Below are 42,765 nucleotides of genomic sequence, written 5' to 3'. Positions count from 1 at the left end.
CAACGCCGACGCCGACACCTACGACGAATCGACGGAGTACGAGCGGCGATTGCTGTATGTGAGCGCCAGCCGCGCCCTGCACTGGTTGGGCGTGGTGAGCGCGGGGGAATTGCATCCGTTGGTGGGGTAGGGGAGAAGTCTAAGGGTTTAGAGTCGAAGGGTCTGAGAAAGGCCACTTAACGACGATAGTGGGAGCCTCAGCCTAGGCCGAAGCTCCCACACCCTCTGCCCAGCGTTTAGGGTTCGAAGCTGTCTTGGAAGGCGTAGCGGTCTCCGCGCACCCAGTAGTTGACATACGACACGCGCTTGGGGCCGCTGTAGGTGGTACGGCGCAGCAAGAAAGCTGCCGTGCCCAGCGAGACCCGCAACAGGTCGGCTTCTTCCTGCCGCAGATTCACGGCTTCCAGATTCTGTTCGACGCGGGCCAGCGGGACACCCATGCTGACCATCGTTTCGTGGATGCTCTCGGCGCTGAGGTTGTGTTCCAGCAACTTGGGCACGATGGCCGCGTTGATATAGCGCTTTTCGATGACCAAGGCTTCATCACCAGCGGTGCGGAGGCGGTGGACGAAGATCACGGGGTCGCCGGGCTGAATTTGCAGCACGATGGCGATTTCGGGCGTGGCCTCGATCTGCATGGCCCGCAGAACGGTGGTGCGGTGATCGGGGTGGCGTGCCCACTCCTTGAAGGGGCGAATACGGAACATGCCCTGCCGAAAGCGTTTGCCGGTGGGGAAGGTGCCCGCGCCCTGCACGCGGTACACGTACCCTTCGCGTTCCAGTTCATCTATGGCGCGGCGGGCGGTCATCCGCGAGACTTCAAATTCGCGGGCAAGTTGCGGTTCGCTGGGGAGCGGTAGCCCTTCTGGGTAGTGGCCCCCGAGGAGCCGATCTTTCAGTGTGCTTTTGATGAGCGGGTACTTCGCCATGCATCCCCTTCAGGCTCGAACTTGGTGTTCCTGTTGAGCCTCTGGTCGCTTATCTTAGAGTTTGTGTCAGGAGTACACAAGGTTGTCTGACCTGTGACTGGTATGGTAACAAAAATAAGGGGCAACTTCAGGATACATGAAAGTCGAATTTTTCACGTCGTGTACGTTCTTACCCGCCGATGTGCGACATTTCGATTTTCTGGCGTGTCGTCACCTCACCGCGCTCCTCACTGTACCGATCCCGTCTGACCCGCCAGACACCTGCAATTTGTGCCCGCACTTCCTCCTCTGTGGCTCCGGCCCGGAGCGGCGCACGCAAATCGGTGCCGGTTCCCGCAAACAGGCAGGTGTACAACATGCCCACCGCCGAGAGGCGCGCCCGCGAGCAATCGCCGCAGAAGGGGGCCGTGACCGAGGAAATCAGACCGACTTCGTGCCCCTGTGCGCCTCGGTGCCGCGCTGCCACTTCGCCCCGGTAATTGGCCTGCGCGGGCGCAAATTCGCTGCCCAGCCCGTCTTCGCTTAGGCGGGCCAGTACCTCGCGGGAGGGCACCACCGCCGCCATGTTCCAGCCGTTGTGGTTGCCCACATCCATAAATTCGATGAAGCGCACCACCGCTTTATCCCGCAGGGCCAGCCACAAGTCGCGCAGGCCCGCATCGTTCACGCCGCGCTGCACCACTGTGTTCACCTTCACGCCCAGTCCGGCTTGCAGGGCCGCCTCTATGCCGTCCAGCACGCGATCTGGGTGCGTTCCTAACCCGTTCATGCGCCCAAAAATGTCGGGGTCAAGGCTGTCTATGCTCACGGTCACGCGCTGCAAGCCTGCGGCCTTGAGGGGAGCCGCCAAGCGGGGCAGCAGCAGGCCATTGGTGGTCAGAGCGATGTCCTGCACGCCTTCTAAACGGGTCAGGCGGGCCACCAGTTCCGGCAGATCACGCCTGAGCAACGGCTCACCACCGGTCAGCCGCAGTTTTTGCACCCCCAGCGCCACAAATGCCGCCGCCAACCGCTCTATTTCTTCGAAGGTCAGCAGTTCGCTGCGGGGCAAGAAGGCATAGTCCGGCCCGAAGACCTCGGCGGGCATGCAGTACGTGCAGCGCAGGTTGCAGCGGTCGGTCACGCTGATTCGCAGGTCGCGCAGGGGCCGCCCGAAAGCATCGGCCAGAGAGGATGTGGGCAGCGGAGGCGGGCGCATTCTCCCCAAGATACGCGCCGCAGAGCCGGGGCAGCGGGGGGCAGGCGGCAATTGGGGTGCTGTGTCTGTTTGCCGCCTCGCCACTTTTGGGCGTTACACTCCGGTCAACCACAATCCATCTCGTCGCCGTTCCCGCTCTTGCTTCTTCTGTGGAGACCCTCTGATGACCGATCAAATTGACAACGTGCTGCACGAAACCCGCGTCTTCGCCCCCAGCGCCGAGTTTGCGGCCACCGCCAGCCTGACTGCCGCCGAATACCAGACCCGCTACGAGCGTAGTTTGCAAGACCCGGACGGTTTTTGGGGCGAAGTGGCGGGCGAGCTGAGCTGGATGAAGCCTTGGGAACGTGTGCTGGACTGGCAGGAGCCGCACGCCCAGTGGTTCGTGGGCGGTCAGACCAATATTGCCTTCAATGCGCTTGACCGCCATGTGGCGCAGGGCTTAGGCAACAAGCGGGCGCTGATCTGGGAAGGGGAAGACGGCGAAGTCCGAACCCTCACCTACAGCGAACTCTTGGGCGAGGTGAAGCGGTCCGCCAACGCCCTGACCGCGCTGGGCGTGGTGGCCGGAGACCGTGTGACGCTGTATCTGCCCCTGATTCCCGAAGCGGCGATTGCCATGCTGGCCTGCGCCCGAATCGGCGCGGTGCATTCGGTGGTGTTCGGGGGCTTCAGCGTGGGCGCGTTGTCTGACCGGATCAACGACGCCCAGAGCAAACTCCTGATTACTGCCGACGCGGGTTATCGGCGCGGCCAGCCCGTGAACCTGAAGGCCAATGCCGACGAAGCCGCCGCCCGCACGCCTACGCTAGAGCATGTGCTGGTGGTGCGCCGCGCCGGAACGCCCGTGACCATGCAGGCAGGCCGTGACCTGTGGTGGCATGAGGCGCTTGCCGAGGCAGAGGCCGAACACGAAGCCGCCGCGCTGGACGCCGAACACCCCCTGTTCGTGCTGTATACCTCGGGCAGTACGGGCAAGCCCAAAGGCGTGCTGCACACGACGGGCGGCTATATGGTGGGCACCTACCTGACCACCAAAACGGTCTTTGACTTGAAGCCCGACGACGTGTTCTGGTGTACCGCCGACATCGGCTGGGTCACGGGCCACAGCTACACCGTGTACGGCCCACTGCTGAACGGGGCCACTGTGCTGATGTACGAGGGCGCACCCAACCATCCCGACTGGGGACGCTTCTGGCAGATTATTCAGAAGCATGGCGTGACGATTCTGTACACCGCGCCGACTGCCATTCGCGCCTTTATGCGGCAGGGCGACGCGATTCCGGCAGCCTATGACCTCAGCAGCCTGCGCTTACTGGGATCGGTGGGCGAGCCGATTAATCCCGAAGCGTGGATGTGGTACCGCCGCGCCATCGGGGGGGATCGCTGCCCCGTGATCGATACGTGGTGGCAAACGGAAACCGGGGCCATCATGCTGACCACGCTGCCGGGGGCGCATCCGGCCAAACCGGGCACGGCGGGCCTGCCTATGTACGGCATAGACGCGGCCATCGTGAACCGGGAAGGCGAAGAACTTGGCCCCGACGAGGGCGGCCTGTTGGTGATCCGAAAACCTTGGCCCTCCATGCTCCGCACCGTGTACGGCGACGATGAGCGCTACCGTAAAGCCTACTGGGGCGAAATTCCGCACGTGTACTTTGCCGGAGACGGCGCACGAAAAGACGCCGACGGCTACATCACGGTGATGGGCCGCGTAGACGACGTGCTGAGCGTCTCGGGCCACAGGTTAGGCACGATGGAAATTGAAAGCGCACTGGTGGCCCATCCCAGCGTGGCTGAAGCGGCGGTGGTGGGCAAACCCGACGACCTGAAGGGAGAATGCGTGGTGGCCTTCGTGCTGCCGCAAGCAGGCCAAACCGTAGACCCGGTGGCCCTGCGAGCTTACGTGGTGTCTCAAATCGGCGCACTGGCCCGCCCCGACGCTATCTACATTGCCGACGCCCTGCCCAAAACCCGCAGCGGCAAAATTATGCGGCGGTTCTTGCGTCAAATTGCAGCGGGGCGGGCCATAGAGGGCGATACGAGTACGCTGGAAGATCCGGGGGTGCTGGAACGGCTGGCGGCGACGGCGGGGGTGTAGGGCATGTCATTTGGGGGGGAGGTCAGTCCATACACATCTTGGACTGGCCTCCCCCCTGCTGCTGATTGCTTCCCTTCAGGAGTGAGTCTGGTTGAGCACGGGGGCCGGGGCTGTTAGCTCAACTTCGCCCAACCGCCCCGCCGCTTCCACCAGCACCCCCGGCGGCTGCACCAGTGCAAAACGCACAAAGCCTTCTCCGCCCGGCCCGAAGGCTCGCCCCGGACTGAGGGCCACCCCTGTCGTTTCGGCCACGCGCACGGCGTAGGCCACGCTGTCGGTAAGTCCGGGCACCCGCGCCCAGAGGTACATGCTGGCCTGCGGCGTCTGCACCCCCCAACCCATTTCACGCAAGGCGGGCAAGAGGGCGTCGCGGCGTTCCTGAAAGACTTTGGCTCCCTCGCGGCCCAAATGATCGGGCAGGCCCAGCGCCACAGTCGCCGCCCGCTGAATGCCCAGATACGGGTGGAAATCGACCGCACCTTTCACTCGGCCTAGCGCGGCAATAGCCCCGGCATCGCCCGCCGCGAAGCCCACCCGGAAGCCGCCCATATGGTGCGTCTTGCTCAGCGAATGCAGTTCTACGATTCCGTCTGGGCCCGCTTCCAGCGCACTCGGCGCGTGGTAGTCGCCGAAGGTCAGTTCGGCATACGGGTGATCGTGAATCAGGAGCGTGCCCCGTGCCCGGCACCATGCGGCAGCCTCGGCAAAAAAGGCAGCGTCGGCCACCGCCGAAGTCGGGTTGTTGGGGTAATTCAGCAGCAATACGCGGGGGCGCAGATCGGCGGGCAGGCTCTCCAGATCGGGCAGAAAGCCGCGTTCTGGCAGCAGCGGCAGTGGAATTACATTTAGCCCCGCCACCGCCGCCGCGCCCAAATACGGCGGGTAGCAGGGGTCGGGCAGCAGCAATGTATCGCCGGGGTCGGTGACGGCCAACAGCAGGTGCGCCAGCCCCTCCTGAGCGCCGATGAGGGGCAAGACTTCGCGCTCGGCGTCTATCTGCACGCCAAATCGCCGCCCCAAGTACGCCGCCGCCGCTTCCCGCAGGGGCCGCGTATCCGAAAACAGGGGGTAGCGGTAGGAGCTGGGGTCGTGCGTGGCGTCGCGCAGGGCATCCAGCGCCTGCACAGGTGGGGCGAGGTCGCTGGAGCCGATGCTCAGATCAATGACATTCAGGCCCGCCGCCCGCGCCCGCCCAAGTGCCGCATCCATCAGGGAAAATACGCTGGTCGGCACGCCCTGTGCCCGCTGAGAAGCCCACATGGCCGCAGCCTAGAGCATTTGGTGCGGCGTGTTTTGGTGGGGGCGGGGGGCGTCTAAGGAACGGCAATCGCTGGCGCTCACTCACCCCCTCCCAGCCTCCCCCCTCAAGGGTGAGGAGCTAACACCAAGTTTCCAGCCCGTGCCTTCAGCCCTCGCCCCTTGTGGGACTCGCAGAGCTGCGCCAGCAGAGAGGGGCGCTGTGAAACGGCAGAGTGAGGGGAGTAGGCAACGCGAATGCCCTTGACCTTCCTTAGACCCTAGACCCTTAGACTCCCCCCGTACTGAAAATAATTTACCACTCTCCCTCACATTGACAGAAATTATTTTCAGGCAGTACGCTGAGGCCAAAGCTTCTGCTGTTCCCCGTCCTCCATCCAGCCCAAGGAGCGCCCATGACTGCCCGCCCCACTCAGACCTTACGTGGTCACATCCTGCACCCAGACGGCGAATTCCGGCTCGGGAGCCTCAGCTTTGGCCCACAGATTTCGGGGCTGACTACTGAAGCTGCCCCTGCTGACCTGCTGATCTTGCCCGGATTTATAGACACCCACATTCACGGCGGCGCAGGCGGCGACACGATGGACGGCCCCGCTGGAATACAGAAATTGGCCCGGTTGCACGCGCAGCACGGCACGACGACGCTGCTGCCCACCACCATCACCCACCGTTGGCCCGAAGTCTTGGCCGCTCTGCGCGGCGTGCGCGAGGTCATGGATTCGGGCGGCGTAACAGGCGGCGCAGACATTGTGGGGGCGCACCTCGAAGGCCCGTTTATCAGTCCGGGGCGGCTGGGGGCGCAACCGCCGCACGCCGTCTTGCCTCAGCCTGACCTGACTGCCGAACTGCTGGCCCTAGACGTGATCCGCGCCGTCACGCTGGCCCCCGAACTGCCCGGAGCGTTGGACTTGGCCCGTGCGTTGGCTGGACAGGGCGTCCGCATCGGCATAGGGCACACCCGCGCCGACGCCGACACCGTTTCTGCCTTTCTGCACACGCTGCACGAGTTGGGCGCACGCACTTGTGCCACGCACCTGTACAACGCGATGGGCGGGATAGAAGGCCGTACACCCGGCCCGGCGGGGGCGCTGCTGGCCGACCCACACGCCTTCCTAGAGGTCATTCTGGACGGCGTACATGTGCATCCCACCGCCTTCTTGCTGGCCCGCGCTGCCGCACCGGGCCGCGTGCTTCTCATCACCGACGCGATGCGGGCTGCTGGATTGGGCGATGGCCCCAGCGAGCTGGGCGGCCAACCCGTGACTGTGCAGGACGGCAAAGCCACGCTCTCAGACGGCACGATTGCCGGAAGTGTGCTGACGCTGGACGTGGCCCTCAGAAACGCAGTGCGGTTGGGCCTGCCCTTGCCCGAAGTGAGCCGCATGCTGAGCGCCGTGCCCGCCGCCTCGCTTGGCCTGACCGACAGGGGAGAGCTGCGCGTGGGCCTGCGGGCCGATTTGACGGTGTTGGATGCCGATTTGAACGTGAAGGCCGTGTACGTGGGCGGCCAGGCCATTCCTCTTCAACCCACCGAGGCCCACGCATGAGCACCCCAACCAACAGCACCCCAACCAACCCCCTGATGCTGCAAGAAGCCCGCCAAGCGCCCGCCGTGATTGCCCGCCAATTGGCCGAAAATGCTGAGGCCGCCGCACGGTTGGCCGAAGCCTTGCGCCACCGCCGCCCGCCGTATGCCGTCACGGTGGCGCGGGGCAGCAGTGACCATGCCTGCACTTTCCTGAAATACGCGCTAGAGACGCAGTTGGCGCTGCCAGTGGCGAGCCTCGGCCCCAGCGTGCATACCCTCTACGGCACGCGGCTGGACTTGCGCGGCGCGTTGGTCATCGCGGTGTCTCAAAGTGGGGCCAGCCCGGATGTCCTGGAAAACGTGCGGATGGCGCGTGAAGGTGGGGCGCTGACGGTGGCCCTCGTGAACGTGGAAGACAGCGATTTGGCCGGCGCCGCCGAATTTGTGCTGCCCCTGAAATGCGGTGAAGAGCGGGCGGTGGCGGCCACCAAAAGCTACCTTGCCAGCCTCACCGCCTTTCTGCCCGTGCTGGCTGCCCTGACCGAAGGCGACGAGCTAAACACCGCCCTGCACACCCTGCCTGCCGCCCTGACGCACACGCTGGAGCTGGAGGGGGCCGCCAGTGAATTGGCCGAGCGCTACCGCTTTGCCGACAACTTGCTGGTGCTGGCGCGGGGGCTGCATTTCGGCATCGCCCAAGAAGCGGCACTGAAACTGAAAGAAACGTCAGGCATTCACGCCGAAGCCTACTCTGCCGCCGAGTTCAGTCACGGCCCCAAGCGCCTACTGGCCGAAGGTGTCCCGCTGCTGGGGTTCGCGCCCGCTGACGCCGCCCAAAGTGCGACGGCTGCCGCTTACGCCGATCTGCTGGCCGCTGGAGCCGACCTCCGAACCATCGGCCCAGCGCTGGGCAGCACCCTGACCACCCCGCAGACCGGGCACGCCCTCACCGATCCGGTGGCGAGTGCGCTGGCCTTTTACCTGTACGCCGCACACTTGGCTCTGCACCGGGGCTTAAATCCAGACGCGCCCCCGCTGCTGAGCAAAGTGACGAAAACGCGCTGAAGTTGTGAGGCCTTGCTGACCCATCTCACACAGACCGCTTGAGCTGGTTGTGACGCGCTGGCGACACTTCACTCTCAAAGAGCGTTGGGCTCGCATTGGGCATAGCAGATCAGACAGTAGGTTTTAGAAACAGGATCTCGGAAGCCCGCCAAAAGCAAAAACCCCCGCACGTGGCGGGGGAATTCTTCTTGGCTCGGCAGGTAGGGATCGAACCTACGACCATCCGATTAACAGTCGGACGCTCTACCGCTGAGCTACTGCCGAATACCTGTGAACGTCGCTTAAAACAAATTCACAGCTTTGGCCGGAGCCTTGCGCCTTTTTCGGGCGCGAGAGGGATAGTAGCATGACCCCCGGAAGCACGCAAGTGCCTGACCAACCCCGACGAACAGTACCCCCAAAACGGGTCAGCCGTTGGGCTTAGGCCTGCGCTCCACCGGGCATGATGGTTCCCGGCGTTACGCCCAACTGTGCCAAAGCTTCGGCCCAGCGGTCTCCGGCTTCTACCTTCCAGATTAAGTCAGGGGTGTCCTGTTCCACCCAGATCCACATGCCTACGCGGGCCTCCTCGGTCAGTTGGCCCCCATCCCACCCGGCGTAGCCCAAAATCAGCATGTACTCCTGACCCGATTCGGTCACGGCCCGCAGCACGTCCAAGCTGCTGGTGACGAGCAGATCGGCGCTCAGGCGAACCTCTCCGTCCAGATTCAGCGGCGTGCGGTACAGGCACCAGCCCAACGTGCGGTCTACCGGGCCGCCGCGCCATGCCGGGCCAGCTTGCCCCGGCATATCGGGGAGCAACTCCGACACCGACTGGGACATGGGCGCGTTCACGATCAGGCCCATAGCGCCCTTGGCATCGTGTTCCAGCAGCAAGATCACCGCGCCCTCGAAGATGCCGCCGCGCAGGTGCGGGCTGGCCACCAGAAACGTGAGCGGAACAGACATCGGCTACAGGATAACGGGGGGCCGAGCAAAGCAGAACCCCCCGCCATCGCTGACAGGGGGCAAAGATTAAGCTTGAGTGGCTTCAGGGATAGGCTTAGGCGCTGGCTCCCGCACCCCGGCGGCCCGTTTTGCGCTTGGGCGTTTCGGGGGTCACGTTGCTGCCGATGTTGCTCAGGCCTGCGCCGCGTTCCAGTGCCTTCAGGCCGCCCACAAGGGCCACGTCCAGCACTTCGTCTACGGTTTCGCAGGGGTGAAAGCGCATGCTGCTGCGGAGGTGCAGCGGAATGTCGCGCAGGTCGGGTTCGTTGGCTTTGGGCATGATGATGTGCTTAATTCCGGCGCGGCGTGCGCCCAGCACTTTCTCTTTCAGGCCGCCAATGGGCAGGTATCGGCCAGTGAGGGTCATCTCGCCGGTCATCGCCACGTCGTGGCGGGCAGGAATACCAGTCAGGGCGCTGATCAGGCTGGTGGCCATCGCCCCGCCCGCGCTGGGGCCTTCTTTGGGAATGGCTCCGGCGGGCACGTGCACGTGGATCTCGCTGTCGTCGATGCGCGACTTGTCGATGTGGAAGCGCTCGCTGTTGGTTTTGGCGTAGGTCAGGGCGGCGCGGGCCGATTCCTTCATCACGTCGCCCAACTGTCCGGTGAGGACTAACCCCTTGCCGGGCATTACGCTGGTTTCCACGAACAGGATGTCGCCGCCCACCGGGGTGTAGAACATGCCGGTGCTGACACCCACCATGTCTTCGCGGTTTTCCGTTTCGGGCGTGTGGCGGGCTTGTCCCAAGTAACGATCCAGTTCCTTGTCGGTCACTTTCACGCGCTTCACTTCGGCGGTGGCGATGCGGCGGGCCACCTTGCGGGCCACCGTGCCAATTTCGCGCTCTAGGTTTCGCACGCCCGCTTCACGGGTGTAGTGGCTGATCAGTTTTTCCAGTGCCGCGTCGGTAAAGCTGATCTGGTTGGGCTTCAGGCCGTTCTGGGTCAGTTGGCGGGGCATCAGGTAGCGCTTGGCGATTTCCAACTTCTCCTGCTCGATGTAGCTGGAAAAGTCGATGACTTCCATTCTGTCCATCAGGGCGGCGGGAATCTGCTCGGGGTAGTTGGCCGTCGCAATGAACATCACTTCGCTCAGGTCGAAGGCCACGCCGAGGTAATGGTCGGTGAAGTGCTGGTTCTGGCTGGGGTCAAGGACTTCCAACAGCGCGCTGGAGGGGTCGCCCTGATAGCTGGTGCCCAGCTTGTCCACTTCGTCCAGCAAGATCACGGGGTTCTTGGTGCCTGCCGTGCGGATGCCCTGAATCAGGCGTCCGGGCATCGCGCCGATGTAGGTGCGGCGGTGGCCCCGAATGTCGGACTCGTCGCGTGCGCCGCCCAGTGCAATCCGCACGTATTTGCGGCCCAGCGCCTTGGCGATGCTCTGCGCGATGCTGGTTTTACCCACGCCGGGAGGCCCGGTGAAGACCAGAATCGGCCCCTTGTTCACGTCTTCGGCGCTCAGTTCTCCGCGCTCTGCACGCTCTTTGCGCAGACGGCGCACCGCCAAGAATTCCAGCACGCGGTCTTTCACCTTCTCCAGCCCGTAGTGGTCGTCGTCCAAAATCTGGGCGGCTTCCGGCACGTCTAGGCGGTCTTCGCTGCGGGTGTTCCACGGCAATTCCGTGACCCACGTCAGGTAGGTGCGAATCACGCTGGCTTCGGCGGCGTCGGGGTGCATCCGCGCGAGGCGGTTCACTTCACGGTCAATCTCTTTCTTCACGTCGGGCTTCAGTTCCAGCGCTTCAATCTTGGTGCGGAAGGCGTCGGCTTCGTCGCCCTCTTCGCCGTCCTCACCGCCCTGAAGCTCCTTCTGAATGACCTTCATCTGCTCGCGCAGGTAGTATTCGCGCTGGTTCTTGTCTATTTCTTCTTTCACCTGTGCGCGAATCCGGGCCTGCACGGCCTGCACTTCCTGCTCGGTGTCCAGCAGCGTCAGCAGCTTGCGAATGCGGGCCACCGGGCTGGCGGCTTCCAAGAGCGCCTGCTTGTCTTCCAGCTTGAAATCTAGGTTGAAGGCGATGTGGTCGGCCATCTCGCCCGCTTCTTCTTTGCCCTGAATGGTCTGCACGCTCTCGGCGCTGACCTTGCCGCCCGCCGCAATAATGTCAAACTTTTCGCGCAACTCGCGGGCCAACGCCTGAAACTCCACCGGATCGGCGGCCACTTCGGGCATCAGTTCTATATCGGCGCGGAGGTACTCGTCGCGGGTGTAGTTCTTGGCACGGGCGCGGGCCACCGCCGACACCAGCATTTGCACGGTGCCGTCGGGATTCTTACGCACACGCAGCACGTTGCAGGCCGTACCCACGTCGTATAGGTCAGCACCCTGAGGATCATCCACATCTTTGTCGCGCTGAGACACGATCAGGATGACTTTCTCGCCTGCCATCGCGGCCTCAATCGCGTTGATGGACAAGGAACGGCTTGCGTCGATGTGCTGCACCATCGTGGGATAAATAACGCTGCCACGCACGGGGCAAACGGGAACATTGGCGGGCAGTTGGAGGATGTCGGTGGTCATGATTGCTCCTTTTGACCAGCAACAGGGCGCGTCCTAGGGGGCGGCTCTGCATTGAGAAGTGTGCATTGAACTGGGGGTTTGGCGTCCGGTTTAATTCTTACCCGATGCCAAGAAACTTGAGTGCAACTATATCAAGTTTGTGGAGAAGGGGCAAGCGCCCCCCTGTCCACCGTGCCTTGATCCACCCCTTGCCTTCGCCGTGTGGCCCACGCAGTCTGTTCCACATCTCAACGCTACTCCGCATGCCCTGACACAACCCTTGCGCTGCCTGATGGGAGGTTTAGGATTGATGGGGGCGGGGGTGAGGGAGGAAAACAGTTGCGGGATTTGCGCTCCTGATGATGTGACGATACATGCCGCCCCCGTCGCGCTTACTTGAGGGGCAGTTGTTCCAGTCCTTGGGTTGAGAAGGGGTGATGACTAGGTGGTGGGCATATCTACCCCACGCGGGAGCGAGAGCGGCATATGGTACAGGTATGGCCTACGAATACAAGACATACCAGCTCCCCCAAAACATCGAAGCCAGCGCAAAAGACCGCAACACTGCGGTGGCTGAGATGGTGCAGCAAGTCATCACTGCGCAGTCTCAAGGGGGCTTCGAATATTTCCGCGCCGACAGCTTTTCGGTGTCTACGCCTCCGGGTTGCTTGTCTGCCCTCTTTGGAGCCAAGCACGAATACGTGACTTACAGCGTTCTGGTCTTCCGCAAGCAAATTTAAGCTCATTTAATTTCTTTTGGCCGCCCCGAGATGGGCGGTTTTTTGTGACCCACACGTTTTCCGTCCACTTCCCAGATTCCGTATAAACCACCAATGCTCCCGCCTAAGCCAACAGTGCCCGCGCAATAATCAGCTTCTGAATTTCGCTCGTTCCTTCGTAAATCCTGAGCAGGCGTTGGTCTCGGTAATACCGCTCGACGGGGTAATCCTTCATGTAGCCCATGCCGCCCGCCACCTGCACGGCTTTGTCGGCCACCTGAGACAGCATTTCGGTGGCGTGATACTTCGCCACACTCGCCATGCGCCGCACGTCTTGGCCTTGATCCACCATCCACGCCACCTTTTGCCACAGTACCCGGCTGGTTTGCAGGGCGATGTCCATTTCGGCCAGCATAAATTGCACCGCCTGAAACTCCCCAATCGGCTGCCCGAATTGCTCGCGGGTTTTGGCGTGCTGCACGCTCAGATCCAGCAGGCGCTGCATGGCTCCGGTGCTGCGGGCCGCGATGCCCACCCGCCCAGAAGTCAGGATGCCCAGCGCCTCGCGGTAGCCCAGATGCTCCGGCCCCAGCAGGTTGGCGGCGGGAATCTCGGCGTCTTCAAAAATCACTTCTGCCGACAGCGCCCCTTTCTGGCCCATTTTCTCGTCAATTTTGCCCACGCGCACGCCGGGAGTCGTCTGCGGCTCCACCAAAAACGCGCTCATACCTTTGGTGCCCTGCGCGGGGTCGGTAATGGCGATCACGGTCAGCAGGCCCGCGATGGGCGCGTTGCTGATGTAATGCTTGGTGCCGTTCAGCACGTACATGTCGCCGCGCCTCTCGGCCCGCGTGCGAATGTTGGCGGCGTCGCTGCCACTCGTCGGCTCGGTAATGGCAAATCCGGCCACGCACTCGCCCGACGCCATACGCGGCAGGAACCGCTGCTTTTGCTCCTCGTTGCCCAGCTTCACCAGCCCGCTGGTGCCGATAGAGGCGTGGGCGCTGATGACGCCGCCAAAGCCCATATGCCCCTGCCCCAGCGCCTCGTAGGCCGCGCAGCGCCCCAGCATGCCCAGCCCCGCGCCCCCGTATTCTTCCGGAATGCTGAGGCCGAACAGCCCCAGCGCCGCCGCCTGCGCCATCAGTTCGGGCGGTACACGGTTGGTGTCCTCGATTTCGTGGGCGCGAGGTTCCACCACAGTCAGCATAAAGTCGCGAATGGTGTCCTGCACGTCACGCAGGTCTTCCGGCAAATTGAAGTTCATGTGTGGCTCTAGGGTACGGCAAAGCGGCGGCGGGAAAGAGTGGGGCCAGTCCAAGTTGTTCCGCAGAGAGGGACGGGAGAGAGGCTGCGGCGGGGGTTACTTTGGCCCTATGTCCAACCAAACCCGCCCGCTGATTTCTGGCCTAGATCATGTACAGACCGAAGCGCCTGCGGAATGTGAAGCTGAGGCCCGCGCCTTTTTCACTGGCTTTCTGGGCCTGCCCGAACTGCCCAAGCCTGCGGCATTGGCAGCACGCGGCGGTGCTTGGTTCGGTCTGCCCGATGGCCGCCAACTGCACATCGGTGTGACGCCCAACTTCGTGCCGCGCGATAAGGGGCATCTGGCGCTGCGTTGCCCTGACTTGGACGCCGTGACCGAGCGGGCCAGTCGTTTTGGCATCGCCTGCGTGCCAGATGCAGAACTGGCCCCTACCCGGCGCGTGTTCCTGTGCGATCCTTGGGGCAACCGCTTGGAGATTCTGGAAGGCCGCTAACAGTTCTTGACGCACGCCGATTGGCCTACTCCCTGCCTTGCCCGTTGACAGTCGCCTCCCGCTTCTCTAAGATGTACAAGCCTGTGAAGGCGGCAAGGTCAGTATTGGCTGACAGCAGTGTTGGCTGATAGATAGTGGCTGTGGTGGGTTTAGCTCAGTTGGTTAGAGCGCCGCTCTGTGGCAGCGGAGGCCGTGGGTTCAAGTCCCATAATCCACCCCAAAAATGCCCCGGCTCAGGCGAAGGTCTGTGTTGGGGTTTCTTCTTTTTAGCTGCTCCAGCTATAGCAGGTATCCCGTGCGGGGATGGCGGAATTGGTAGACGCGCCAGATTTAGGATCTGGTTCCGGAAGGAGTGAGGGTTCAAGTCCCTTTTCTCGCACCACAGAGTCGGGCAAGATGAGGCGGTCAGGGCGGCTTTTCCACTGGAGAGGCTGCCCCTCTCTTTTGATTCCCTTTGCCCTGTGGCCTATGCCTAACTGTTTTCAGCTAAACTCTTTGACGGCCTTTGTAGTATCAACACACCTGATGGCCGGGGTTAGAGCAGTGCCCTCCCACCAGAAAAGCATTATGATGCGCCGGGCATGCCGCGCCCACGATGCAGGCCTTGGGCAGAACCATGTCTGAGGGTTTGAAGTGGCGCAGGCGGCAGAATCACACACAACGAGGGTGCCGGGCCGCCCCCACACGGGGCCGCGTGTCCGGTATCAAGACGGGAGACGTATGGCAGAGCTGATCAGCAGAGAAGGCAACAAAGTCGAGTTTAAGGTCACGGTTCCCGCCGCCGAGGTCAACCGCGCCTATGAGCAAGTGTGGGCGGGTCTCGCCCGTGACGTGCGCGTTCCCGGCTTCCGGCCCGGCAAGGCCCCCCGCAAGGTGCTGGAAGGCCGCGTGGGCAAGGGATACGTGGAGCAGGAAGTGCGTGACCGACTCCTTCAGGTGCATTACCCGCAGGGCGCACGCGACCTGAAACTCAACCTCGTGGACGCCACCATTGACCCCGCCGACGTGGTCAGTGGGCAGTCCTTCGACTTCACCGTGAAGGGCGAAACCTACCCCGCCGTGACGCTGGGTGACTGGAAGGCCGCGAGCATCACGGCCACCTCCCCCGAAATCACCGACGAAGTGCTGGGCCGTACCTTGGCCGACCTTCAAGAGCGCAACGCCACCTTCGAAAGCGTCGAACGCGCCATCGAAGCCACCGATCAGGTGACCATCGAGGAGCAGGGCGAAGAGGGCGGCACGTACCCCGTGTACCTCGACGTAGCCGAAGCGCACGTGCGCGAAGCCCTGCTGGGCAAGCATAAGGGTGACACCGTGGAAATCACGGTTCCGGCCCACCAGCACGGCGACCACGAACACGCCGAGCATACGGTCACAGTCGTCGTGCAAGACGTGAAGACCAAGCAACTTCAGGAGCTTGACGACGCGTTTGCCGCCAGCTTGAACTTTGACAACTTGGAGCGCCTGCGCACCGACCTGAAGGCCGAACTGGAGCGCCGCGCCCGGCAAGAAGGCGACACCGCCCGCCGCGAAGAGTTCATCACTCACCTTGTAGAAGGCATGAGCGTGGAGATTCCCCGCGCACTGCTGGACACCCGCCGCGAAAGCATGATGGCCGAGATCAAGGACGACCTTGGCCGTCAGGGCGTGCAGTGGGGCGAGTACGAGAGCTTTATGCAGGAACAGGGCAAGCTCGACGAGTTCATGGCCGACCTCGCCAAGAACGCCGAGACCCGCGTGCGCCGTGACTTGGCGCTGGAGCAATTGGCCGAAGACCTGAAAGTGCAGGTCAGCGACGCCGAGTTCAACCAGACCATGAACGGACTGGCGCAGGCCAACAACATGACGGCCCAGCAACTGCGTACCCAGTTAGGGCCAAACGGCCTGAACAACTACTACGCCTCCCTGCTGCGTGAAAAAGGCCTGCAACTGGCCATCGCGCAACTGACGGCTCCCGCTGTGGCCGAAGCCGCTCCCGCCGAAGTTGCCCAGTCTGACGAAGCTCAGGCCGACGCGGCGGAAGCCGAAGCTGCCCAGACCGAAACCGTTCAGACTGAAGGAACTCAGCCTGAAGGCGAAGGCCAGAAAGCCGAGTAATCCACCTCGAACGTCAACTCTGTTCGGCGAAGGCTGAGCGGGGAGACGTAAGTAAACAGAAGAAGGCTCGTCCGATGGGGCGGGTCTTCTTTTTTGCTGTGTGGTGCGGGGGCGGGGGGCTGGGGGCTTGGTCTAAGGGTCAAGGGTCTGAGCTTCTAAGGAAAGGCAATCGCTTTGCTCACCACCCCTCACCCCGCTGTTTCACAGCGCCCCTCTCCCGCAAGGGGCGAGGGCTAAAAGAAAGGGCGAGCAACTTAGGCTTTTGCTCCTCTCCCTTGAGGCGGGAGGGTGGGAGGGGGTGAGTGAGCGCCAGCGATTGCCTTTCCTTAGAACCTCAGACCCTAGACGCCCTCCCGCACACCCCACAAACACCCCAGCCATTTTGAACCCCGTTCAGACTCCTAGAAAATTGATTGAACGTCCGTTCAAAGAATGCTACGGTGGGTGGCATGACCGACCTTCACGCTTCTCGCCCCAGCATCGGCATTACTGCCCTCGGCTCCTTTGCACCCGCCCGCGTGGTCAAGAACGAGGAATTCGAGGCGCGGATGGACACCACCGCCGAATGGATTCAGTCCCGCACGGGGATCGTGGAACGCCGCTTTTCTGCGCCCGACGAATTTACTTCGGATGTGGGCTTGGGCGCGGTGCGTGACCTGCTGGCCCGTGACCCGGACGGCCTGAAAGACGTGGATATGGTGATTTGCGCCACCGCCAGCCCGGACGCCATGTTCCCCTCTACGGCGGCGCTGATTGCCGGACAGGTGGGCCTTGCGGGGGCGGGCGCGTTCGATTTGTCTACGGCGTGCAGCGGGTTCGTATACGGCTTGGGCATGGCGCAGGGGCTGATTCTGGGCGGAATGGCCCGCCGCGTGCTGATCATCGGCGCAGAAACGATCACCAAAATCGTGGATCAGGATGACCGCAACACCGCCATCCTGTTTGGCGACGGTGCGGGTGCAGTCGTCGTCGGCCCCGTGCCAGAGGGCTACGGTTTTCAGGATTTCGTGCTGGGCGCAGACAGCGCGGGCGGAAGCAGCCTGTATTCCCGCTTCTTGGCCCACCAACTCCCCGGCGGTTTCCCGATGGGCAAATGGACGGGCATGAATGGCCGCGAAGTCTTCAAATTTGCTGTGCGGGTGCTGGGCGACAGCGGCGCGGAAGTCCTCGCCAAGAGCGGGGTGAAGAGCGAGGATGTGGACTGGGTGGTGCCCCATCAGGCCAACGTGCGGATCATCGAGGCCGCCGCCCAGCGCTTTGGCGTTCCCATGAGCAAAATGGTGATGAACCTAGACCGCTACGGCAACACTTCTAGCGCCACTGTGCCGCTGGCCATGAAGGAAGCCGTGGACGACGGGCGCGTGAAGGACGGGCAGCAAATCCTGCTGGTGGCGTTTGGCGGCGGCCTGAGTTGGGCGGCGGCCACCCTGAAATGGTGGAGCGGTGCGCCGAGCGTGCAGGCCCGCGACTGGGCAGGCAAGGCCGAGCCGGAAGCGGTGTCGGTATGACCTCTGCAAAGCCCAAAATAGCGGCTCTGTTCCCCGGTCAGGGGTCGCATTCGGTGGGCATGGGCGCTGACCTGACCGCCGCCTCTGCTGCCGCCGAAGCCGTGTACGCGCAGGCCGAAGCGACTTTGCCGGGGCTGCGTGCCCTGATCGAAACTGGCCCACTGGAAGACCTGACCCTGACCGCCAACCAACAGCCTGCACTGGTGGCCGCGTCGGTGGCGGCGTACCGGGCGTGGGTGGCCCAGACCGGACTGACCCCCGATTTTGGCGCAGGCCACAGCCTCGGTGAGTATTCGGCGTTGGTGGCTGCCGGATCGCTGAGCCTCCCCGACGCCCTGCGCCTGACCCGCGAACGGGGCGAACGAATGCAGCAAGCCGTCCCGGTGGGTGTGGGGGCCATGTGCGCCGTGATGGGCGATCCTGCCGCCGTGCTGGAAGTCTGCGCGGCCAGTTCCGGCATCGTGCAGCCTGCGAACTTCAACGCGCCCACCCAGACTGTCATTTCGGGCGAAAAGACTGCGGTAGACGCGGCCAGCGCCGAACTGAAAGCACGCGGCCTGAAGGTCATTCCTCTGAAGGTCAGCGCTCCGTTTCACTGCGCCCTGATGCAGCCCGCCGCCGCAGGACTGGCCCCCGCCCTCAGCGACACGCCGTTTGCGCCGCTGGCCTTTCCGGTGTATGCCAACGTGACCGCCGAAGCCGGAGCCGCGCCCGCCGCCTTGCCCGAACTGCTGGCCGCCCAAATTACGGGCAGCGTGCGCTGGGTGGAAACCATTCGGGCGTTGGCCGACGCGGGCGCAGAAGTGTTCATCGAATTTGGCCCCGGAACGGTGTTGACGGGCTTAGTCAAGCGCATTTTGCCCGACGCCCGCACCATGAATGTGGGCACAGCGGCGCAGCTCGAAGCGTTCGCGCTATGAGCGATCCGTTTACGCAGCCAGAGATTGTGGCGGCGTTGGCTGAGACACGGGAAGAAGTTGGCGCGTTCTTTGCAAGCCTGTCCCCCCAACAATTCACGCACGGCAACGCGGAAACGTGGTCTCCTGCCCATCATCTGCACCATCTGATCGTCTCCAATCAGCCTGTGGCCTCCGCCCTCGCGTTGCCCCGTGACCGCCTGCCCGCCCGCAACGCCACGCAGCCTTCCCGCTCGTATCCCGAAATGCAGGCGCTGTACCGGGAAACCCTCGCCACAGGCGTCAAAGCGTCTGGCCGCTTTCTGCCCGATCCGCAGGGAAATCAGGCCGAACTGTTGGCCGAATATGGGCAAACGCTGGACACCTTGCAGGCCCAAGTGCGGGGCTGGAGCGACGCCGATCTGGATTCCCACACGCTGGCGCATCCCGCTCTCGGCCCGCTCAGCGTGCGGGAAATGCTGTTGTTTACGCTGTACCACAACGCCCACCATCAGGCGGGCGTGCAGAATAAGACCAACATGGAGAACGCATGACCGACGCTCAACCCACCCCAACCCGCAAAGTCGCCCTCGTCACTGGCAGTAGCCGGGGCTTAGGCCGCGCGATGGCCCTGCAACTGGCCGCCGCTGGCTTTGACGTCGCCATTCACTATGGCCGCAACGCCGCCGAGGCCGAAAAAGTGGCCGACACTGCCCGCGCACACGGCGTCACCGCGCAGGTGTTCGGGGCCGACCTGACCACGCCCGCCAACGCCGGAGCCTTGGTGGAGCAGGTCATCGCCGCGTTTGGCCGCCTGGATGTGCTGGTGAACAATGCCGGAATTACCCGCGATACTTTGGCCGTCCGCATGAAGGACGAGGACTGGAACGCCGTGCTGGACACCAATCTGACCAGTGCGTTTACCGCCAGCCGCGCCGCCCTGAAGCACATGATGCGGGCGCGTTCAGGCCGAATCATCAATATTGCCAGCGTGGTGGGCTTAATGGGCAACCCCGGACAGGCCAACTATGTGGCCAGTAAAGCCGGACTCATCGGGCTGACCAAAGCACTGGCGAAGGAATACGGCGGGCGCGGCATCACCGTGAATGCGGTGGCCCCCGGCTTCATAGAAAGCGATATGACGGCGGCCCTGCCGGAAGCGACCCGCACGGCCTATCTGGGCGGCATTCCGCTGGCCCGTTTCGGTCAGCCGGACGAGGTAGCGGCTGTGGTGGCCTTCCTCGCCAGCGACGCCGCCGCCTACATCACCGCGCAGGTGATCGGGGTAGACGGCGGGTTGTATCCGCACTGAGTGGGGAAAAATAGCTCCGCAAGCCCACCTGCCCGCCTTTGAACCCCGTTCAGAAAAGCCGCTCCTGCGCCGCGCCGCGTGTAGACTGGCGCAGACTTCAATCTAGGGAGGTATTTGACTATGGCAACTTTTGACGACGTAAAAGAAGTGATCGTGGAGAAACTCGGTGTAGACGCGGAAAAGGTAACCCCTGAAGCGCGTTTCGTAGAAGACTTGGGTGCAGACAGCCTCGAAACCGTGGAACTGATCATGGGTCTGGAAGACAAGTTCGGCGTGACCATCAGCGATGAAGATGCCGAAAGCATCCGCACCGTGCAGGCCGCCGTCTCCTTTATCGAGAGCAAGCAGTAAACGGGCCGTCAGCGTTTCAGATGGCTGGTTGATCTGGAGTGCAGGCGGGCAGGGCGGGTGCGGTGAAAGCCGTTTCCCGCCCGCTGTTGTAGGGCAACACGTTAGGGCAAGATTTAGAGCAGGTTACACAGGCTGGGGCCTAAGCTGGCCCCCGATTTCGGAGGTACGGCATGGCAATTACAGGCTTAAAACGGGTGGTTATTACAGGAGTCGGGCCAGTGACGCCTATCGGTCTGGGCGCGGCGGCCTATGCACAGGCGCAGCGGGCAGGCAAGAGCGGCATCGCCTCTATCACACACTTTGATACGGCTAGCACGGCCAGCAAGATCGCGGGCGAGGTCAATGAGAGCCTCGACGCCTACATAGACCCCCGCGAGGCCCGCAAGATGGATCGCTATGTTCAATTGGCGTTGGCTGGGGCAGATCTGGCGGTGGCCGACAGCGGTCTGAGCGCCGAAGAACTGCGTGGCGAGCGCACTGGAACACTGGTGGGCAGCGGCATCGGCGGAGTCAAAACCTTTGAAGACCAGTCGCAGGTGCTGTTCGAGCGCGGGGCAGGCCGCATCAGCCCCATGTTCGTTCCGATGATGATCGCCAACATGGCGTCGGGGCATGTGGCGATGCGCTTTGGGGCCACTGGGCCAAGCAGCACGGTGGTCACGGCCTGCGCCACCGGAACCGGGGCCATTGGCGACGCGGCCCGCTACATCCAGCTTGGCTTGGCCGACGTGATGATCGCGGGCGGCTCGGAAGCAGCCATTACGCCCATCGCCATCGGCGGATTCTCCAACATGAAGGCCCTCAGTACTCGCAACGACGATCCCCAGACTGCCAGCCGTCCTTTTGCTGCGGGCCGCGACGGCTTCGTGCTGGGCGAAGGCGCGGGCGTGGTCATTCTGGAAGAGTACGAGAAGGCCAAGGCACGCGGGGCCACCATCTACGCCGAAGTCGTGGGCTACGGCACCAGCGCCGACGCGCACCACATCACCATGCCTGCCCCCGAAGGACGCGGCGCACAGGTTGCCATGAGAATGGCCCTCGCGACGGCGGGCGTCAACCCCGATCAGGTGGGCTACATCAACGCGCACGGCACGAGCACGCACTTCAATGACCTCCACGAAACGCAGGGTATCAAGGCCGTGTTTGGCGATCATGCCCACAAGTTGGCGGTGTCCTCCACCAAATCCATGACCGGGCATCTGCTGGGCGCGGCGGGAGCCATCGAAGCTATTGCCGTCGCGCAGGCCCTCAAAGACGGCATTTTGCCCCCCACCATCAATCTCGCGGGCGATGAAGACCCGGCGCTGGACTTGGATTACATCCCGGAAGGGGCGCGGCAAATGCAAGTTGAATACGCCCTGAGCAACTCGTTCGCCTTCGGCGGGCAAAACGCGGCGCTGTTGCTGCGGCGGGTGTAAAGAAGCAAAAAGGGGACGGCGAGGGTAGGTGTTGCCGTCCTCTTTTGTTCGTTGTGAATATCATCAATCGGATTGATGCACACGAAGACGCTATAAGTAGCTCATCTTTCCAATTCGAGAATTTACGATCAACGATTTCCAGAGGCGATGTCTTAGGGTGAGTCATGAAGAGTTATTTAGAGTTAATTGATTGTATTGCTGGTATGAATCTGGGTTTTATTATCCAGATTGAGTTTTTTGACCATGATATAGCATATGAGATTGTCCTGAGTCTTTTCGATCATCAAAAAGATGTTTATATCAAGAACTTTTATGCAGATGACGCTGAGTTTTGGGGCATCAGGTCTTATTCTATGACCGAATTTTCTTTGGAGAATGCGTTTGATACTGGGTACGATCTCTATATCAAAACTATTGAAGAACTCAAAGCTCATCTTGCCATTTATCTCAAACAGTGGATACGAGAACAAGAATCGAGTCGACAATAGAATCATTCTACAAGTGGTATGAAGATAGATTTGGTGTAACAAGTGCTGAGCGAGGAGAGTGTCGAATTATCTTGGCAAGACACGCCGCTTAAGAACACGCTGAGTCCCCCCAACCTGACCAACCATTTACCTTTCCTCCGCGCAGACGGCTTTTTTTAGCCTGCTGCGCGTTTTTTCATCCTTCCTCTGGTACGCTCAGCACACGCAACTGACGCCGTGTTGACGCGGCTGTGATTGTATTGAGCCTGTCTTGCGCGTGCTGCCTTGCCAAAGGGTGCGCCGCCTACCGAGGAGAGAGAACTGTGTCCGCCGATTCTGCGACTGCCAACCCTGCGCCCACCAAGACTGCCCCCGCCAGCACCGCTGCCGCCCTGAATGCCGATGCGCCTGCCAAAAAGGGCCGGGGCAAGGCCGCAGGCAAAAAGGCAGCCAAAGCCGCAGCCGTCGCTGATCCTCTGCTCGCGGCCATTCGCACGATGTCCACGGTGGCGAACGAGGGCAGCCAGTTTCTGAACCGCGAGTTGTCTTGGCTGGCCTTCAATGAGCGCGTTCTCTCGGAAGCCCGCGACAAGCGCAATCCGCCGCTGGAGCGCCTGAAGTACGCGGCCATCTGCGGCAGCAATTTGGATGAGTTTTTTATGGTGCGCGTGGCGGGCGTCCACCGCCAGATCGCGGCGGGCGTGCAGACCCCCGGCCCCGATGGACTTTCTCCGCGTCAGACGCTGGATATGGTGCGTGACCGGACGCATACCATGTTGCGCGAAATCGAGAAGGCCGCCCGAAAAACCCTGCGTGATCTGGCTGCCGAGGGCGTGCGGCTGGTGCGTGTGGCCGAGCTGGGCAAGCGGGCGCGGGCGCAATTGCGGGAGCATTACCTCTCCGAAATCCAGCCGGTGCTGACGCCGCTGGTGGTAGACCCCAGCCATCCCTTTCCGTACCTCAGCAACCTGAGTCTGAATTTGGCCGTGCTGCTGGACGCCGGAGAGGGCGAAGACCCCGATTTTGCCCGCGTGAAGATTCCGGTGGGCGTGCTGCCCCGCATCGTGCCAGTCGGCGACGCCCTGCTGCTGCTAGAGGACGTGATCGCCGCCCACATCGGGGAGCTGTTTAAGGGCCGCAACGTGCTGGCCGCGCACGTGTTCCGCGTGACCCGCAACACCGATTACGAGTTCGAGGAAGAAGAAGCCGAAGACCTGCTGGCCACCATTGAAGACGGGTTGCGCCGCCGCCGTTTCGGGTCTGCGGTGCGGCTGGAAATGATGCGCGACACGCCCGCCGAGATCATCACCTTCTTGCAAGAGCGGCTGCGGCTGGATCACAAAGATATTTTTATGCTGGAAGGCCCGTTGGGAACGGCTGATCTGATGTTCCTGCCCGTCAAGCGCCCCGATCTGGCCTTCCCCGACTTCGTGCCAGCCGTGCCTGACCTCGACGGCGACGATGAAGACGGCATGTTCGATACCATCCGCCGGGGCGACGTGGTGCTGCACCATCCCTACGACAGCTTTTCCAACGTGCTGAACTTTGTGGAGGAAGCCTCGCGTGACCCGCAGGTGTTGGCGATCAAACAGACCCTCTACCGCACGGGCGACGATCCGCGCTTGCTGGGCGCACTCCGCACCGCCGCCGAAAACGGCAAGCAGGTGGTGGCCCTGATCGAACTGAAGGCCCGTTTTGACGAGCAGCGCAATATCAGTTGGGCACGCAAGCTGGAGCGGGCCGGGGCGCACGTGGTGTACGGCATGGCGGGCCTGAAAACCCACGCCAAAGTGACCCTGATCGTGCGGCGCGAGGAGGGCGGTTTGCGGCGTTACGTGCATGTGGGTACCGGGAATTACAACCCCAAAACCGCCCGCCTGTACACCGACCTCAGCCTGCTCAGCGCCGACCCGAATCTGGGGGCTGACATTGCGGAGCTGTTCAATCACCTGACCGGGTACGCCGAAGCCGAATACACGCACCTGTTGGTGGCCCCCGACACCGCCCGCAGCGGCTTCGAGATGCTGCTTGACCGCGAGGCCGAACACGCCCGCGCCGGACACGAGGCTTGGGCACGCATCAAGGTGAACAGCCTGACCGACCCCGGCATGATCGAAGCGCTGTACCGGGCAGCGGGTGCGGGCGTTCGAATAGAACTGATCCTGCGCGGTGTGTGCTGCCTGCGTCCGGGTTTGCCGGGCCTGTCGGAAACCATTCGCGTCCGCAGTCTGCTGGGGCGGTATCTGGAACACGCCCGTATTTATGCCTTTGGCAACGCAGGCCAGCCCGAAGTGTATTTCGGCAGTGCCGACTGGATGAGCCGCAACCTTGACCGCCGCGTAGAGGTGATCGCGCCCGTGCTGGACGACACCCACCGCGATCAGTTCCTGCGGATTCTGAATACCGAATGGGCCGACACTCGCGGCTCGTGGGAACTGCAAGGCGACGGCCAGTACGAAAAACTGCGCGGAGATTTCAGCGCCCAGCAGAGCTTCGCGGATTCACGTCATCCGGGCTGAGGCCGCGTTTCTACCACCTGAGTTTGGGCCTCCCGCAGCCAAGGCCAACGCTGGCGGTAATCGTGGGCTTTGGCCGCGTACAGTTCGGGCGTGTGGTTCAGGGCATTGGGCCGCAGCACGCCCGCCGCCAGATCGTGCAGGCCATACGGCGCGTACAGTTCGCCTGCCGCGTCAATGCCCACGCAGGTGCATTCCACTAAAAATTGCAGCACACCGTCGCGGGCACTGGTCAGCGGCGGGCGCGACAGCCCGTATTTTTCCCTGAACCACAGGTGAACGCGGGCCTGATTCCTGACCTCAATCCGCACGCCCAGATCACTGAACAGGTCAGATGCCCGGCCAATCACGGCGTCTTCGGCTTCATAAGTGGTGTCCGGATGCCAATAGAACAGGTCGTAATCGCGGATGTCCGTTTGCGGTGCTTGCCCACTCTGCACATTCCACACCGTCTGAAACAGCGCCCCGGCCACCAGATGAACTTGCGGCGCAAACGGCTCTAGTTGCGCTAGGCGGTCTAGAATCGCTGCGTTCACCGGATTCAGCTTCACGACTCGGAGGAACTCTGCGTCGGTCATGACTTCAGAAGGTCTTCAAATCCCTCCGCGCAACTCCACTCGCGCTGCCAGCCTGCCCAAGAGTGGCCCAGCCGAAGTGGGGGCAGCAGATGGGGTGGCACGCTCAGGCCACGCGCCCCGGCCACCGCGCCCACCACGCAGGCCACCGTGTCGCTGTCGTTGCCCAGCAGCACGGCGGGTTCTACGCAGGCTTGCCACGAGTCGGCGCGGGCGTGGGCCACCGCCGCTTGCAGGGTATCCAGCACATAGCCGCTCTGAGAGTGGATGTTGCCCGCCAAGCCGTCCCGCACGCGGGCGCGAACTTGCGTGCGGGCGTCGCGGTCTTGGGCATGAAACGTGTTGATGGCCTCCCTGCCGCTCACCGTGAAAACATCGCGCTCCAGCAGCACGGCGCGGGCATCCAGATTGTCCATCACCTTCAGGGCTAGTTCTGCGGCGTCGGTGTACTCCGTGCCTCGGTGCAGGGCGTCCAAGAAGGCGGTGAAAAAGACGCTGGCATGGACGCAACGGGGGTCGGCGTGAGTCAGGGCCGTGACCAACGCCGATTCGTGGGCCAATTCTTCTTCGGTATAACCCGCAATCCAGACCGCCGCAATTCGCATCAAACCGCCGTTGCCCGCGCTCTGGAAATTGCTGCTGGCCCAAGCGCGTGCGCCGCCGTCCAACCCACGCTTTCTCAGCGCGTCGCGGGTGAGGCCACCCACATCGGGCGGGCCAGTGGCGATCCAGTCTTGCAGGCCCGCCAGCACACCTTCCAGCCCTTGTTGCTTGGCATATCCCAGCAGGGTCGCCGCCACCATCTGGCTATCGTCGGTGGCCTCACCGGGGGCAAAGCCGAACACACTACCGGGCTGGTAGTCGGTAAACGTGTCACCGTAGTGGGCGCGGATCGCGGCGGGCGTCTTGAATTCGGTGGCCGCGCCCAGAGCATCGGCGGCGCTCAGTGAAAGCAGGGTATTTAGGCGGACTTGGCGGGGAACGGGAGAGGAAGTCACGCGGTCATTGTCTCCCAGCGGGGCGTCAAAGGGTGACGCATGTGCTTTCGGCCACAGGAGGGAAGCGCAGTGCTTAGCCTCTTAGACCCTAGACCCTTAGACGCTTTTATTACCCGCGCCCTGTACCTGCTCTTCCAGCAGATACCACAGCCGCGTTTGGGCGTTGTCTTGGCTGCCGTACACGCTCCGCAGCAGTTCGCCGCCCGCCGCGAAGGCCAACGTATGAGGCGTGCCTTCCGTCTGCCAAGCGCGGGCCAAGTCGCCGCTCACGTCCAGCGCCACCGGAAAAGGCAGGCGTGCAAACTGCTGGGCAAATTTGATCAATGTCGGCTCCACGTCGGGCCGCTCCAGCAAACGGTGGCCGAGGCTGGTATGCAGCGCCAATATCTCGGCCCGCTTCCCAAATTCGGCGTGCAGGCGCTTCAGGAACGGAATGCCGCGAGACACACAGCCCGGACATTCCAGATTGAAGGTCATAACCAGACCGGGCCGAGTCCACTGGGTGGGCGGCGGCACGGGTGCGCCATGCACAAAATCGCTGGGCGCAGGCCAAGGCAAGGGCGCGGGGCTGTCCATGTGTGCAGCGTACCGCCTGTGTGGTGCGGGCTTATTCTGAACGCATGAAACCCGCCTTGCTGCTGTCGGCCCTGCTCCTGTCGTCTTCTGCTGTGGCCGCCACCGTCGCGCAGGTCAAGGCCAAGGGCGTGCTGGTGCTGGGCACCGATCCTACCTTCACTCCCTTCGAATTCAAGGGGCCGGACGGCCAGATTCAGGGCTTCGACATCGATATTGCCCGTGCGGTGGCCCGCGATCTGGGCGTCAAGTTGGAGATTCGGGCGGTGGGCTTCGGGGCGCTGATGCCGCAATCGGTCACGTCCGGGCGCGTGGGTATGGCCATGAGCGCCATCACCATCACGGCCGAGCGGGCCAAAGTCGTCAGCTTTAGTCAGCCCTATTTCCGCAGCGCACAGGTGTTTATCGTGCGGGGCGGCAATCCCGGCAAGTTCGCTTGGCCCGCCGAGGTGAAGGGCAAGGTCATTGGCGTGCAGGCCAATACCACCGGGCAATACGTGGCAGGCGACGTGCTGAAGCCCAAAGGCGCGGTGCTGAAGGTCTACGACGACTTTGCCGCAGGCTTAGCCGACGTGCGTGCAGGCCGAATCGCCGCCCTGATCGGAGACGCGCCCACCGTGACCGACTTGCAAAAGCGGTTGCCGGGGCAGTTTGCACAGGCAGGCAAAGATTTGGCTGCCGAAGATTACGGCATGGTGTTCGCCAAAAACAGCGATTTGGCCGCCGCTGCCAACCGCACCTTAGCCAAATTGAAGGCCAACGGGGAATATCAGAAGCTGCTGAACAAGTGGATCGTGCAGAAATAGAGAAACGGATCGTGGATCGTGGCGACGCGAAATTGATTTTCAGGACTGCTGCCACAACTCAAGCCTAAAAGCCTAACATTTCTGCCCGCCTGCGCTGTTCCCACGTTCCACGATCCGCCCACCACCCCCGGCGCACAGCGCCCCCTATACTTGGCCCCGTGCTCAAGTCCCCCTATCACGGCGGCCACCTCGAGGTCATTGTCGGCCCCATGTTCAGCGGCAAAAGCGAAGAACTGATTCGCCGCGTCACGCGGGCGGTCATTGCTCGGCAGCGGGTACGGGTCTTCAAACCGCTGCTGGATGACCGCTACCACCTGTCGGCAGTGGCGAGCCATGCGGGGCGCACCGTAGACGCCGTTGCCGTGCGCGACGCGGCGGGTATTCGCAGCAATCTGGCGCTGGACGGCGGCAGCGAAACTACCCTGCTGGGCCTGCCCGGTGGCGTGCTGCCGGATGTAGTGGGCATAGATGAAGTGCAGTTTTTCGGGGCCGATCTGGTGCCGCTCGCGCTGGAACTGGCCGCTCAGGGCGTGCGCGTCATTCTGGCGGGCCTAGACCTCGATTTCCGTGCCGAACCCTTTGGCCCTATGCCCGAACTGCTGGCCCGCGCCGAAAGCGTAGAAAAACTGACTGCCATCTGCACGGTCTGCGGCGCTCCCGCTACCCGTTCTCAACGCCTGATCGGAGACCGCCCGGCCCGCTTCGACGATCCGGTGGTGCTGGTGGGCGCACAGGAAAGCTACGAGGCTCGCTGCCGGGTTCATCATGAAGTAGCCAACTGAGAGAGGACGCTGGTCTATCTACGCCTCTTTAAACTGGCCCAGTCATAGAGTTCTTTCTCAGCAAGCCTAGATGAAGGCCGTGAATTGGTGACTTTGGTTTTCTAAATCATTTGATGTGGGAAGAAGTTATACTGCTGTTGTCCTTGAACCTCTTTCCCAGCCGCCGCCAGACTGTGCCCCATCCCGCTCTGGCTGGAGGCGTATGAAACTGTTTCGCCCTGCGCCCACTTCTGAAGGCGAACGCTGGACGCTGACGCAGCGCCGGATGTTTCTGGTGCTGACCTTGCTGGGTACGGTGGGCGTGGGCGCGGCCCTGTGGGTGCAGGCTCCCGACTTCGATCCGCTGGACAGGGTGGCCTTGCCGCTGTTGGCCCTGACCCTCGTGCTGCTCGATGTGGGCCTGACCCTGCGCCGCATCAGCATCAGCTTGGCTTTCCGCATCGTGTACATCGCCACGTCCGTGTATTTTCTGCTGGCTCTGAACCAGCAGTTTCTGGTGTTCGTGCCAGTCTATACCACCCTCAGCGAAAACACCTACTGGTTCGCGGTGCTGTATGCCGCCGCTTTCCTGACCTTTCCGGCCCGCCGGGCAGTGGTGGTAGCGGGCGGTTTGTTCGGCCTGTCGGCGCTGATTAGTGGGCTTCACCTGTACGCCCTGTTGCAACTGGAGCCCAATCCCCGGCTGGTGGGCGCGGTGGTGCAGTTTTTGCTGGTGGGCGGCGTCATGGTGGCGGTGCAGGGCACGTTCAGCTTTCAGCGCATGCAGTTGCTGGCCGCCCGCGCCGCCGCCTATACCGACGCCCTGACTGGCCTAGCCAACCGCCGCGCCGCCGAGGAGCATCTGGCCGCCCTGTACGCCCGCAAACAGCCGTTCACGCTGGTGCTGTTCGACCTCGATCACTTCAAGGCCGTCAACGATCAGCACGGCCACGCCACAGGCGACTTGGTGCTGAAGGGCGTGTCGAGTGCGGCCCGCAGCCACCTGCCTTCCGAGGGACTGGCCGCCCGCTGGGGGGGCGAGGAATTTTTGCTGGTGTTGCCCCCGCTGCCTGCTCCACAGGTACGCGCCATGCTCGACCTGTTGCGGGCCCAGTTGCGCGAACAGCGTTACGGCGCAGTCGACGGCCTGACCGCCAGTTTCGGGGTGGCCACCGCCCGCCCCGGCGATCACCCCGACGACATCCTGACCCGCGCCGACGCCGCCATGTACGCCGCCAAACGGCAAGGCCGCAACGACATCAAAATGGCCGAATTGCGCCGCACGCAGTTTGGTGGCCCACCCACTCTGCCGGGAAAGCAGCGCCCGGACGCTTAAATTCTGTGAGTGGTCAGTGGTGAATAAAGAGTAGGAAAGGCGCGTTGGCCGAATCAAACTCTGCTTTGACCAAAGAGCGAAATTTTAGAGGATTGGCTATCGGTGCAGTTGGGAGGAATGGCCCAAGGCTCAGGGCCATTCCCCCGAAGAGTGCTTCAGCGCAGTACGCCAGCCCAGACCAGCAGCAGCCACAACACCACCGGAATAGCCAGCGAGCCGACGATCAGCTTCAGCAGTCTCCACCAGTCGTTCAAGAATTCCCGCATAGGCTTAGGGTAACAGGGGAGAGGCGGGACATTTTGCGGGGTGGCTCACCGTGCCGAGTGAATTCTTGAACTGTGTCTAAAGCCTCACAGAGCTTCCTGTCCTAAACTGACGCATGACCCTCAGTGAGCTGGCTGGCAAAGTGGCCCCACAATCCCTGCTGACCAATATTCCGCGCTTGGTGGCGCACTACTACGAAACCCGCCCGAATGTGGCCGATCCCCTCCAGCGCGTGGCGTTCGGCACCAGCGGGCACCGGGGAACCAGCGTCAACGGGTCGTTCAACGAGGCGCACATTCTGGCCGTCACGCAGGCGGTGGCCGAACACCGCGCCGCTGCGGGCATCACCGGGCCGCTGTTTATGGGCCTCGATACCCACGCCCTCAGCGAACCCGCTTGGAGTACGGCGCTGCAAGTGCTGGTGGCCAATGGCGTGCGCGTGTGCGTGCAGCCCGGATTCTTCACCCCCACACCCCTGATCAGCCACGCGATTTTGGCCCACAACCGCGCCGGAGTGGGCGGCCTAGCCGACGGCATCGTGATCACGCCCAGCCACAATCCTCCCCAAGACGGCGGCTTCAAATACAACCCCCCTTCCGGCGGCCCCGCTGATACCGATGTGACGGGGGTGGTGCAGGCCCGCGCCAACGCCATCCTCGAAAACGAGTTGCGCGACGTGAAGCGTGTGACGTTGGCCGAAGCGATGGAAGCCCTCGAACCATTTGATTTCATCACGCCTTACGTGGATCAGTTGCCCGAAGTGGTGGACTTGGACGCCATCCGGCACAGCGGCGTGCATATCGGCGTCGATCCGCTGGGCGGCAGCAGTTTGCCTGTGTGGGAAGCGATTCAGGCCCAGTACAACCTCAATCTCAAGATCGTGAATACCGTTGTCGACCCGCGTTTTGCCTTCATGAGCGTTGACCGGGACGGCAAGATCAGAATGGACTGCTCCAGCCCCTACGCGATGGCGAGTTTGCTGCGCCTGAAAGACGATTTCGACGTGTCTATCGGCAACGATCCCGACGCAGACCGTCACGGCATCGTCACGGCTTCGGGGTTGCTCAATCCCAACCATTACCTTGCCGTCATGATCGAATACCTGTTCCAGAATCGCCCCGGCTGGCGAGCAGATGCGGGCATCGGCAAAACGTTGGTGTCCAGCGCGCTGATAGACCGCGTGGCGGCGGGCATCGGGCGGCGGTTGGTGGAGGTTCCAGTGGGCTTCAAATACTTCGTAGAAGGTTTGCTGGACGGCTCTCTCGGCTTTGGCGGCGAAGAATCGGCGGGCGCGAGCTTCCTCCGCATGAACGGCGGCGCATGGAGTACCGACAAAGACGGCCTGATTCCCGGCCTCTTGGCTGCCGAGATGACCGCCAAAACCGGGCAGACGCCGGGGCAGCGGTTTGCCGCCCTCACCGAACGCTACGGCGCAACCGCCTATGACCGCCAAGATGCACCCGCCAACGCCGCACAAAAGAAGGTTCTGGGCAACCTCTCGCCCGAACAGGTCACAGCCACCACGCTGGGCGGCGACCCGATTACGGGCAAGCTGACCCGCGCTCCCGGCAACGGCGCAGGCATCGGCGGCCTGAAGGTCACCACCGATCAGGCGTGGTTTGCGGCCCGTCCCAGCGGTACCGAGGACGTGTACAAAATCTATGCCGAATCCTTCCGGGGCGCGGAACACCTACAAGTTGTGATGGAAGAAGCCCGCGAGGTGGTGTCGGCGGCCTTGGGAGCGGTATGACCAAGACAGACAGAATCAACGTGAATCCTGATCTCAGTACGCACACCATCATCACCCGCGAGGAAATTACGGACGTGGAATTCGACTGGTTCGCCGCTGACGAGGCGGGCCACGTCGCCCAGTTCCTCGCGGCGGGCGATCCCACCGTGCCCGCCGCCGCCCTTGCCTCCGAGGAACTGCTGGAAGCCCTGCACGTCTGGATCGACGTTCGCCCCGAAACCGAGGAACCCAACGCGCCAGCGGGCGGCTTCGACGAACACCTGACGCCGCCCCAACGCCGGGGAGCCTACGTGTATGACCACATTCCCGGTGAGGTGGGCCTGTACCGCATGGTGGCCGCACCCCGCACGCCCTTCACCGTGGCCGAATTGCCGGACTATTTACAGTCCTATCTAGCGGGCTTAAAGCTGGATGTGCGGTTTGGCGCGGCACGGATTTGGGTGGATGAAGAGGGGGGAGCGGGGGAAGCGACGGGGTGAATGATGAGCTGGAGTTGCAATCTGATCTTATTTTTAGTCGCCATGACCTGAGACTTGATCTTCTGCGGGCCAAACAGCGTTCTCCCCACCCCGTTCCAGCCATTGTTCACTTGCATGGTGGAGCTTGGGTGATGTTTGGTAACAAGAGTTTCCACCACTCTCCCAATCGCGTGTCAGGCGGCGTGGAGGTGTTGTGGTACAGGCTGCACCTCGGTCAGGACGTACAATTCTGTGTGTTGTGCCGCTCGGTGCTGAGCCGCTCGCCACGTTAATTGCGGCTGCTCCTGACGGACGAGTAGCACCGCATGAAGAGCCTCCACCACACACCAGGCCCAGTTATCTTGAGCCTGAATGGTTCGACAGCGGCAGCGTGCTAGACCGAGATTTTGCTTCATCAAGCGGTGAATCACTTCCACGTCCCAACACCAGTACCGCTGTAAAGCTGGAAGCCACTCGGCCTATCATTGGGTTGGACAGCCTCGTTCGGCTCGCTCGCTTTATCCACCGCAGCGGAGCTGCGGCTCTTGTAGAGGACGGTCACCTATGCCCGGATCGAATCTCCCCCCCCGTCGACCCTCTGGCTGAGCCTTTCTCCAGCACGTCAGCAACGCCTGCTCCAGGTGTTGATTCGGTTGCTGGAACGGCAATTACAGACCACCACATCGGAAAAGACGCAGGAGCCTCATGACCGCGTCCATTGAAGTGCGACGTCATCACAAGATCGAGGTGAACCACCTCGACCGGCTGGCCATCGTTTACGTGCGCCAATCCACGCTGGCCCAACTTCAGCAGCATCAGGAATCGACCCGTCTCCAGTACGCGCTCGTCCATCACGCCGCCACTCTGGGCTGGGCTCCAGAACGCGTGCTGGTCATCGATGATGACCAGGGAAAATCTGGAACGAGCGCCGCGGGCCGTCCGGGCTTCACCCGCCTGGTGACCGAGGTGAGCCTCGGTCACGTTGGGTTGATTCTCGGCATTGAGATGAGCCGACTGGCCCGCTCGAACCGCGACTGGCACCACCTGCTGGAGGTCTGTGCCTTATTCCAAACTTTGATTGGAGACACAGACGGGATCTACAATCCGGCCGACTACAACGATCGACTGCTCCTCGGTCTCAAAGGCACGATGAGTGAAGCAGAGCTGCATATTCTCAAGAACCGCATGCATCAGGGCAAACTCAACAAGGCCCGCCGGGGTGCGTTGGGCACACCGACGCCGAGCGGCTATCTCCGGGATGTGTACGGCCAGATTCAGCTGGATCCAGATGAGCAAGTACAACAGGTGATCCGGTTGATCTTCCGTAAATTTGAGGAATTGGGCACCCTGCATGCCGTACTCCACTACCTGGTGGAGGAACGGATTCAGCTGGGCGTCCGCGAGCGGACGCGCGCTGGTGGGGGCCTCTTGACGTGGCGCCGACCCAACCGGATGACCCTGCAGAATCTGCTGCACAATCCGATGTACGCGGGAGTGTATGCGTATGGCCGACGGCAGGTCGACCCCAAGAAAAAGCTGGCTGGACGAAGCTCGACCGGACGGGTGACACTGCCGCCGAGCCAGTGGCATGTGTTGCTGAAAGAGCATGTGCCCGCGTACATCAGTTGGGAGCAGTACCAACAGAATGTCGCTCGTATGGCCGCCAACCGCAATATCGCATCGTTGTCGGGTGCCCCGAAACGGGGCACTGGGCTCCTCAGTGGTGTGCTGAGGTGCGGACACTGTGGGCACCGGATGGTGGTCTCCTATCACACCGCACTCGGTGGATCAGCATTGCGTTACAACTGCATCCGACAGGTATCGGATTACGCAGGTTCACCCTGTTTCAGCTGTACAGGTGCGGTGGTCGACCACTGGGTGACGGCTCAGTTGCTTGAGGCCTTGACGCCGGTCAGTGTGGCCCTCTCCCTCGAAGCACAGGCCGCGCTGAATCGGGATCGTGAAGCTTTGGATCAGCACTGGCACGCCCGCTTGGAACGGGCGCACTATGAGGCAGAGCGTGCTGCCCGTCAGTATCGGGGAGTGGAGCCCGAACACCGTCTCGTCGCGCGTTCCCTGGAACGCGCTTGGGAGCAGGCATTAGAGGCTGAGCGAACCTTGAAAGAGGAGTACGAGCGACACGTTCATCTGCGTCCACGGCAGTTGACCCCAGCCGAGATCCTTCAGGTACAGACCCTGTCAACGGCCTTGCCCGCACTCTGGTCTGCATCGACCACAACGATGCAGGATCGCAAGGAGATCTTGCGCCTGGTCGTCAAACAGATCACGCTCTGGGGCGCAGTCAATGATGAGCGAATGGACGTGCGCATCGAATGGCAGGGGGGAAATGTGACAGGGGGTCAACTGATTCGGCCCGTCGCCCGGCTCGATCAGGTCAGTACATATGCGGAGCTGTGTGCACGGGTCGAGGCGGGGGTGACACAGGAAAAAACGGCACTGGAGATGGCTGACGAACTCAATGCAGCCGGGCTGCGTCCACCCAAACGTCGAACCACTTGGAATGCGGCCCAAGTTCGGAGTCTGGCTCAACGTCTGGGCCTTCAGTTTTCAAAGGGCACAGATGGACGTGCCGTCCCTTCAAGGCGTCCCCCGCGGGCGGGGGACTGGTGGACGCTGGATGGATTGGCACAGAGGCTGAACATGCCGGTCGTAACGTTGTACGGCTGGCTGCACCGAGACATCGTGAAGGGAGAACAACTGAAACAAGGGGGAACCTGGCGAATCTGGGCGGATGATGCGGAGGTCAGGCGACTCCAAGTCTTGAGAGCTGAACCCATCGGCGCTCGGCAACATCGGCAATGGGTCAGTAAAGCCACTTCAATGCTGGAAGAACCGGAGGTTCGAGATGTATCACCGTAATCGAGTTGGCCCGTCTCGATGCCCCAGCGGGCCTTCCAGGCCCGCAGCAGCGCCCGGACGGTGAAGGCAGCATCAAACGTGCTGAACAGAAAAAAGCAGCTCCATTGGCCGTGAACCTTGCGCCAAATGATGAGCACATCGAAGGCCCCGACGTCACGCGACACGGAGAGCCGACGGACACGCCAAGCGAACTCGGCATAGAGATGGCACCGTTCGGGCGGAAAGCGCTGTGCTAGAGCGTTGAGGGTGAGTCTCTCACCCTCAACTTCAACACTCATATTCCGCTTGGCTCGCACCAGCACGGGGATCTGCGTGTCGTGACTGAAGGTCACGACCTCATTTCGTCCGAACTCTCCATCCAGCAGCAGCCCAGCGATGGACACCCCGGCCTCCCGGCACTGCGTGACGGTGTGAATCATCTCTTGGGTCGCGGTGCGGTACGGATACGCAGCGGTCTCCAACAGGCGAGAGACTGTGAACCGCTCCAACAGTGGCGTCGGATCGGTCCCGAACTTCACCAAGGCCGCTGAGGTGAACTGGTGCCCCAATTGAGTCCGCGCCTGACCGCTGTAGTGAAAGTTCAGACCCTCCATCTCCAGCCCCGCGTGCGGCACCATCACAAAGTCAATAGCCAAGAGCGCGCCACACGGCGCGCTCTTGGCTCGACGCTGGAGATCTTGGGTCGTCGTGAACGATTGCTGTGCCAGGGACTGGCACAGCGTGCTTTTCCGGACGGTGCTGTAGGGGGCGATACCACTCACACTGGTGGCACGATTCAACAACGCGGTGACGATGCTGAGCGGTAGGCTGGAGGAGCGAGGCATAGACACTTCGCATGAAGGCCCACGAGACCGGGGAATTTCAATCCCCTCCTCAAGGGCCTTCGTTGCTGTCGCCATAAATCCCTGCGTGGAAACTCTTGTTGGTAAGTATGCGGTGGACAATCAATTTCTAGCTGGTCAAGGCTACGTGACGGTCAGTATTGATTACCGTCTGGCAGGTGAAGCTCTTTTTCCCGCCCAAATCCACGATGTCAAAACGTCTGTTCGCTGGCTGAGGGCGCACGCAACTGAACTCATGATCGACCCCAGCCGTATTGGTGTTTGGGGGATCAGTGCAGGCGGGCACTTGGCTGGATTAGTGGGCACTTCATCGGGTATCAGGGAACTGGAAGGCGAGGACGGGGGATGGGCCGATCAGGATTCATCTGTGCAGGCGGTAGCAAGCGTTTGCGGCCCAATGTTATTCAATGAACTGTCGTGGATACACGGGGAAGGGCCGTTTCCATTGTTCGGAGAACGTATTAAAGATGTACCCGAAACGGCAGCTTTGGCTAGTCCATTTACCCACGTCTCGCCATATACGCCCCCTTTCGCGTTCGTGCACGGTAAGCAGGACGCGGTGGTTCCGGTTGTTCAGTCACGCTTGATGCATGAGCGCCTGCTTGAGGCCGAAAGACCAACTGAACTGCATATGATCGAGGGCGGTCACGAAATCAATATGACCCACCAGGTAGAGATGCAGCGCTATCTCAGTGCTTTCTTCAGTCGGGCTTTGAAGCACACTGTATAAGCCTATAAAGTCCTTCTACAGTGCATAGAACCAATAGAGGCCGTTTTCTGCTGAGTAGACCGACAATAGGCTAAGCCACAGCGCTGCAAAAACGGGCCATGCCCACGCCTTGCGCCACCACCCCTTCCCGCGCTATGCTACTTCGGTTGAAAACTGCCTCGGTACAGGGTTGCACCGGGGGGTTTCTCGGCACGCGCGGTTTAAGAATGTTTGGCCCTGCAAGGAGGCCGATGCTGACGGCTTCTCCGAGCCAGCGGCCCGTCTAAATACGCGCAGATCACCTCAGGCTTTACTGCCAACCCGAACCTGCCCCCAGGAGTGGGCGGGACTCCACGCACGCATTCTCAGAAGTTTTATCTGGCCCTACAGAGGAGTGATTTACCCTGCCTACCACCCAGCAACTGCTTCGTAAGGGGCGCACCGCGCTTCAGAAGAAGAGCAAAGTTCCTGCCCTCAAAGGCAGCCCCTTCCGCCGTGGCGTTTGCACGGTCGTTAAGACCACGACGCCCAAAAAGCCCAACTCGGCGCTTCGTAAGATTGCCCGTGTGCGCCTGAGCAGCCAGTTTGAAGTGACTGCGTACATCCCCGGCGAAGGCCACAACCTTCAGGAACACAGCGTGGTTCTGATTCGCGGCGGACGTGTGAAGGACTTGCCCGGTGTGCGCTATCACATCGTGCGCGGCAGCCTCGACACCCAAGGCGTGAAAGACCGCAACAAGAGCCGCTCCAAGTACGGCACCAAGAAGCCCAAAGCGGGCGCGGCTGGCAAGGGCGCACCGGCTACCGGCGGCAAGAAGAAGTAACTCCCACCGGGTGTAGAAGCGCAGGGGTGACTTTGCAGCTCCGCCCACCGGGTTCTTTTTGTACAGGTGCCGTTCCTCTAGTCCGGCGTTCTGCCAGAGGTGAGGCCAATGCAGCAAGTTCAGTTCCACTCTCAGTTTGCCTGATCACAGGCGTTTTTAAGGAGTCAACATGGCACGTCGCCGCCAAGCAGAAGTGCGCCCGATCCAGCCCGATCTTGTTTATCAGGACGTGTTGGTCAGCGCCATCATCAACCGCATCATGGAAGACGGCAAGAAGAACCTTGCCAGCCGCATCTTTTACGGGGCCTGCCGCCTCGTGCAGGAGCGCACCGGTCAGGAGCCTCTCAAGGTCTTCAAGCAGGCCTTCGACAACATCAAGCCCCGCGTCGAAGTTCGCAGCCGCCGCGTAGGTGGCAGCACCTACCAAGTGCCCGTCGAAGTCAGCGTGCGCCGTCAGCAGAGCCTCACTCTCCGCTGGATGATCAGCGCCGTAGACGGACGCCCCGAGCGCACCGCCATCGAGCGCCTCGCCGGTGAAATCATGGACGCCGCACAGGGCCGCGGCGGAGCCATCAAGAAGAAAGACGACATCGAGCGGATGGCAGAAGCCAACCGCGCCTACGCGCACTACCGCTGGTAATACCCCACCCTTGCGCCGCTGCGAGGCGGCCCAAACGGGGACGAAGATGGACAGCGGCGCATCAGCCTCGCTGCTCCATCTTTTTTTGCCGATCTGTACCAGCAGTCAGCCCTGATCCACTTCACCGGCCTCGCGGCTTAGACTTGGATCACTCCGGAATTGTAGTAATACTGCGGTGACGTGACACGTTGCCCCCCAGAATCAGGGAGTCTTATGACCACCAAATCCCAGACCTACCTTCACCACTTCCGCAATATCGGGATTGCCGCGCACATCGATGCAGGCAAAACCACCACCACCGAGCGCATCCTGTACTACACGGGACGCACGCACAACATCGGCGAAGTGCACGACGGCGCAGCGACGATGGACTGGATGGAACAGGAGCGCGAGCGCGGCATTACCATTACCGCCGCCGCCACCACCGCCAAGTGGAAGCACAGCGCCACGGGCGAAGAGTACACCGTCAACATCATCGACACGCCCGGACACGTGGACTTCACCATTGAAGTCGAGCGTTCCATGCGCGTGCTCGACGGCGCAGTGGCCGTGTTCGACTCCTCTCAGGGCGTCGAGCCTCAGAGCGAGACCGTGTGGCGTCAGGCTGACCGCTACGGCGTGCCCCGCATCGCGTTTTCCAACAAGATGGACAAGACCGGCGCAAGCTTCGAACTCGTGCTGAGCGACATCAAAGAGCGTCTGGGCGCAATCCCCGCTCCTATCCAGTACCCCATGGGTCAGGAAAGCGAGTTCAAGGGCATCATCGACCTTGTTCGCCAGCGTGCCCACACCTACACCAACGACCTCGGCACCGACATCACCGAATCCGACATTCCCGAGCAGTACATGGACAAGGTTCGCGAAATGCGCGCCCAGTTGATCGAAGCTGCCGCTGAAGTCGACGAAGACGTGATGATGAAGTTCCTCGAAGGCGAAGAACCCACCGTCGAAGAAATGGTCAAGGCCATCCGCAAGGGCACCATCGAGAAGCGCATTTTCCCTGTGCTGTGCGGAAGCGCCCTGAAGAACAAAGGCGTTCAGCTTCTGCTCGACGCTGTGGTGGACTACCTGCCCAGCCCGCTGGAAGTGCCTGCTATTAAAGGCAAGCTCGAAGACAGCGAAGAAACCGTCGAGTTCCCCGCTGACCCTGACGGCAAGCTGGCCGCGCTGGCATTTAAGATCATGGCTGACCCCTACGTGGGCCGCCTGACCTTCGTGCGTATCTACTCGGGCACCATGCAGTCGGGCAGCTACGTGTACAACGCTACCAAGGAAAAGCGCGACCGCGTGGGCCGTTTGCTCCGTATGCACGCCAACAGCCGTGAAGAAGTGACCGAGTTGCGTGCAGGCGAACTCGGCGCAGTGATCGGCCTGAAGGACGCCGGAACGGGCAACACCCTGATCGGCGACGGCGATGACCGCGTGCTGCTGGAGAGCATCGACGTGCCGGAGCCTGTGATCAAGCTGGCCATCGAGCCCAAGACCAAAGCCGACCAAGAAAAAATGGGCATCGGCCTTCAGAAGCTGGCCGAAGAAGATCCCACCTTCCGCGTGGAATCCGATCAGGAAAGCGGCCAGACCACCATTTCGGGCATGGGCGAGCTTCACCTCGAAATCCTCGTTGACCGCCTGAAGCGCGAGTACAAGGTGGAAGCCAACGTGGGCGCACCTCAGGTGGCCTACCGCGAAACCATCACCCGCGCCGTAGACGTGGAAGGCAAATTCGTTCGTCAGTCGGGCGGACGCGGCCAGTTCGGTCACGTCAAGATCAAGGCCGAGCCGCTGGAACCCGGCGCAGGCTTTATCTTCGAAAACGCCGTCGTGGGCGGCACCGTGCCCCGCGAGTTCGTGAACCCGGCCCAGAAGGGCATCGAAGAAGCCATGCAGAGCGGCCCCATGTTGGGCTTCCCCGTGGTGGACATGAAAGTCAGCCTGTACGACGGCTCTTACCACGAAGTGGACTCCTCCGAAATGGCGTTTAAGATCGCCGGATCGATGGCCCTCAAGGAAGCCGTTCAGAAGGGCGCACCCGCTCTCCTCGAGCCCATCATGCGCGTCGAAGTGACCGTGCCCGACGACTACATGGGCGACATCATCGGTGACCTGAACAGCCGCCGTGGTCAGATTCAGGGCATGGAAGCACGCGGCAACGCGCAGATCGTCCGCGCTTTCGTACCCCTCAGCGAAATGTTCGGCTACGCCACCGACATGCGCTCTATGACGCAGGGCCGCGCAAGCTACTCCATGTTCTTCGCCCACTACAGCCAAGTGCCCAACAACATCGCCCAACAGTTGATGAAGAAGTAAGCAGCAAGCTTTAGCTAGCTGAAAAGCCCCTGCCTTAATTGGCGGGGGCTTTTTTATTGATCTGCACCGATCCTCTCGTATCTGCATGTTACTTTGAAGCTATGAAGCCGCAAAAACTGTCTTGGGTCACCACGCCTCTGTTGATCATGTTCATTTTGCAATTGCTGGGCCTGGCAGTCTTGCCTTTTTTGGCTCCGCTGGTGAATAGCATTGCCAACACGGCGGCCACCGATCCGACCAGCGGCATTACGGCAGATCAGTTGGGCCTTCTGCGGGTTTTTACAGGGGCGACCCTATGGGTCAGCTTTATCATCGCAGCGGCTTGGGCAGCGTTTACTTTTCTGACCTACCGGGCGATGGGGCAGGGGAGAGGCTGGGCCAGAGTCGCCGCTATCGTCATTGCCATTCTGGGCCTGTTGAATTTCCCCATCGGCACTATTCTCGGTGTGCTGATCCTGATCGGCGCGTTTGACCCAGATGTGCAACGTTTCGCCAGTCGTTGAGGCAAAGGTGCTGAGGCAAGCAGAATGAAGCGTGTGGGCCGCCGTGCTTGGTTGAGTGCAGGGCGGCCCGCCTGTGATTTGAGTTCTTATGGGCTAGGCTGGGCGAGATGAGTTTGCCTACGCCCCCGCCCACTGCGCCCCGCCCTCCCCGGCTGACTTTCGTGACCACGCCGCTGCTGATCGCGCTGATCTACAACGCCATATCGCTGCTGACGCTGCCTTTTTCCGGTGACACCATCAACGAAACGGTGCTGCAAGTCGAGAAAACGCTAGGTGCGCCCATGACGCCAATGACACCCGAACTGGTCACGACGGTGCTGTGGGTGTCCTTTTTCATTACGTCTGCTCTCGTGCTGCTGCTGTATTTCACGCGCCGCGCTCTGCTGGAAGGCCGAAGCTGGGGCCGGGTGTCCAGCATCGTCATCGCGGTATTGAGTTTGCTGCTGTTTCCCTTCGGCACTGTGCTGGGTATCTTCATGCTCATCGGAGCCTTCGACAAAGACGTGCAGGCTTACGCCAACAAGTAGCCCAAAACTGGTGAGGAGATGACGCCCACGCTAACACTACTGTGTGGCCTGCCCGGAAGCGGCAAAACCACGTTGGCCCGCAAGTTAGAGATTCAGGGACGCACGCTCCGACTCTCTTCCGATGACTGGATGGTGCCGCTGTTCGGCCAACACATGCCGCGTGAAGTCTTCGATGCACGGCTGGCGGCGATCCGTGAGTTGCAATGGGAACTGGCCGCCCGCCTGCTAGGTTTGGGTCTGAACGTGCTCCTGGATGATGGCTTCTGGCGCAAAGCCGAACGTGACCTCTACCGTTCGCGGGCCAAACAAATCGGCGTCCCCTGCCAAGTCATCTTTTTAGATGTGCCTTTGCCCGAGCTTCAGCGCCGTCTGACCGTCAGAAACGCAGTGGCAGAGGCTGGAACATTCTTGATCGATGCCCCTGCTTTGGCGCTCTTTCAGAGCTGGTTCGAGCCGCCGAGTGTCGATGAGCCGAGCGTTATTGTCTATTCGGCAACACCTCCAACGCCGCATGAACAGGGCCTTGAACCTTGAGCAAGTTTTAGCTAGAATTGTTAGTCGGTGCGCCGTGAGCTTTCGCGGGTAGGATTATCCGCGCGGTTCCGGTGCAGCGTGCCAGCATGGCGGGACACTGCCCTGGCGAGAATCAACCCAATGTGGGCACACACCACCCGAACCCTGCGGTATGCGCGGGGGAAACCCGATCAAAGGGCCGGTTTTGCGTGTGAATCCACCTCTTGGAGGGAGTACAGATCATGGCAAAGGGAACGTTTGAGCGCACGAAGCCCCACGTGAACGTGGGCACGATTGGACACGTCGACCACGGCAAAACCACGCTGACGGCGGCGATCACCTTCACGGCGGCATCGGCTGATCCGAGCATCGAGACCCAGCGCTACGATCAGATCGACAAAGCCCCGGAAGAAAAGGCGCGTGGCATCACCATCAACACCGCCCACGTCGAGTACAACACCACCGCCCGCCACTACAGCCACGTCGACTGCCCCGGCCATGCCGACTACGTCAAGAACATGATCACGGGTGCGGCGCAGATGGACGGCGCGATCTTGGTCGTCAGCTCCGCGGACGGCCCGATGCCCCAGACCCGCGAGCACATCCTGCTCGCCAAGCAGGTCGGCGTGCCCCATATCGTCGTGTTCATGAACAAAGTCGACATGGTCGACGACGAAGAGTTGCTCGAACTCGTGGAAATGGAAGTGCGCGAGCTGCTCTCCAAGTACGAGTTCCCCGGCGACGACTTGCCCGTGATCAAGGGCAGCGCCCTGCAGGCGCTGGACGCACTGGTCGCCAACCCCAAGATGGAGCGCGGCACCAACAAGTGGGTCGACTACATCTGGGAACTGCTCGATGCGGTGGACACCTACATCCCCACCCCCGAGCGT

General features: G+C 61.9%; 38 protein-coding genes and 3 tRNA genes (2 of these 41 running past the window's edge). 31 read left to right on the top strand and 10 right to left on the bottom strand.

Annotated features, from left to right (window positions below):
- Nucleotides 1–130 carry the end of a HelD family protein gene (locus SU48_RS11625; RefSeq protein WP_082869758.1) on the top strand. The gene continues 2,087 nt to the left of window position 1, outside the view, so only the last 130 of its 2,217 coding nucleotides appear in the window; the start codon falls outside the window, past its left edge; it ends in the stop codon at nt 128–130.
- Between the two features lie 106 nt (nt 131–236).
- On the opposite strand, the gene SU48_RS11620 is transcribed toward SU48_RS11625, so the two are convergent.
- Together SU48_RS11620 and moaA are read right to left on the bottom strand one after the other, a co-directional pair.
- Nucleotides 237–929, bottom strand: a complete 693-nt coding sequence (locus SU48_RS11620; RefSeq protein WP_064015384.1) for a GntR family transcriptional regulator — start codon at nt 927–929, stop codon at nt 237–239.
- 169 nt (nt 930–1,098) lie between these two features.
- On the bottom strand, nt 1,099–2,127 hold the full coding sequence (moaA, locus tag SU48_RS11615) for a GTP 3',8-cyclase MoaA (protein WP_064015383.1): 1,029 nt from the start codon (nt 2,125–2,127) through the stop codon (nt 1,099–1,101).
- Between the two features lie 163 nt (nt 2,128–2,290).
- On the opposite strand from moaA, the gene acs reads away from it, so the two are divergent.
- Nucleotides 2,291–4,228: an acetate--CoA ligase gene (gene acs, locus SU48_RS11610; RefSeq protein WP_064015382.1), complete on the top strand. Its 1,938-nt coding sequence runs from the start codon at nt 2,291–2,293 to the stop codon at nt 4,226–4,228.
- 75 nt (nt 4,229–4,303) lie between these two features.
- Here acs and SU48_RS11605 read toward each other — a convergent pair whose 3' ends face one another.
- On the bottom strand, nt 4,304–5,488 hold the full coding sequence (locus SU48_RS11605) for an aminotransferase class I/II-fold pyridoxal phosphate-dependent enzyme (RefSeq protein ID WP_064015381.1): 1,185 nt from the start codon (nt 5,486–5,488) through the stop codon (nt 4,304–4,306).
- A gap of 392 nt (nt 5,489–5,880) precedes the next feature.
- Here SU48_RS11605 and nagA point away from each other — a divergent pair, with 392 nt between their 5' ends.
- Nucleotides 5,881–7,032, top strand: coding sequence for an N-acetylglucosamine-6-phosphate deacetylase (nagA, locus tag SU48_RS11600; protein WP_064015380.1), 1,152 nt, complete (start codon nt 5,881–5,883; stop codon nt 7,030–7,032).
- Nucleotides 7,029–8,078: an SIS domain-containing protein gene (locus SU48_RS11595; RefSeq protein WP_064015379.1), complete on the top strand. Its 1,050-nt coding sequence runs from the start codon at nt 7,029–7,031 to the stop codon at nt 8,076–8,078. Before nagA ends, SU48_RS11595 begins: the two co-directional genes overlap by 4 nt.
- 189 nt (nt 8,079–8,267) lie before the next feature.
- On the opposite strand, the gene SU48_RS11590 is transcribed toward SU48_RS11595, so the two are convergent.
- From SU48_RS11590 to lon, 3 genes are all read right to left on the bottom strand, one after another.
- Nucleotides 8,268–8,342, bottom strand: a tRNA-Asn gene (locus SU48_RS11590).
- Between the two features lie 156 nt (nt 8,343–8,498).
- Nucleotides 8,499–9,026, bottom strand: coding sequence for a YqgE/AlgH family protein (locus SU48_RS11585; protein ID WP_064015378.1), 528 nt, complete (start codon nt 9,024–9,026; stop codon nt 8,499–8,501).
- Nucleotides 9,027–9,120: 94 nt separating this feature from the next.
- Entirely contained in the window at nt 9,121–11,586 is a 2,466-nt protein-coding gene (gene lon, locus SU48_RS11580; protein ID WP_064015377.1) for an endopeptidase La, read from the bottom strand.
- A 476-nt stretch (nt 11,587–12,062) separates the two neighbouring features.
- On the opposite strand from lon, the gene SU48_RS11575 reads away from it, so the two are divergent.
- Complete coding sequence (locus SU48_RS11575; protein WP_064015376.1) at nt 12,063–12,305, top strand: hypothetical protein; 243 nt, start codon at nt 12,063–12,065, stop codon at nt 12,303–12,305.
- A gap of 103 nt (nt 12,306–12,408) precedes the next feature.
- On the opposite strand, the gene SU48_RS11570 is transcribed toward SU48_RS11575, so the two are convergent.
- Nucleotides 12,409–13,551, bottom strand: a complete 1,143-nt coding sequence (locus SU48_RS11570; RefSeq protein WP_064015375.1) for an acyl-CoA dehydrogenase family protein — start codon at nt 13,549–13,551, stop codon at nt 12,409–12,411.
- Between the two features lie 109 nt (nt 13,552–13,660).
- Between SU48_RS11570 and SU48_RS11565 the strand changes: the two genes are divergently transcribed.
- The 12 genes from SU48_RS11565 (at nt 13,661) to ppk1 (ending at nt 24,612) form a co-directional block, all read left to right on the top strand.
- Nucleotides 13,661–14,044, top strand: a complete 384-nt coding sequence (locus SU48_RS11565) for a VOC family protein (RefSeq protein ID WP_064015374.1) — start codon at nt 13,661–13,663, stop codon at nt 14,042–14,044.
- Nucleotides 14,045–14,187: 143 nt separating this feature from the next.
- Nucleotides 14,188–14,264, top strand: a tRNA-His gene (locus SU48_RS11560).
- Nucleotides 14,265–14,341: 77 nt separating this feature from the next.
- A tRNA-Leu gene (locus SU48_RS11555) sits at nt 14,342–14,426 on the top strand.
- Nucleotides 14,427–14,764: 338 nt separating this feature from the next.
- Nucleotides 14,765–16,141, top strand: coding sequence for a trigger factor (tig, locus tag SU48_RS11550; RefSeq protein ID WP_064015373.1), 1,377 nt, complete (start codon nt 14,765–14,767; stop codon nt 16,139–16,141).
- A 449-nt stretch (nt 16,142–16,590) separates the two neighbouring features.
- Entirely contained in the window at nt 16,591–17,649 is a 1,059-nt protein-coding gene (locus tag SU48_RS11545; protein WP_064016025.1) for a beta-ketoacyl-ACP synthase III, read from the top strand.
- Nucleotides 17,646–18,569: an ACP S-malonyltransferase gene (gene fabD, locus SU48_RS11540; protein WP_064015372.1), complete on the top strand. Its 924-nt coding sequence runs from the start codon at nt 17,646–17,648 to the stop codon at nt 18,567–18,569. Before SU48_RS11545 ends, fabD begins: the two co-directional genes overlap by 4 nt.
- Nucleotides 18,566–19,099 (top strand): DinB family protein, encoded by a 534-nt coding sequence (locus SU48_RS11535; protein WP_064015371.1) that lies wholly within the window; start codon nt 18,566–18,568, stop codon nt 19,097–19,099. Before fabD ends, SU48_RS11535 begins: the two co-directional genes overlap by 4 nt.
- Nucleotides 19,096–19,857 (top strand): 3-oxoacyl-[acyl-carrier-protein] reductase, encoded by a 762-nt coding sequence (gene fabG / locus SU48_RS11530; RefSeq protein WP_064015370.1) that lies wholly within the window; start codon nt 19,096–19,098, stop codon nt 19,855–19,857. The genes SU48_RS11535 and fabG overlap by 4 nt, the downstream gene beginning before the upstream one ends.
- Before the next feature lie 120 nt (nt 19,858–19,977).
- Nucleotides 19,978–20,208, top strand: coding sequence for an acyl carrier protein (gene acpP, locus SU48_RS11525; protein WP_064015369.1), 231 nt, complete (start codon nt 19,978–19,980; stop codon nt 20,206–20,208).
- Between the two features lie 170 nt (nt 20,209–20,378).
- The gene (gene fabF, locus SU48_RS11520; RefSeq protein ID WP_064015368.1) at nt 20,379–21,626 is read left to right on the top strand and encodes a beta-ketoacyl-ACP synthase II; all 1,248 of its coding nucleotides are present in this window, start codon (nt 20,379–20,381) and stop codon (nt 21,624–21,626) included.
- Between the two features lie 164 nt (nt 21,627–21,790).
- Entirely contained in the window at nt 21,791–22,114 is a 324-nt protein-coding gene (locus SU48_RS11515) for a hypothetical protein (protein ID WP_157451155.1), read from the top strand.
- Nucleotides 22,115–22,416: 302 nt separating this feature from the next.
- Nucleotides 22,417–24,612 carry a polyphosphate kinase 1 gene (gene ppk1 / locus SU48_RS11510; protein WP_064015366.1) on the top strand — a complete coding sequence of 732 codons (2,196 nt, stop codon included), beginning with the start codon at nt 22,417–22,419 and terminating at the stop codon, nt 24,610–24,612.
- On the opposite strand, the gene SU48_RS11505 is transcribed toward ppk1, so the two are convergent.
- The 3 genes from SU48_RS11505 to SU48_RS11495 form a co-directional block, all read right to left on the bottom strand.
- The gene (locus tag SU48_RS11505; RefSeq protein ID WP_064015365.1) at nt 24,600–25,187 is read right to left on the bottom strand and encodes a nucleotidyltransferase family protein; all 588 of its coding nucleotides are present in this window, start codon (nt 25,185–25,187) and stop codon (nt 24,600–24,602) included. The two genes, ppk1 and SU48_RS11505, sit on opposite strands and share 13 nt — an antisense overlap.
- Nucleotides 25,184–26,182, bottom strand: coding sequence for an ADP-ribosylglycohydrolase family protein (locus SU48_RS11500; RefSeq protein ID WP_064015364.1), 999 nt, complete (start codon nt 26,180–26,182; stop codon nt 25,184–25,186). Before SU48_RS11500 ends, SU48_RS11505 begins: the two co-directional genes overlap by 4 nt.
- A gap of 96 nt (nt 26,183–26,278) precedes the next feature.
- Nucleotides 26,279–26,758 carry a peroxiredoxin family protein gene (locus tag SU48_RS11495; protein ID WP_064015363.1) on the bottom strand — a complete coding sequence of 160 codons (480 nt, stop codon included), beginning with the start codon at nt 26,756–26,758 and terminating at the stop codon, nt 26,279–26,281.
- Between the two features lie 44 nt (nt 26,759–26,802).
- On the opposite strand from SU48_RS11495, the gene SU48_RS11490 reads away from it, so the two are divergent.
- The 14 genes from SU48_RS11490 to tuf all read left to right on the top strand — a co-directional run.
- A complete protein-coding gene (locus tag SU48_RS11490) occupies nt 26,803–27,561 on the top strand; it encodes an ABC transporter substrate-binding protein (RefSeq protein WP_064015362.1) in 759 nt (252 codons plus the stop codon).
- A gap of 158 nt (nt 27,562–27,719) precedes the next feature.
- Nucleotides 27,720–28,343, top strand: coding sequence for a thymidine kinase (locus tag SU48_RS11485; protein WP_064015361.1), 624 nt, complete (start codon nt 27,720–27,722; stop codon nt 28,341–28,343).
- Nucleotides 28,344–28,545: 202 nt separating this feature from the next.
- Nucleotides 28,546–29,658, top strand: coding sequence for a GGDEF domain-containing protein (locus SU48_RS11480; protein ID WP_231881618.1), 1,113 nt, complete (start codon nt 28,546–28,548; stop codon nt 29,656–29,658).
- A gap of 379 nt (nt 29,659–30,037) precedes the next feature.
- Nucleotides 30,038–31,672: a phosphoglucomutase (alpha-D-glucose-1,6-bisphosphate-dependent) gene (gene pgm, locus SU48_RS11475; protein ID WP_064015360.1), complete on the top strand. Its 1,635-nt coding sequence runs from the start codon at nt 30,038–30,040 to the stop codon at nt 31,670–31,672.
- Nucleotides 31,669–32,151, top strand: coding sequence for a hypothetical protein (locus SU48_RS11470; RefSeq protein WP_064015359.1), 483 nt, complete (start codon nt 31,669–31,671; stop codon nt 32,149–32,151). The genes pgm and SU48_RS11470 overlap by 4 nt, the downstream gene beginning before the upstream one ends.
- A 684-nt stretch (nt 32,152–32,835) precedes the next feature.
- Nucleotides 32,836–35,010 carry a recombinase family protein gene (locus tag SU48_RS11465; RefSeq protein WP_064015358.1) on the top strand — a complete coding sequence of 725 codons (2,175 nt, stop codon included), beginning with the start codon at nt 32,836–32,838 and terminating at the stop codon, nt 35,008–35,010.
- Between the two features lie 909 nt (nt 35,011–35,919).
- Nucleotides 35,920–36,582, top strand: a complete 663-nt coding sequence (locus SU48_RS11460) for an alpha/beta hydrolase (RefSeq protein ID WP_197474643.1) — start codon at nt 35,920–35,922, stop codon at nt 36,580–36,582.
- A gap of 383 nt (nt 36,583–36,965) precedes the next feature.
- Entirely contained in the window at nt 36,966–37,385 is a 420-nt protein-coding gene (rpsL, locus tag SU48_RS11455; RefSeq protein WP_026299016.1) for a 30S ribosomal protein S12, read from the top strand.
- A gap of 169 nt (nt 37,386–37,554) precedes the next feature.
- On the top strand, nt 37,555–38,025 hold the full coding sequence (gene rpsG / locus SU48_RS11450; protein ID WP_019011246.1) for a 30S ribosomal protein S7: 471 nt from the start codon (nt 37,555–37,557) through the stop codon (nt 38,023–38,025).
- A gap of 213 nt (nt 38,026–38,238) precedes the next feature.
- Nucleotides 38,239–40,332, top strand: a complete 2,094-nt coding sequence (fusA, locus tag SU48_RS11445; protein WP_064015356.1) for an elongation factor G — start codon at nt 38,239–38,241, stop codon at nt 40,330–40,332.
- A gap of 101 nt (nt 40,333–40,433) precedes the next feature.
- Nucleotides 40,434–40,835: a hypothetical protein gene (locus SU48_RS11440; protein ID WP_064015355.1), complete on the top strand. Its 402-nt coding sequence runs from the start codon at nt 40,434–40,436 to the stop codon at nt 40,833–40,835.
- 107 nt (nt 40,836–40,942) lie between these two features.
- Entirely contained in the window at nt 40,943–41,362 is a 420-nt protein-coding gene (locus SU48_RS11435; protein ID WP_064015354.1) for a hypothetical protein, read from the top strand.
- Nucleotides 41,363–41,380: 18 nt separating this feature from the next.
- Nucleotides 41,381–41,896 carry an AAA family ATPase gene (locus tag SU48_RS11430; RefSeq protein WP_064015353.1) on the top strand — a complete coding sequence of 172 codons (516 nt, stop codon included), beginning with the start codon at nt 41,381–41,383 and terminating at the stop codon, nt 41,894–41,896.
- Between the two features lie 221 nt (nt 41,897–42,117).
- Nucleotides 42,118–42,765, top strand: the 5' portion of a protein-coding gene (gene tuf, locus SU48_RS11425) for an elongation factor Tu (protein WP_064015142.1). The gene runs 570 nt beyond the window's last position; 648 of the gene's 1,218 nt are visible here — the first part of the coding sequence; its start codon is at nt 42,118–42,120; its stop codon lies off the right edge, out of view.

The sequence above is a fragment of the Deinococcus puniceus genome, assembly GCF_001644565.1.
In the GTDB taxonomy this organism is placed as follows: Bacteria; Deinococcota; Deinococci; order Deinococcales; family Deinococcaceae; genus Deinococcus; species Deinococcus puniceus.
This window is presented reverse-complemented; position numbering and strand designations above follow the sequence as displayed.

Excerpts from the sequence above, each read along its gene's own strand:
- SU48_RS11620 (WP_064015384.1), bottom strand. The coding sequence starts at position 929 with ATGGCGAAGTACCCGCTCATCAAAAGCACACTGAAAGATCGGCTCCTC.
- moaA (WP_064015383.1), bottom strand. The coding sequence starts at position 2,127 with ATGCGCCCGCCTCCGCTGCCCACATCCTCTCTGGCCGATGCTTTCGGG.
- acs (WP_064015382.1), top strand. The coding sequence starts at position 2,291 with ATGACCGATCAAATTGACAACGTGCTGCACGAAACCCGCGTCTTCGCC.
- SU48_RS11605 (WP_064015381.1), bottom strand. The coding sequence starts at position 5,488 with ATGTGGGCTTCTCAGCGGGCACAGGGCGTGCCGACCAGCGTATTTTCC.
- nagA (WP_064015380.1), top strand. The coding sequence starts at position 5,881 with ATGACTGCCCGCCCCACTCAGACCTTACGTGGTCACATCCTGCACCCA.
- SU48_RS11595 (WP_064015379.1), top strand. The coding sequence starts at position 7,029 with ATGAGCACCCCAACCAACAGCACCCCAACCAACCCCCTGATGCTGCAA.
- SU48_RS11585 (WP_064015378.1), bottom strand. The coding sequence starts at position 9,026 with ATGTCTGTTCCGCTCACGTTTCTGGTGGCCAGCCCGCACCTGCGCGGC.
- lon (WP_064015377.1), bottom strand. The coding sequence starts at position 11,586 with ATGACCACCGACATCCTCCAACTGCCCGCCAATGTTCCCGTTTGCCCC.
- SU48_RS11575 (WP_064015376.1), top strand. The coding sequence starts at position 12,063 with ATGGCCTACGAATACAAGACATACCAGCTCCCCCAAAACATCGAAGCC.
- SU48_RS11570 (WP_064015375.1), bottom strand. The coding sequence starts at position 13,551 with ATGAACTTCAATTTGCCGGAAGACCTGCGTGACGTGCAGGACACCATT.
- SU48_RS11565 (WP_064015374.1), top strand. The coding sequence starts at position 13,661 with ATGTCCAACCAAACCCGCCCGCTGATTTCTGGCCTAGATCATGTACAG.
- tig (WP_064015373.1), top strand. The coding sequence starts at position 14,765 with ATGGCAGAGCTGATCAGCAGAGAAGGCAACAAAGTCGAGTTTAAGGTC.
- SU48_RS11545 (WP_064016025.1), top strand. The coding sequence starts at position 16,591 with ATGACCGACCTTCACGCTTCTCGCCCCAGCATCGGCATTACTGCCCTC.
- fabD (WP_064015372.1), top strand. The coding sequence starts at position 17,646 with ATGACCTCTGCAAAGCCCAAAATAGCGGCTCTGTTCCCCGGTCAGGGG.
- SU48_RS11535 (WP_064015371.1), top strand. The coding sequence starts at position 18,566 with ATGAGCGATCCGTTTACGCAGCCAGAGATTGTGGCGGCGTTGGCTGAG.
- fabG (WP_064015370.1), top strand. The coding sequence starts at position 19,096 with ATGACCGACGCTCAACCCACCCCAACCCGCAAAGTCGCCCTCGTCACT.
- acpP (WP_064015369.1), top strand. The coding sequence starts at position 19,978 with ATGGCAACTTTTGACGACGTAAAAGAAGTGATCGTGGAGAAACTCGGT.
- fabF (WP_064015368.1), top strand. The coding sequence starts at position 20,379 with ATGGCAATTACAGGCTTAAAACGGGTGGTTATTACAGGAGTCGGGCCA.
- SU48_RS11515 (WP_157451155.1), top strand. The coding sequence starts at position 21,791 with ATGAAGAGTTATTTAGAGTTAATTGATTGTATTGCTGGTATGAATCTG.
- SU48_RS11505 (WP_064015365.1), bottom strand. The coding sequence starts at position 25,187 with ATGACCGACGCAGAGTTCCTCCGAGTCGTGAAGCTGAATCCGGTGAAC.
- SU48_RS11495 (WP_064015363.1), bottom strand. The coding sequence starts at position 26,758 with ATGGACAGCCCCGCGCCCTTGCCTTGGCCTGCGCCCAGCGATTTTGTG.
- SU48_RS11490 (WP_064015362.1), top strand. The coding sequence starts at position 26,803 with ATGAAACCCGCCTTGCTGCTGTCGGCCCTGCTCCTGTCGTCTTCTGCT.
- SU48_RS11480 (WP_231881618.1), top strand. The coding sequence starts at position 28,546 with ATGAAACTGTTTCGCCCTGCGCCCACTTCTGAAGGCGAACGCTGGACG.
- pgm (WP_064015360.1), top strand. The coding sequence starts at position 30,038 with ATGACCCTCAGTGAGCTGGCTGGCAAAGTGGCCCCACAATCCCTGCTG.
- SU48_RS11470 (WP_064015359.1), top strand. The coding sequence starts at position 31,669 with ATGACCAAGACAGACAGAATCAACGTGAATCCTGATCTCAGTACGCAC.
- SU48_RS11465 (WP_064015358.1), top strand. The coding sequence starts at position 32,836 with ATGACCGCGTCCATTGAAGTGCGACGTCATCACAAGATCGAGGTGAAC.
- rpsG (WP_019011246.1), top strand. The coding sequence starts at position 37,555 with ATGGCACGTCGCCGCCAAGCAGAAGTGCGCCCGATCCAGCCCGATCTT.
- fusA (WP_064015356.1), top strand. The coding sequence starts at position 38,239 with ATGACCACCAAATCCCAGACCTACCTTCACCACTTCCGCAATATCGGG.
- SU48_RS11440 (WP_064015355.1), top strand. The coding sequence starts at position 40,434 with ATGAAGCCGCAAAAACTGTCTTGGGTCACCACGCCTCTGTTGATCATG.
- SU48_RS11435 (WP_064015354.1), top strand. The coding sequence starts at position 40,943 with ATGAGTTTGCCTACGCCCCCGCCCACTGCGCCCCGCCCTCCCCGGCTG.
- SU48_RS11430 (WP_064015353.1), top strand. The coding sequence starts at position 41,381 with ATGACGCCCACGCTAACACTACTGTGTGGCCTGCCCGGAAGCGGCAAA.